The following is a 57,671-nucleotide window of genomic DNA, read 5'->3' on the forward strand; positions in this document are numbered from 1 at the left end:
GGCGCCCGTGTCGCCGTCCGAGCGAACCTTGGACCAGGTCTTGTACGTCGAATTGATATAGCTCTGCGCAGCAAGGCCAAGCACCGTGCAGACAAGAACAACCAGCAGGTACAGCGGGTCGATGCCAAAGCCGTAACCATAGTAATAAGGCATGCGAATTCCTCCGAATCGAGTTACACGTCGGAGGCATTCTACCCACTCAACCGGCTAGGCTTCCCTACAGGAGCTCGATTTTGCCGTCCTTCACCGTCAACCCCATATTGCCGGAAAGCAGATCGTCCAGGCGCGAGCCCACAAGCTCAAAGCGCCAGCCTTCGCGCAGGGGGCTCTGCTCGGGATGCTCAATATAGTCGGCCAGGTCATCGCGCGAGGCAATGACCGAGGTCGCCACGCCCGAGCGCTCGGCAACTAGGCGAATGAGCGCATACATCAGGTCCGTCACGCTCTCCAACTCCGGCGAAATCTGACGGTGCCCGCGCACCATGAGCGGCAGGCGATCGTGCGGGCAGCTCGCGCCGCGCTTGATGGCCATGAGCGCACCGTCCACGTCGCGCTCCCCCAACTGATCGGTACCGCGAATGCTACGGAACTCCTCAACGCGCACGGGATTGCGCTTGACGAGCGCCAGCAGCGTGTCGTCGGACATGACCCACTTGCGCGGGATGTTACGGCGCTCGGCGCGATCCTCGCGCCAGGCGGCGAGCTCGCGTGCGATGCCCAACTGGTGACGGCTGCACGAATTGATGCGTTTGACCTTGCGGAACGCCTCGTGGCGATCGGCGCGATAGTGCGACTCGTCAGCCAGCGGGCGCAGCTCGTCGAGCACCCAGTCCACACGGCCCAGCTCGCGCAGGCGGCTCATCATCTCGGTATAGGCGACGATCAGGTACTTGACGTCATCGATCGCATACTCAATCTGCTTATCGGTCAGCGGGCGGCGCGACCAGTCGGTCAGCGACTCGGTCTTGGGCAGCGAGACGCCGCAAAACGTCTGAACAAGCGCGCCATACGAAATCTGCTGGCGCTCGCCCAAAAAGGCAGCGGCGACCTGCGTGTCAAAAATCGGTCGTGGCAGCACGCCCACGGTATGGAGCATGACCTCCATATCCTGCGAGCACGCGTGGAAGACCTTGGTCACGCTCTCGTCGGCCATAAGCTCGGCCAGCGGCGATAGGTCGTCGATTACCAGGGGATCGACCGCGACGCTCTCGGCAGGGGTGGCAATCTGAACCAAGCACAGACGCGGGTGGAATGTGCGCTCGCGCAAAAACTCGGTATCGACGGCAATCGCGTCGAACTCACGAGCGCGCTGGCAAAAGTCGAGTAGAGCCTGATGTGTGGAAATGTACATATCAACCCATCGAATAAGGTTAGGCCCGAAAAACACGGGTAGGATATCGGCATTGCCTTACAACTATACTCGGTTAGTCACAGAACGGGAACGTAAGTATGCGCTGCCTTATCATCCACAACCCGGCATCGGGCCCCAGCTCAGATGAAATCTACGCATTCACGCACGCCCTCGCGCAGAGCGGCGACGAGGTCGTGATGCGTTTTATCGGCGATGGCATGGAGCCCGAGGATGCCGTGGCAGACGTGCGCGAGTTTGATCGCGTGGTCGTTTCGGGCGGCGACGGCACCGTCTCCAACGTGCTCGACCAGATGCGCGGATGCGGTGTCCCCACGCTCGTCTTCCCCTCCGGCACAGCCTGCCTGTTCTTCAACAACATCGGCAATGCCCCCGAGGCAGCGGCGCTCGCCAAGGCCTGCCGTGCCGGTCGCACGGTCAAAGTGGACATGGGCGAGCTCTTTTGGCTCGACGAGAACGGCAACGAGAAGCGCCACGGCTTTATCATCATCGCCGGCTCGGGCTTCGACGCCGAGATCATGATGAAGGCCGCCCCCACCAAAAACGACATCGGCGAGATCGCCTACTTCCTCTCCGCGCTCGCCACGCCCAATCCCACGGTGGCGCACTTTACGATTGAGCATGACGGCATTGTCGAGGAGCTCGACGGCATCTGCTGCATGGCCGGCAACACCTCGGTCATCCAAAACGACATCAACCTGTTCCCCGACTGCCGTATGAACGATGGCATGGTCGACATTGCGGTCATCGAACCCGTAAAAACTGTGCAGCTTCTACCGACTGTGATCACCGCCGCACTCGACCCCGCCGGCAAGGTACTCGGCCGCCCGCAGTTCAAGATCATCCAGACCAAGGAAGCCAAGATCACCTGCACCCCGTCGCTGGGCATGCAGTTCGATGGCGAGATTATCTCCAGCAATTCGGGCGTCTTTGGAGCCCGCGCGCTTCCGCAATGCCTCGACCTCATCGTCGACGAATTCTCCCCACTCGGAAAATAGGAGGACCCTATGAACGACAATCCCCTGCTCGGCTTTATCATCATCGTTTTGGCCATGCTCGTCGGCTATGCGATCAACGTGATCCACCGCCGGAAGAAGTAATTCCACATTGGTATGATATTCATCCAATTATCGTCTCCCCTGCTGTTTATGCATTTGTCAAACAGCGGGGGGATTTTCATTTCGGGCATTCCAGCTACTTTATTCGGCTACAGTAATCACAGGGCGTCTTTATTAAAGTAAAGCTACAAACTGAGTATAATTAACCACTCATCGCATATTTCATTACGCTTATCGAGTAAGTTTCTTTCATAGATGAATATTGTTTCCAGTTCGTTACGCTAATGGGGTGTCTTTATTGGCTGAAGCCCTCTGGCGACAGAGGGCTTTCGCACGCTGGGAGGGAAAAAGAGAAAAACTCACCCCGTCAACGCGCTCAAGAAGCTAGGCATAGGCCTCGCCTTTGGAGCTGCAACCATCATGTCTATGCCGACGTCTGCGCTCGCCTGCACGCAGATGTACATGGGCAAGAACCTTACGGCCGACGGTAACACGTACTATGGCCGTGCTGAGGACTACCGCAAGCGTTACCTCAAGCACTTTGGCATCGAGCCTTCGTTTGGCCCTGGTCACACCTACAGCTCGGATGAGTCTGCATTCGTGTATACCTCGACCAAGACCTCGTATCGCTACACCTATGTGCGTGACCACCCCAGTCAGTGGGACGAGCGCTGGGATGCCTACTCCGAGGCTGGCATCAACGAGAAGGGTGTCTCCTGCTCCGCCACGCTGACCACCTACATGAATGCAGCTGCCAAGGCTGCGGACCCCCTGACCGATACTGGCATTGGCGAATATAGCTACGGCAGCGTAATCTTGGGCGAAAGCGCCACGGCACGTGAGGGTGTCGAACTCCTCGGCAAGATCATCGACGACCAGGGCGCCTGCGGCAACGACCAGATTATCATCTCCGACAACAATGAGACCTGGCTGTTCGCCGCACTTTCCGGCCATCAGTGGATCGCCATGAAGCTCACCGATGACATCGCCTCGCTTAACCCCAACATCGGCAACCTCAACTACAAGGTTGACCTCAACGACACCGAGAACTGCCTCCACTCCGAGGGCATCGAATCTATGCCCAAGGAGAAGGGCTTCGCCAAGTACTTCGATGATGGCCAGTTCGACGTTGCCCAGACCTACGGCGAGGAAATTAGCGAAAATGCCATGCACTCTTGGGCACGTTATGTCCAGGGTCGCGCTTACTTCGATGCGCCGCTCACCGAGGGCACCGACTATAAGATCGTAAAGGACACGCGCGAAAACGCCCGCGCCACGACCGGCGCTCTGCCCTTCGAGGCACAGCCCCTGTTCTTCCAGCCTGGCAAATCCAACTGGAACACCTTTGAGATGATCCGCGCGTTTGGCAACCGCGGCGAGAAGGCCCCGGGCCTCAACGCCAACACCGACGGCGCCTACGCCATCGGTACCGAAAGCAACAGCGAGATCAACCTCTTCCAGATTCACGATGGCCTCGATCCCGAGATCGCAACCATCCAATGGGAAATGCTCTCCCGCGCCGCGTACTCCGTCGCCATCCCCTTCTACTCCGCACTGCTCACCGAGATTAGCCCGTATTTCAGCGACCAGACCGTCTCCTACGATCACTGCAAAGAGACGGACATCGTAAACAACGAAGAACCCGAGAACTCCATCAATTACGTCCTCATGGACATCAGCTCCCTCTGCTTCGAGTATCCCGAGCTGCTCGGCGTCAACGTCCGCACCTACCTCGACGCCCTCCAGAACGAGCTCGTCGAGCAGAACTTGGAAGTCGACGAGGTCATGCAGGCCACCGAGGGCACCGAGGCCCGTACCGCCCTGGCAAACAAGGCCGGCAATGCTGCCACCGAGAACACCTACGTCAAGTGCAAGGCCTTGCTCCAGGAGATGCGCGCCTATCTGAAGGCTGAGAACTTCGACCAGCCCTTCACTCCGAGCGATCTGAACACTGAGACCAACGGCCTCAAGGTGTCCATCACCTACGCCAAGGACGCTCTTGCCACCGATCCGGTCACCCCGGATCAGCCCGGCACTCCTGAGCAGCCTGGCACTCCCGAGCAGCCCGCTAAGCCCGAGCAGCCCGCTAAGCCCGAGCAGCCGGCCGCCAAGCCTGAGAAGCCTGGCAAGTCCGATACCACGACCACGGTAACCACTAACAAGACGAACACCAAGGGCGGCCTGCCCACCACTGGCGATCGTTTTGATGGCCGCATGGTGGCCGCATTCGCCATCGCTGGCGTTGCCGTCATCTCCGTGGGCGGTTACTTCCTCTACCGTCGCAATAAGGAGTAACGTCTTAGCTGAGCGGGCGGGGCACATGAGTCACCACGCCCGCTCAGCCCGCTCTTTTGACCGGCAGGAAACCCGCCTGAAATCTTTTCAAAAAAGATTTCCCCGCACACACTTTGCTGTGCTATAGTGCAGCGCAACAGCAACTAGGTGCGACCGCGCCATGGCATCACGAAAGGAGCCACCAACATGAAGAACACAATGAAGTCTCTCAACAACTGGTGGTGGCGTGATGCGAATACGATCGGTCGACAGTGAGTCCCTCACGCCTGTTTTTGCGCTCTAGGTGATTGGAAGGCCTCCGGTTTCGACCGGGGGCCTTTTTCTATCTCGAGCCCGATTGCATTCGCATCACGCGCCTCCGTTTTTCTCTTGCACTCCCATTCCGAAAGGATTTTCACCATGTCTCAGAACACCACCGCCACCCAGCCCCGCACCGTCCAGACCGCCGACCGTGGCAAACTCGATGTCCGCGCCCTCGTCCTGCTTGCCATCCTGCTCGCCGCCGGCTTCATCCTCAACTTCACCGTCGGCAAGGCCATCTCGGGCATCTCGGGCGGCATGATCAGCCCCGAGTTTATCATCTCGGCCTTCTGCCTCACCATCCTGGTCGTTCGTCCCAACATCGGCCAGGCGCTTGTCATTGGCCTCATCTCGGCTGCCGTGATCCAGATCACCACCACTTCGCCGTTCGTCGATTTTGCCGCCGAGGGCATCGCCGCCATGCTCATGGCCGGCATCGTCAACGCCGCCGGCAAGAACGGTCAGGTCAAGCCCGCCATCGCTATTGTCGCAACCTTCCTGACCACCTTTGTCTCCGGCGTCATCTTCATGGTCATCAAGATGGCCATGCTCGGCGTGGTAGGCGAGCTCGCCGCCGCCATGTTGCCCGTCGTCGCCATGACCGCCGTCTTTAACGCCATTCTGGTCGGCGCCCTCTACCTGCCCATCCAGAAGGCTCTTAGGCTCAACTAACCCGCTCGGCTTTACGAGCCACCCCATCTTGGCGTTCATTCGTCGCTCGCGTACCCAAGTACGCTTCGCTCCTCTTTCGCGCCAACCTGGGGCCCCTCGTAAAGCCGTCTCCGTGCTCCATTATTCATAATTAATCCCCTTTTCGATTTAACCCCTTTCGTGGGGGTCTAGGACACTCTTATCTGAAATCCCACCTTAAGGAGAACATCATGGCCGCCAACACTCAGGCTCGTACTATTTCTGCCAACGCCACTGCCGACAAAGGCATCCTCGATATCACCTCGCTGGTCCTGCTCGCCGTCCTGCTTGCCGCCGGCTTTATCCTCAACATGACCGTAGGCAACGCTCTTGCCGCGACGGGCATCAAGCCGCAGTTCATCATTACCGCCTATGCCCTAGCCATCGCGCTCACGCAGGCGAACTTTGCCCAGGCCGCCATCTTTGGCATCCTATCAGCCGCCGTTATCCAGATCACCACGTCAATCCCTGGCCTCAACTTTGTCACCGAGCTTGCCGGCGCGCTGACGATGGCAGCGCTCGTCAAGTCAAACATCGGCGGCAGCAAGGTCAACCCCTTCATCGCCGGTCTGCTCACCACCCTGGTTTCGGGTGCCCTCTTCGCCGTCCTGGGCACCGTCATCATGGGCGCCGCGCTGCCCACGGCGCTCGCCAAGGTGCCCATCGTGCTCGGCACTGCTGTCTTCAATGCCATCGTGGTCCAGGCCCTCTTCTTCCCCCTCCGCAAGGTGCTCAACAAATAGCCTGATATGATGAACGGGCCGCAACTTCACGGCCCCGTCATCAAAGACTGTCCCAAACGACTAGCTCTTGGGGACGTTCTTTTAGCTCTTGGGGACGTTCTTAAACGACTAGTCATTAAAGAACGTCCCCAATGACTATGAAAGGTATCTATGGAAACGATCATCAACGTCGACGATGTCTCGTTCTCCTATGGCACGCAGACCGAGCAGGCGCTCAGCCACATCTCGCTCAGCGTGAACAAGGGAGATTTCATCGGCATCATCGGGCCCTCGGGCGCCGGCAAGTCCACGCTTGCCGCCTGCCTGTCGGGCGCCGTGCCCCACCACTACACCGGCACGTTCTTTGGGTCCGTCATGGTCGACGGCCACGACACCTGCGAAGTCTCGCTCACCGACGTGTCGCAAATCGTCGGCAGTGTGCTACAGGATATCGACACGCAGATGGTCGCTTCGGTCGTCGAGGACGAGATGCTCTTTGGCCTCGAGAACTTTGGCGTTCCCCACGACCAGATCGAGCAGCGCGTGAGCGAAACTCTCGAGACCGTCGGCATCAGCGACCTGCACGACCGCGAGATCGCCACCCTCTCGGGCGGACAGAAGCAAAAGGTAGCCATCGCCGCCATCCTCGCCATGCGTCCGCGCGTCTTGGTTCTCGACGAGCCCACCGCGGCACTCGACCCCGCCAGCTCCACGTTGGTCTTCGAGACGCTGCGTGAGGCAAACCGCGCACTTGGAATCACCATCGTCGTCGTCGAGCAAAAGGTCGCCCTGCTCTCGGAGTACTGCAACCGCGTGCTCGTGCTCAACCATGGCGAAATCGCGCTGCAGGGCGAGCCACACGAGGTCTTCGCGCATACCGACGAGCTCCGTGCCATCGGCGTCGACTGCCCTCGCGTCACGCGTATCTTCAATAGCTTCGAGGCCGATGGCCTGGTAAGCGGTACCCCCTGCTTGGATGTCGATGAGGCTGAGCGCCTGATTTCGGGCATCGTCGACCCCGCACACGCGGCTATCGAAGCCCAGGCGCCCGCCGGTTCCCCGCATGCACCGTCGTTGCGCCCTCATGCCAAGGACGCCGAACCCGTACTCACCTTTGACCATGCTGAGTTTGCCTATCCCAATGGCGGCGCCGCCGTGCATGACCTTAGCCTGACGCTCTATCCTGGCGAGCTCGTGGGCATCGTCGGCCAAAACGGCGCCGGCAAGACTACGCTCACCAAGCTGCTCATGGGCCTGCTTAAGCCTTCCTCGGGCAGCGTACGCGTTACGGGCCTGGACACTGCCGCGGTCCCCACGAGCCGTATCGCCCGCGAGGTCGCGACCCTCTTCCAAAACCCCGACCGCCAGATCTGCAAGGACACCGTGCTCGACGAGGTCGCCTTTGGCTTGGAGCTTGGCGGCATGGACCGTGCCGAGGCTCTGCGTCGTGCTCAACTCGTCATCGACCGCTTTGGCTTGCCGGCCGACGAGGCGCCCTTCTCGCTCTCGCGCGGCCAGCGACAAATGGTGGCGCTTGCCTCCGTCGTAGTGGTTGAGCCCAAGATCGTCGTGCTCGACGAGCCCACGAGCGGCCTTGATTACCGCGAGTGCATGACCGTCATGGAAACGGTGCGCACCATGGCCGAACGCGGTTGCGCCGTTATCATGGTCTGCCACGATATGGAAGTCGTCTCGGATTTTGCCGAGCGCATTGTGGTAATGGCCGACGGTCGCATCCTCGACCGCGGCCGCACGCACGAGCTATTCTCGAACATCGATCTCATGCGGCGTGCCTACGTGGAGCCTCCCCAGGTTATTGAACTCTCGCGCCGTCTGGTATCTTCCGTCTCGCCCGCTTTTGCGCAGGTGAGCGAGGTCACCGATGTCGTTCGCATTACCGAGGAGATGGTCCACCGTGGTTAACGTCATCGACTACATGCCGGGTGACACGCTGCTGCATCGCCTGAACCCCGTCGTCAAACTGGGCCTCGCTGCCGCCATCATCGTCGGCATCTTCTTGTCCGACGCCTACGTGGCGCTGCTGGGCTTTTTGGCACTCACCCTTGCGCTGGGTGCCTATGCCGGCGTCGTCGACCGTCTGTTCTCGCTGCTCAAGTTGCTGATTCCGCTCGCGCTTATCATGCTGGTGCTCCAGCTGGCCTTTATGCGCGATGGCAACGTGGTGTGGGGCTTTATCACCGACACGGGTCTCATCACAGGATCGAAGGCCTGCCTGCGCCTGCTGGGTGTGGCGCTACCACTCATCCTCATGCTCATGGTGACCAAGCTCAACGACCTTGCCAACGCCTGCGTCGAGGTGCTGCACGTGCCGTATCGCTATGCCTTCACCTTTACCACGGCGCTGCGCTTTGTTCCGGTGTTTGGTCAGGAGATGAACGCCATCATGGAGGCGCAGACCGCGCGCGGCGTCGAGTACGACACCAAGAACCCCATCAAGAAGCTTAAGCTCATGCTGCCACTGTGCGTGCCACTGCTCATCTCGAGCGTGGGCAAGACCGATGCCACAGCCTTGGCGGCAGAACAGCGCGGCTTCTATCTGCGTACGCGCGCCAGCTCGTACAAGCGCTACCCCATCAAGGGCCTAGACATCGCCGTGCTCATCGTCAGCATCGTCCTCATCGCCATCGGCTTCCTGTTCTAGTTCACCACCGACAGCAACCGCCCAACGCAAAAGGCCTCGGCTCACACCAAACGAGCCGAGGCCTTTACTGTTTCACCAGATAAAACCTACCAAAATTAACCTGTCCCTTTTTGGCGGGTCGGAAGCTAGAGGCGGTAGGGGGCGCCGCTACGGATGATGGATTCGCGCACCAGGACATCCATGGCGTCGAGGGTGATCTCGGGCATCTCTCGGTACTTCTGCAGCACCGAGAGCTCGGTGCAGGCCAGAATGACGCGGTCGCAGCCGCTACGGGCGAACTCCCACATCACGCGGTCGAACTTATCCATATCGGGCTCACGTCCGGCCTTCACATCATCGTAGATAAGCGACATCACATCGTTCTGACGTTTCTCGCTGGGATAGACGACCTCAACACCCGCAGCCTTACATTCGCGGCCGTAGACGCCCGCGCCCACGGTGCCATCGGTGCCCATGATGCCGATCTTATGCACCGGCTCGGCCGGCATACTCAGGTTGGGGTCGAACTCGCACTCCCCCATCACCGCACCGGCCAGAGCATAGCGCACCGACTCACGCGGCATGTGGATAATCGGCACCTTCGTAAACGACTGGATCTGGTCATAGAAGTAGTGTGACGTGTTGCAGGGAATGGCAATGTGTGCACAGCCCAGCGACTCGAGTGCCTGGGCGCACTCTTTCATGGTCGCCAGCAGTTTGGCATGCTCGCCGGTCTTAATGGCCAGCGTGCGGTCGGGCATGGTCGACTTGGAGAGTACCACCATGTCGATATGTTCCTGATCGCAGGCAGCAGCCGTATGACGCACCACCTGGTCGTAGTAATACGACGTGGCCTCGGCGCCCATGCCGCCGATAACTCCCAGCTTTTCCATCGCCGCCTCCTTGGTGACGCTTGCGCAATTGCGCGTATCATACCCGCGCCCGCCCGATGCAAACCGGACGGGCGCCGCGCTCATCTACTTGTAATACGTCTTGAACAGCTTAAAGTGGCGCAGCTTGGTGTGCCACATGCGCAGCCAGCGGTTAAAGACAAAGTCGCCCTTCATAAACGAAGGGTCGGCGCCCTTGCCTTCCTTGTCCAGGCGATGCACCTTAGCGCGCAGCTCGGGATCCTTGACGTACTTGTCGACGACGCCCATGGGGACGACCATCCACAGGGCCTCGTCCTGAGCCGTCACAAACTCCGGCTCAAACGGACGGTTGAACACATACTCGTCCACCACATACTTGGCAACGTTAAAGCCGCTGTTGGTAACGTAGTAGTTGCTGCGGCCCTGGCGCGTGTTGAAATCGAAGAACTTAAACGAGCCGTCGCGCTCGTCGTACTTTACGTCAAAGTTGGAATAGCCCACAAAGTGAAGGTCCTCGAGCAACTTGCGCACGCCGCCCATGAGCTCGTCGTTGGGCTCGGTAACGATACAGGCATGGTTGCCGACACCGTGGGGCTGATGCTCCTCGAGCAGCACATGGCCCAGGCACATCATGCGGACCTTACCGTTGCGGTCGGAATAGCTGGTGAGCACGCGCATGTACTCGTCGTTGCCGGGCACGCGATCCTGCAAGATCAGGTCGTCGGTGTAGCCGCTGGCATACGAGTCGCGAATGACCTGTTCCAGCTCGGCGCGGTCGGCAATCTCATAGGCCTTCTTCTGGCCCTCGAACTCATGCTGCCACCACATGATGCCATCAGAAGGCTTCAGAATCATCGGGTAGGGAAAATCGATCTGGTCGAGCACTTCGGCAGGCGCCTCACCCTGGGCATTGAGCATCGCCTTGGTAAAGGTAAACGTGTGCGGATAGGGCACGCCATGCTTCTCGCACAGCTCGTAGAAGATCTCCTTCTTCTGGCACTGCTCGAGCATGCTGTAGGGCGCGTAGGGAGCGACGATGTTATCCGCCAGCTCATGGGCATCCTTGGCCTGAGCCACGAGAGCGACATAGTTGTCGCCGCAGCCCACAAGGACAATAGTCTTGTCGGCATGCGCTTGGGCAATGCCGTTGACGGTTTTGAGCATCACGGGCATGGTGTCGATATCCACGTTGGGCGTGTAGTCGATAATCTGGCTGCGGTACGCGGGACCCGTCTGATACTTGCCAAAGACCAGACTCTTGACCTGGTACTCCTCGTAGAAGGCGCGCGCCACCGAATAGGCGTTGATGTCGCCACCAAGCAGCACGGGAATGAACTCGCGCTCTGTAAATTGCAATGCCATGGAAACTTCCTATCATGAACTGCCCACACAACGGGCGGTCTTTGCGCAACTGATTTATTCTAGCGTGCCAAGCCGCCGGCGCCCAAAGCTCCACCGTATCTATGGCAATCGACGTAATCGTCCAGCACGAAGACGGCGCCCACCGTTGTATGACAATGGGCAATGAACCTACCGTTGTTGTAGGATTCAGCGTATTGACATCTTCGAGCGAAAGGCGCACACGTGCCCCAAGACCATCCGACCGATAATCCCATCCTCAATGCCGCGAGGCGCGAGCTGGCGGAACGTGCGAAAGCGACCGCTCCCCTGTGCACGGCAAACGACGCCTACAACGGACCCGCCCGCATCGTCTCGATCAACACGTCGGCACACAAGGGCACGCGCAAGTCGCCCGTCGCCGACGGGCACGACACCGTTATAGAGCAATTTGGCCTCGCCTCCGACGCACACGCCGGGCATTGGCACCGCCAGGTTTCCTTTTTAGCTGCAGAGTCTATCCAGACGGCGCAGGCGCGCGGGCTCGATGTGCACGAGGGCGACTTTGGCGAGAACTTCACAACCCGGGGCATCAACCTGCTCTCGCTCCCCTTGGGCACACAGCTCAAGCTTGGCAGCGAGGTGCTTGTCGAAATCAGCCAAATCGGCAAGGTCTGCCACACACGCTGTGCCATCTACTATCTCGCCGGCGACTGCATCTTTCCCCACGAGGGCGTTTTTGGCGTGGTACTAAAGGGCGGAGAGGTCTACGCCGGCGACGATATCCAGGTAATCAAACTCGGCGACGGCACCTGTTCGTTCACCCCCGCCGAGGCCCTCGAAGAGATTGAGCAGGCTCGCCAGAAGGGCACGCTGTAGTTATAAAACCCCACGTTGAGATGGCTTTTACAGCCCAAAACTCCTCTCAAACAGGGCTCTGTAACGTTAAAGTTGAACTCTATGGTTTCTCAACAATTCATCATAACTGCAGGTCAAAGCCAAAGCCTCAAGTTCAACTTGACCCTTTGGGACCTTTAAGGTTCAAGTTGAGGTCGAAAGCAGTAGTAGAATACCGTTCGAACCATAACCTACGATTGATTGCAGAGGGACTGGATGCAGCATTCGAATCATCGCACCGCAGCGCTCATTGCGTCGAAGCCGGCTCGTATCATCACGAGCGCCGCGCTCGCCGTTGCGCTGACGGCCACGCCGATGCTCTCCCCCGTTGCGGCGTATGCCGCCTCGCAGGCAACGCAGGACCAGCTTTCCGCAGCCCAGCAGAAGATCGAAGCCGCCACGAGCGCCTACAACGACGCCCGCACCAAACTCGATGACCTGCAAAAGCAGATTGACTCCAATGAGGCAAGCATCGAGGAAATTGAGGCCAAGCTTCCCGAGCAGCAGGCCAAGGCAAGCTCCGCCATGCGCGATCTGTACAAGTATCAGAAGGGCACCAATCCCATCGTGAGCTTCCTGGTCAACGCACAGAGCCTGGGTGAGTTCATCACGACCTGCAAATACACCAACCAGATCACGAGCTCGAGCGTCGACGAGATCGAACAGCTCAATAACATGCAAACCGAACTCGAGCAGAACAAGGCTGAGCTCCAGCAGGCCAAGTCTCAGCTTGAGGCAGAGCAGAAAAACGCCGAGGATGCGCTGGCACAGGCCCAGCAGCTCCGCAGCGAGGCACAGGCAAAAGCCGAGCAGGAAAATGCCGCCGAGCTTGCCAAGCTTGAGGCCGATAAGGCCGCTGCCGCCGAGAAGCTCTCGGGCGAGGGCGTAAGCGGCAGCAATTCCAGCAGCCAGGCCACCAACACCAACACCACCATCGACACCACGGTGAACAACGCCAATACCGGTAGCTCCGATTACGATTCGTTCATTAATGAGTGGACGAGCCGCATCGACAATTATCTCGCCGGCTCCCCCATGGCAGGCCAGGGCTATAACTTTGCCGTCGCCGCTTGGAATACCGGTGTCGATCCCCGTTGGTCCCCCGCCATCGCCTGCATCGAGAGCACCAAGGGTGCTTATTGCGCCAATTCTTACAACGCCTGGGGCTGGAGTGCCCGTGGCGGCGGTTGGCGCAGCTTTGGCAGCTGGAGCGAGGGCATCTCCGCCCACGTTGCCTATCTGGGCGCCAACTACGGCTCCACCCTTACCCCGGCAGCGGCCAAAAAGTACTGCCCGCCCACGTGGCAGGACTGGTACAACAAAGTCGCCGCTCAGATGAACCGCATCTAAGTGCAACTGCAAAGGGCCCCAATGGGGCCCTTTTCTTTTAGGTGGCGGAAGTATCGACGACGCCGGTCGCATTGGCAACCGCGACTATGACAATCATGCATAAGAGCAGCACACCCAATGCCTTGAGCCAGAGTTTCGCGAGTTTCTTGCCGCGATAGCTGTCGAGCAGTGCGAATCGCCGACGAAGACGGCGCTTATCGAACAGCGCAAAATGCATAAGCACCATAAGGCCATCGACAAAGAAAAAATACTCGATTATGAGAAGCCACGTCGGGTAGCTTTGGTTTGCTCCCGTGGGGTGAAAGACGGCAAAGTAACTTCCGGCAAAGAACACAAGCAGCAAGAAGCAGACGAGCGTATTCCAAATGCGCCCCAGAGACTCCGGAACGCGAGAGAGCAGACCGCATGCAGCGGAGGCGGCAGGCCTAGGAAGCCCTGCGGGGTTCTGGAGCCCTTGGGACGCCAACACCGTCTCCGAGGCCGGAGTACGGACAGGCGCAGGCGCAGGAGGCCGCACGGGGCGACTCAGATCGTATGCCGCGCGCGTCGCCCGTCCCAACGCTTCCGCGCTCGCAAAACGTTTGGTCGGGTCAAGCGCCATCGACATGCAGATGACATCGGCAAGTGGAGTGGGAATGCCGCGCGCCTCGCATTGCTCGCGCATGTCGAGCCCTGGTTTAGGGTCGACTCCCGTCAAGCAGAAGAACAACAGAGCGCCAAGTGCGTAGACGTCGCTGCGCACACTCGTCTGCCCAAACCCATACTGTTCGGGCGGCGCATAGGGTCGCGTGCCAAACTTGACGGTGTCGGCATCGGCGCCATCGCGCCATACGCGCGCGATCCCCAAGTCGATAATCACCAGCGATGAAAATGTCAGGCCGTCATCAGGCGTATAGTTGGCACCCGTCACGATGATATTCGACGGCTTGAGGTCGCGATGGATCACCGACGCCGACGTCTCCCCCGCCATTGCAAAACCGGCATGGAGCTCGCCCACGGCATCGCATAGGACAGGATACATTTCGTGCGCATAATCGGGGGTGGCTCCCAGACGGTCCACCAGCGCCCCGAGCGTCTCCCCTTCGATGTATTCCATAACCACGTTGAGCTCGTCGCCCACACGACGACAATCGACGATTCTGGGCAGGTGCTCAAAACGCCTGCCTGCCCGCTGAGCGGCAAACAGGCGCTCGTATGCCCCGCCGATTTGAGCCGAAGCATCGATACGTTTACGGACAAAGGGACCGAGCGAACCACCGCCGGTTCCTTCAAAGTACACGAGCTCGGTTGTTTCAACGGACGAGCGCTTAAGTACTCGCTCCACGCGATAGCTGTCGTCGCGATCGAGCGACGCCAAGTGCTCGGCAAGCGCTGCGGTCAGCTCGTCATCGGAATATGTTGGGGTCTGAGTATCCATAGCCTCCATCATAGCGCAGGGCGCAGACACCCCATGGCATCCACGCCCCGTTCGTTTGCATCGTTGTTCGGCAGCTACGCCGGCTCAGATATCAGCCGCTAACTCACCGTCTCCTCGCCAAAGCGATACAGCTCCTCGTTGACCTTTTGGAGGCTGCACCCGCGATCGATGCAAAAAATGATAATCGCATCGCGGCGGTCCTTGCAGTTAAGGACGCTTACCCCGGCAGCCGTCAGCGCACGGTTGGTTTCTTTGAGCGTCAGCGCCATCGCAAAGGCAATCTGCAGCACCTTATTGCGGCTCGGATGCCGCGCACCGGTAAAGATCTGATAGCCAAAGGTCACATTGAGATCGGCCATACGAACCACGCGCGAGCGCTCCAAGCCCTTTTCCTGCAGTAGCTACTTCAGGTAGTTCGAAAGCGACGGGGCGGCAAAGTCGTGTTCTTTGATATAGCCATCGATGTTTGGCGCGTCGAGAAGCTCATTGAGCAACTCGTCAGTCAGCTTTTTATCGGGCATACGACTTCACCTCCCATACGGCGCAACGGTAGCGACATGCTAGGCCAACACCCAGCCTGCAGTGGCAGACTTATCAAACATGTTGGCAAAATACAGTGCCTTCTTGATATCGCCATCAAAGTAGATATTGCCCGCCACAGAGCCACCAGCGGCAAGGGTACCAGACTGCAGCTCATCGGAGCCCTCGCTGTAGTAACCCTGATTCTGCTGAGCGCCGTTGGCGTCCTCGCCCTTCCAGTCGTAGATGTTGTAATCTGCGCCCTCATCGCCATTGTTGACGTACGTGACGTGAATGCCCGTCATGGTCGAACCGTCATAATTTGTGAGGCCGGGCTGGACGGAATCGACAACGACGGAAAGACCGGCAGCCGTGGTCACCGTCGCACCAACCGCCAGGTCAGTCGTAGACTGCTCTTCCTTCTTCGCCTCTTCCTTCTTGTCGCCATCGCCAGCGTCCTCGGTGACGGTCGCCTTATCGCTACCACAACCGGTAAGAAGACCGGCAGTCCCCAAGGCGACGGTGGCGAATGCGCCCAGTGCAGCGCGACGGCTCAGCAGCACTTCGTTTTCAAGCTTTTTCATCATGCATCCTTCCTACGATCCGGCTACCGTGCCGGCACACAGCACATCGTAGGAAGGATTAAACTTGAATTCATTAGCTGAGAGCTAAGGCTGCGGTAAACGGCCAATGCAGTTATCCAAACGCCGAGCAAACGCACTTTGCGCAACCGTCTGCTGGCAGTGCATCAACCCACCGTGACGGATTCCCCGGTAAAGGTGCTCACAAGTAACAAGATAAAGAACGCCAGATAACTGATACTCAATAGGTAGGTGACAACCAAAAAGATGGCCCATCCGACATTGGTTTTACCGTCGGCACGGCGTTTCTCGCGATTGCGGCAAAGCCAAATCGTCACGCCAATGGCCACAATCAGCAACACGAGTGCCGCTGCTGCCAACCCGGCAAGCGCAAACATCACGCCAATGCTCACAGCGATGACCGGAAGCAGCAGCAAACCGCACCCGCATCCACCCGGACTATATACGGCAGACTGTCGGCGTCGCCTCATCGCCGCGCCACCCCCATCATCTTTGAGCACTACAGTGCGATAGCCTGCTGAACAGGAACGATCTTGTCGAGTTCCGGTTCGATCCGCCTTTTCTCGGCCTCAAGGTCAAACGCCACCTGAGCGCGCAGCCAATAACCATCCGTCAGGCCAAAATAACGGCAAAGACGGAGGTCGGTGTCGGCCGTCACGCGACGTTTTCCCAAGACAATCTGCCCGATACGCTGAGCCGGAATCCCAGTCTCTTTCGCAAGGCGATATTGAGAAATGCCCATGGGAACAAGAAACTCCTCTTTGAGAAGCTCACCAGGAGTCACCGGCGACAGCAAATCGGCCGAAGTCTCATCACTTGTGATAATCGACGATTTCGACATTCCAAGCCATCTCCTGTCTCCACTCAAAACAGACCCGATAGCGCTCGTTAACACGGATGCTATATTGACCGGCACGATCGCCCTTCAAAGCTTCCAGGCGGTTGCCCGGTGGAACGCGAAGATCATCAAGCGAAGCACAAACCTGCAGTTGGCGAATCTTCCTCAACGCAACACGCTCAAAGGGCACGACCCTCCTGACCCGCACACCCATGGCAAAGCGTTCGGTATCCTCATCTTTATACGATGCAATCATAGTATCGCCTTACGTTAGTAACGTCAAACGTTTCTATAGACTTACATCTCTATTATATCGTACGTTTGTTCGTGTTTTCTAGAACAAATAGTCCTTTGCGCCTTAGTCAAGCAAAAGCAATCGTTTGTAGACATCGAGGCCTTTGAGAAGGATTTCCTCGCCGAAGAGCATGCTATCGGTATGCAGAGCGCTTGTGGCATAGGCGGGGCAGCCATCCGAATCACTCGGGTTGTCTTGGCCCTCTGGCACGCCCGTGCCCAGCAAGAAGAACACGCCCGGCAGATGACGCTGATAGAAGGCAAAGTCCTCGGCAATTAGCAGCGGTTCATCAACGAGCTGCAACCCGGGCAAGGCAGGTGTGATGTTGGCAAACAGCTCGGGGTCGTTATCAACCGGTGGATAACCCTCGGCAAAGTCGAGATCATACGTGCAGCCCGTTGCGGTGCACGCCTCGTCGAGCACACGGCGTACGCCCTCGCGCGCACGGTCGAACATGTCGTCCGTAAACACACGCAAGCTACCGGCAACATGGGCCTCCCCCGCCACCGCATTGCAGACGGTGCCTGCCTGCAGCAGGCCGAACTTGCCAATGCAGGGCTCGTCGGTGCCCAGCTCGTCCATCAGTTCGCGCTCGGCAACCAAGAACTTGGCAGCCGCCAGCGCCGCATCGTGCGACTCCTCGACCGGAACGCCATAGGTCTTAGCGATATGGATGCTCGTCCCGTGAATATGAATGTGTGTCTCACTCGAACGCGCCAGCAGCGGACCGGAACAACTCGCCAACGTGCCGGCAGGCAGATCGGGCCACACATGGAAGCCAAAAATGCGGTCAGCCCCATAGCGCTCGAACACACCGCTCTCGCATACCGTCTTGGCACCACCGGTCGTTTCCTCGGCCGGCTGGAACACAAAGAGAACGTTGCGCCTAATGGCGCCCGGCTGCTCGCGAATCGTACGGTCGACATACGTCGCGGCGGCAAGTGCCATGGCCATGTGTCCGTCATGTCCGCAAGCGTGCATCTTGCCGGGATGGATCGAGGCAAAGGCCGCTCCCGTCGCCTCCGCGATGGGCAGCGCATCCATATCGGCGCGAATCGCCGTGGCACGCGCGGCACCAACGCCAGCGTCGAAGAAAGCGCAGACGCAGCTGGGACACGGATGGGTCACTTCGCAGGTGAGCGGTGCCAGCACGCCCTCGATATAGGCAATGGTTTGCGGAAGATCGAAATCGAGCTCCGGAATGCGATGGAGATCGCGGCGATAGCGACGGAGTTCTTGGAGCTCGGTCATAGAGGATCCCTTCGTGAGGCACATCTGTTGCAACTTATTGTGATACAGGATTGTGGCGCACATGTTTCCAGCATATCCCTGCATTTTTTAAACGTTATATACGAATACTCTTGTTTGGTAAAGTGCAACATGGTAGGGTCGTTACCACTTGATAGAGGCGCGGGCACGAAGAACCGCGGGCGAGCCAGCAGGCTTTGACCCCGTGGGGAGGCGAAACCCGCCGAACTGGGTTTTTCGGGCACGAACAACCTGGTGGGCCTGTGGGAAACACCCACAGGACTGTCTGCAGCAATGCGGGAGCGCTATCCGGACATTGGGTCCACGCTATGCGGATTCGATGCGCAGATGGCGCCGTCTGGATAGCGAGGTTTACGGGACATGGCATTGACCCCCAACGAGGCATATGCGGCCAAGCAGCCGTTTGTGGACAAGGAGACACTCGAGCATATCGTCGAGCAGTTCCCCACGCCGTTTCATCTATACGACGAGGCAGGCATCCGCCGCAACATGCAAGAAGTGCGCGACGCCTTTGCATGGAACCCGGGCTTTAAGGAATACTTTGCCGTCAAGGCCAACCCCAACCCGGCGCTCATCTCCATTCTCAACGAATACGGCTGCGGCTGCGATTGCTCGAGCTATACCGAGCTTATGATCGCCCGCTCACTGGGTATCACGGGACACGACATCATGTTCTCGTCCAACGACACGCCGGCTGCCGACTTTGAGCTCGCCGACAAGCTGGGTGCCATCGTCAACTTTGACGACATCAGCCACATCGAGTTCTTTGAGCGCGTTGCGGGGCCCATCCCCAAGACGGTCAGCTGCCGCTTTAATCCAGGCGGCCTGTTCCAGCTCTCCAACGGCATCATGGACAACCCGGGCGACTCCAAATATGGCATGACCACCGAGCAGCTCTTTGAGGCCTTCCGCATGCTCAAGGCCAAGGGCGCCGAGAATTTTGGCATCCATGCCTTCCTTGCCAGCAACACCGTCACTAACGACTACTATCCCAAGCTCGCACGCATCCTCTTTGAGCTCGCCGTGCGCTTGGAGCGCGAGACCGGCGCACACGTCGCCTTCATCAATCTGTCCGGCGGAGTCGGCATCCCCTACCTGCCCGAGCAGCAGGCCAACGACATTCACGCCATCGGCGAGGGAGTACACGCGGCATACGACGAGATTCTGGTTCCCGCCGGCATGGGCGATGTGGCCATCTGCACCGAGATGGGCCGCTTTATGATGGGCCCCTACGGCTGCCTGGTCACCAAGGCCATCCACGAGAAGCAGATCTACAAGGACTATATCGGTGTCGATGCAAGTGCCGTCGATTTGATTCGCCCTGCCATGTATGGCGCCTACCACCACATTACGGTGATGGGTCAGCCAGACGGTCCCGATAAAACCGCAGCCCCCGTCACGAACACGTACGACATCACGGGCAATCTGTGCGAGAACAATGACAAGTTCGCCATCGACCGCGAGCTTCCGCATATCGACATGGGCGACCTGCTCGTGATTCACGACACCGGCGCGCATGGCCACTCTATGGGCTACAACTACAACGGCCGCCTGCGCTCCGCCGAGGTCCTGCTGCGCCCCGATGGCTCGGCAGACCTCATTCGCCGCGCCGAGCGCCCGGGCGATTACTTTGCCACGCTCGACGTGCTGCCGTGCGGCCGCGAGCTGCTGGCCAAATCGCGCGCCGAAAGCGCCCGCCGTCGCGCTCAGGACGAGCGCCTAGCAGTCGCCGCCCAATGGAACAAACGCGTCCAGATCGCGGAAGCGAAGGAGAAGAACATGGATATCCGCAATCTCGAGGGCTCAATCGTCGCCCTTGTCACGCCGTTTAAAAAGGACGGCAGTGTCGACTTTGACGCGCTTGAGCGCCTTATCGATTTCCACCTGCAAAATGGCACTGACGCCATCCTCACCCTGGGCACCACCGGTGAGAGTGCCACGATGACCGATGACGAGGACAACTCCGTCGTCGCCGCTGTGGTCAAGCATGTTGCAGGACGCGTCCCCGTTATTGCCGGCTCGGGCTCCAACTCCACGCAGACCATGCTCACCAAGTCGCTCACCTATCAGGGCCTGGGCGCCGACGGCCTGCTGCTCATCACCCCCTACTACAACAAGTCCAATGAAGAGGGTATCTATCAGCACTTTAAGACCGTCGCCGATGCCGTGGACATCCCCTGCATCCTGTACAACATCCCCGGCCGCTGTGGCTGCGGCATCAGCGAGCGCAACGTAGAACGCCTGGCCGCGCACCCCAACATCATGGGTATTAAGGAGGCCTCGGGCAACGTCGCCTACGCGGCCAAGATCGCCCACCTGCTGTCAGACGACTTCCGCATGTACTCGGGCGAGGACGCGCTTACCGTACCGCTCATGAGCCTGGGCGCCTCGGGCACCATCAGCGTGTGGGCCGATGTTCAGCCGCAGCTCGTGCACGACATGTGCCGCGCCTATCTGGACGGTGACGTGGCACGCGCCCGCGATATCCAGATTGCCGGCCAGCCGCTCATCAATGCCCTCTTTAGCGAGGTCAACCCCATCCCCGTCAAGGAAGCGCTCGCCCAGATGGGCATGATCGAGTCAAACTACCGTATGCCGCTGTGCCCCATGGCAGACGACACGCGAGCCGCACTTACCGATGCTCTGAAGGGAGCTGGTCTGCTTGATTAAGACCGTCATTATGGGAACGGGCCGCATGGGCTCGCTCATCCGCACCACCGCCGAGGGCACCGTTGATGCCGCCGGTCAGCCCGTTTTTGATATCGTCGCCCAGATCGGTTTTGATCTGTCCGAGCTCGAGAGCGCCCCGGCGGCCGACGTTATCATCGACTTCTCGAACGTCGTGACCTTCGATGCCGTCGTCGCCTATGTCGAGCGCACGGGCGCCGCGTTGGTCTCGGGCACCACGGGCTATACGCCCGAGCAGATGGACCGCCTGCGTGAGCTGGGCCAGAACACCCGCGTTATGCACTCGGGCAATTACTCCATCGGCATCGCAGCCCTGCGTCATCTAGTGGCCCAGGCCACACGCGAGCTGCCCGGATTTGACTGTGAAATCGTCGAGACGCACCATAACCAAAAGGTCGACGCCCCCAGCGGCACTGCCAAGTTGTTGCTCGACGCCGTCGTCGAAGCTGAACCCGAGGCAGGCTACCACCCCGTCTATGGCCGCGAGGGCATGTGCGGCGCGCGTGACCCCAAGGAGATCGGCATGCACTCGCTGCGCGGGGGCACCGTCGCCGGCGTGCACGAGGTGAGTTTCTTTGGCCAGGACGAGGAGGTCACGCTCACCCACCGCGCCACGAGCCGTCAGATCTTTGTCAACGGCGCCCTGGCAGCCGCGCAGAAGCTCGTCGCCCGCGAACCCGGCTTCTACACCTTCGACCAGGTCATGTTTGCCTAACCAGGTATCAACCGAATCCACCCAAAGGAGAGATAGTAAATGAGTAACGCAGCCGAGATGGATGCACAAGAGATTATCAACTACATCGCCACCGCGCCCAAAAAGACGCCCGTCAAGCTGTACGTGCGCGAGAAGCCCGGCATGAAGGTTGCCTGGGACGACGCACATGTCTACGGCGGTCGTCGCGGCAAGACCGTCTTTGGCGACTGGGATGAGCTTAAGGCCATCCTGGACGCCAACGCCGATTCCATCGATTACTACGATGTGGAGAACGATTGCCGCAACTCCGCCGTGCCCATGCTCGACCTTAAGGGCATCAACGCCCGCATCGAGCCGGGCGCGATCATCCGCGACCGCGTCGAGATTGGCGACCGTGCCGTCATCATGATGGGCGCCATCATCAACATCGGCTCCGTTATCGGCGAGGGTTCCATGATCGATATGGGCGCTGTGCTAGGCGGCCGCGCCACCGTGGGCAAGAACTGCCACATCGGCGCTGGAACCGTGTTGGCAGGCGTCGTTGAGCCCGCAAGCGCCACGCCCGTCATCATCGAAGACGACGTCATGATCGGCGCCAACGCCGTGGTCCTGGAGGGCGTACGCGTGGGCAAGGGCGCTGTTGTTGCCGCCGGCGCCGTGTGCGTCGAGGATGTCCCCGCCGGTGCCGTCGTGGCCGGTGTCCCCGCCCGCGTCATCAAGATGCGCGACGAGAAGACCGACAGCAAGACCGGCCTGGAAGAGGGCCTGCGCCAACTGTAGGGTTACGCGGTTTTACCAAACCGCGTAACGGCTCGACGCTCCACCTTTGGTTCCGTCGTTCTAACGAACGACGGACCGGTCGACGCTGCAAACGCCCCTAAGCGGCAATCTGACGTTCAATCGTCGGGCATGACCAGAAGATCAATGCCCTCCTCTTTCACGTCACCTTGCTCGCTCGGGGGCATTTTCGCTGACTTATGCTCAACCAGTAGCGTAATTAAGCCCCAAGTAAAAAGGCCGAAGCCCTCATCCGAGGCTTCGGCCTTTATTTTTTGCAGCGTCCAAGCGCAGTTTATCGATTCTCAATTGACCCGATGTTTTTTAGCTCGATGGAGATGAGGCCGTTGGGCTCGTTGACGAACTCGATATACTCGGAGTTCGAACCCATCTCGGCCGGGAAGCTGATCTCGATGCCCGTGTCGGTACGAATCTTGTGATTGCGCACCGCCGCGCGTTCGACCTGCTTGCGCTCCACGGGCACACGCTCAGGCATCTTCTCCTCGGTCAATGCCGCGCGCACGCTCTCCTTGATAACCGGTTCGTCCTCAAAGACCTCATCGACGATATCCCAAGGCGGCAGCTCCTCGTCATCCTCGACCTTCTCGGCAACAGCAGCCTTAACCTTGGCGAGCGCTACGGCCGTATTGGCACCGTGCTCCTCGGCGACTTCCTCGACCACACGCGTCACGGTGTCGATGACCTCCTTACCCGATACGCCCGTGTCGCACTGCAGCAGGCCATCGGGGATAAGCATACGGTCCTCGCCGGCAATCTTGCGCTTCTTGTCCACGTAGCCGATCTCCATGGTACTCGCGCGCACGATGGCATAGCTCGGCACCTTTTGTGAGGGGTTCGGCAGAATGGCATAGTGGCGCGCAATGTCGTTGCGCACCTCCCCCTCCTCGCGGCCCACTTCGTGCATAAAAGCCTGCTTGGAGGCCAGCAGCATCACGGCAAACCAGCGGGCATCCTCATCGTCGTCAAAATCGGCAACCAGCACGTCGGTGGACTCGGCTTTCTCAGCCTTGGTGAGTTCGGAAGAGATAAACTCCGCAATCTGCTGCGACAGGTCCACGAACTCGCGCTCACCAAAGAAATAGCCCTTGAGCTCACCGCCAAACGCAGAGTTCTCGGCAAACGTGGCGCGCTTGTTATCGGCCGAAGTGCGCGCGCGACGCAGATGTGTGGTCACGAAGTTGCGGACGGTACGGCTCTCGATATCGAGCTCGCGCTGGCTCATGACGTTGACGGCAGAGTCAAAGTCCAGGATATGCAGAATCGCGTGATTGATTTTCATATACGGCATTCCGTTCTAGATTGATTTCGGCACGAATCAGTATAGCGGTCGAGCCCGCCCCAGGCGCTTCGAAGATTGGTGCATCGGGGACAGGTTGCTTGCACCAATGGTTAGCGCAGGAGCTCGGACTGCCAAGCCTCGAGCTGTTCTGCCAAACTCTTGCCGGCAGCGGGCACGTCGATCTGGGGTCGTTTGGGCAACAGTGCGCATTTAAGGATTGCCACGATGGTCTGCGAGACAAAGCGTCGCGTATCCTTGTCAAAGCCTTGCGCAGCCTGGAGCATCACGGGCAGGCTCTCGCGCAGATTCCCAGCGATATCCGCAAACCGCTCAGCACCCGTAGCCTCAAACACGGAGAACAACGCATCTACAAAACGCTCGCGTTCGCTAGGCGACACTGCAAGCAGCATCTCGCGAATGGAACCATCAACGTATCGAGCACCGGCGGACAGGCGCTCACAGTACACGAAGTCGCGACCATCAACCACCCAGCTAAAGGGATTGTGCTGCAGCAGGCTGAACTCGGTGCTCTCAACGATGGCATAGTCCTCCTGCGTCTCGAACATCATGCCAAAGATCGACGACCGAGGTAGCGTCTTGTCGATTCGACCGGAAAGATCGGCAAAGGCGTTGCCGTTCAGAAACTCCTCGACGAACCCTGGACCATCATGGGAATACGCCCGTTCGATTCGCTCACGGGCGACATCGGAGCACATCGCCGCACCGTACACCGCAAGGTTTCCACCCTTGGAATGACCTCCGCACAAAAGCGGCCCGTCGATCGCATCCGCCGCCTCGTCCACATAACGCGCCGCGGATTCCTGGGCCGGCACAGGACACCGGAACGCCATGTTAAAGTCCTCTTTCCAGCCCACAATCGTGCTGTCGGTCCCCCGGAAGGAAAGATAGCTAAACCCCGCCGGAAACCGGAACGCCATGGCTGCAAACTGCTCCGTCGCCACCACATCGCTCACGGCACGATAGCCGCAAACGTGCACGCCGCGGTATCTGGGATTTGCTGCCACGGCCTCCAACAAGGCCCTGCTCCCCTCTGGATCCCACAAGGCGTCAATCATGTCCCGATAGCACTCGGCACGCAGCAGCTCGCGTACGTCTAGGCCCTGCCAGTTCGTCAGCTCCGCCGTATCACCCGGCAAACGCAAATAGGACAACCACGCAAAGACCAGGCTGTCCACCGCGCAGAACGGCCGCTCCTCAAACGGATCAAACGCCGTCTGGGCATAGGTCAAAAAATTAGGCGAATCCGACATGGCCCTCCCATCAACTATGGTGCATTGGAGTCAGGTTACTTTGCACCAAAAAGGCGCCCGGGCCGTGTGGACCCGGACGCCTTCATTGTAGCTTTTCGCTCTAGCGAGCTTGATTTAGCAGGAGAAGTCGACGCTGTCGATGATGTCCTTGAGGGCCTTGGCGGAGACGGTGAGCTCATGCTGCTCGTCGTCGTTCAGCGGCACGGGGACGCGGCAGACAACGCCGTCGCGGCCAACGACGGTCGGCATGGAGATGGCAAGATCGGACAGGCCATACTCGCCCACCATGAGCGAGGAGACAGGCAGAACGGTCTGCTCATCGCGCATAACGGCGGTGCAGATGCGCTTGACGGCCATGGCGACGCCATAGTAGGTGGCGTGCTTCTTCTCGATGATGGTGTAGGCGGAGTTCTTGACGTCCTCGGCGATGCGCTTCTCGGCAGCCTCATGCTCCAGATGGCCGTGAAGCTCGCAGAAGGTGTTCAGCGGAACACCGGCAACCTGAGCGCTGGACCAAGCGACAAACTCGGAGTCGCCGTGCTCGCCCATGACATAGGCCTGGACATCGCGCGGGTCAACCTCGACGTGGGCACCAAGCATCTGCTGCAGGCGACCGGTGTCGAGCACGGTGCCGGAACCGATGACGTGGCCCTCGGGCAGGCCGGACATCTTGATGGCGGCGTAGGTCAGAACATCGACCGGGTTGGAGACGATGAGCAGAATGCCGTCGAAGCCGGACTTCTTAATCTCGGGGATAATGGACTTAAAGATGCTGACGTTCTTGTTGACCAGGTCCAGGCGGGTCTCACCGGGCTTCTGGGCAGCGCCAGCAGTGACGACGATCATGGCGGCGTCGGCGACATCGGAATAATCGCCGGCGTAGATCTTCATCGGCTCGGCAAACGTCATGCCGTGCGCGATATCCAGGGCCTCACCCTCGGCGCGGTTCTTGTCCACGTCGATGAGGACCATCTCGGAGAACAGACCGCTCTGCATCAGTGCGAACGCCGAAGACGAACCGACGAAACCGCACCCGACAATAGCGACCTTCTTCTCGTTAACCATTAGAAACTCCCATCTCTCTCCACAAACAAGCCGCCCGGGAACGACCCGAGCGGCTTGCCGTGATCCCAATACATCCAATCGGGACTTTGATTATGCTCCTATTCGCAGCCAAAAATCGACCGTTTACCGAAATTGTTTGCAGAATTCGTAAAATAACTGCACGAAATCGGTTTCGAACTATTGACGAGCCGAAATAGCTTTCTAATACAGGCCCGCCTCGCGAATGGCCTCGACAGCCAAAGCGATCTGGTCGGGCGGCAAGACCAGCGCCATGCGCACGTGCCCCTCACCCGAAGGACCAAAGCTCGCGCCCGGCGTCACCACAACGCCGGCCTTCTCCATGAGCTCCTCGCAAAACGCCATGGAATCGGTGCGGCCACCGGGAAGCTTGGCCCACACAAACATAGAGCCATGCGCGTTGGGGCGCTCCCAGCCCAGGCCCTCAAGACCGTCGCACAGGGCATCGCGGCGCTCCTGGTACTTCAGACGCTGCGCCTCGACCTCATCGCGCGGACCGTTCAGGCAGGCGATGGCGGCCTTCTGGATCGGGAAGAACATACCGAAGTCGATCTGGCCGCGCAGCTTGGCAAAGGCCGAGACCACATCCTCGCGACCGACCAAAAAGCCGATGCGCGCGCCGGTGACGTTAAACGACTTGGAGAGCGAGAAGAACTCCACGCCCACCTCAAGCGCACCGGGATACTGCAAGAAGCTGCCGCCCGGCTCGCCGTCGAACACGATGTCGGAGTATGCGTTGTCGTGAACGATGAGCAGGTCGTGCTCGCGGGCGAAAGTGATGATCTCCTCGTAGACCTCGGGCGTGCCCACCGAGCCGACCGGGTTGGCGGGCAGCGACACGATCATATACTTGGCACGATCGGCCACCTCGGGATCGATACCCGCCACATAGGGCAGGTAATTATGCTCGGCAACCAGCGGATAGTATTCGAGCTTGGCATCGGCGATCTTGGCACCCGCCTCGAAGACCGGGTAGCACGGATCGGGAACCAAAATAGTATCGCCCGGATCGAGCAGGGCCAGGCCCAAATGGCCCACACCCTCCTGCGTGCCGTTGCACGACTGCACCATAGACGGCGTAATGCCGGAGACACCAAAGCGACGCTCGTAGTAATCGCACACGGACTGCTTGAGTTCGGGCAGGTCGCGCAGGGCATACTTCCACATCTCGGGATCTTGGGCTGCCTGCGTGAGCGCCTCGACCACGTGGTCGTACGGCTTAAAGTCGGGCGTGCCCACGCTCATGTTGTAAATGGTCTTGCCCTGAGCCTTCAGCGCGAGAAGCTTGTTGTTGAGCGAGGCGAAGACCTCCGCGCCAAAGCGGTCGAGACGCTGCGATGCCTGCATGGTGCCACCTTTCGATATAAAAAAGCGGCGCTCCGACAAGAGCGCCGCGCGATACGGGCCATCAGATTGCAAAAGTGTAACGCTTGCAACCCCCGTATTGGTTCAATTTAGCCAACCTTAGTCAACTGGATTGAGCGCGTCGATCTGCGCAAGCCACAGACGCGAGCTGGCGTCACTCGGCATGCGCCAATCGCCGCGCGGGCTGAGCGTCACCGAGCCCACCTTGGGACCATCGGGCAGGCAGCTGCGCTTAAACTGCTGGGCAAAGAAGCGACGGTAGAACGTACGTAGCCACGTGTGGACGGTCTTGGCGTCGTAGACGCCCTCGAAGCTCTTGAGCGCCATGCGGTAGATCTTGCCCGGCTCAAAGCCAAAACGCAGCAGGTAGTAGAGGAAGTAGTCGTGCAGCTCGTACGGGCCCACCAAATCCTCGGTCTTCTGCGCAATCTCGCCGTCGCCCGTGGGCGGCAGAAGCTCGGGGGACACCGGCGTATCGAGGATATCGAGCAAGACCTCGGCAATGCGCCCGCCAAAGACATCGGCAGCATAGCGTACCAGATGGCGCACAAGCGTCTTGGGCACGCTCGCGTTGACGGCGTACATGCTCATGTGGTCGCCGTTATAGGTAGCCCAGCCGAGCGCCAGCTCCGACAGGTCGCCCGTGCCAATGACAAAACCGCCAGCCTGGTTGGCCAGATCCATCAGAATCTGCGTACGCTCGCGCGCCTGGCTGTTCTCGTAGGTCACGTCCTGCACGGCCGGATCATGCTCAATGTCCTTGAAGTGCTGCTCCACAGCCGCGTGGATCGAAACCTCGCGGAAGCTCACACCCAGGTCGCGAGCGAGCGACTCGGCATTCGACTTGGTGCGATGCGTCGTGCCGAAGCCGGGCATGGACACGGCTGTGATACCAGTGCGCGGCAGCCCCAGCGCATCGAAGGCACGCACGGTCACAAGCAGCGCCAGCGTGGAATCGAGACCGCCCGAAAGGCCGATAACGGCCGCCTTGGTGCCCGTATGGGCAAGGCGGGTCTTGAGGCCCGCGGTCTGCAGGTCGAGGATGGTCTCGCAGCGCTCAGCCAGGTCACCATGGTCGGCAGGCACGAAGGGCGCGCGGGGGAAGACTCGGTCGATGTCGAGCGCATCGCGCAGGACAGGTTCTTCGGCCAGTACGCCCTCAAACGAAAACTCAACGGTCGCGGATTCCGGCGCATCGTCGGTGCGCGTCCACGTCGTCGAGCGACGGCGCTCGGCAACCAGGCGGTCAAGGTCAACGTCGGCGATGGCCATATCGCAGGTAAGCAGTTTGGTCGCGGCGAGCTTGGAGCCGTTTTCGTAGACGAGGTTCTCACCCGCAAAGACCATGTCGGTCGTGGACTCGCCCTCGCTCGCGTCCGCGTAGGCATAGGCGCAGTACAGGCGCGCGCTCTGATTGGAGATAAGGCTGCGGCGGTAATCTGCCTTACCGATAATCTCGTCCGAGGCCGACGGGTTGAGAATCACCGTCGCACCGGCAAGCGCCATCTCGGTCGAAGGGGGCGCCGGCACCCACAGGTCCTCGCAGACTTCAACGCCCAGCACCATATCCTCGGCACCCTCATCACAGCAGCGGTAGACAAGCCCCGAACCCAGCGGAACCGGACCCTGACCGGCAAATTCAACCCACACGGGATCCGCAGGCGACGGAGCAAACCAGCGACGCTCATAGAACTCGCCATAGTTGGGCAGATACTTCTTGGCCGTGAGGCCCAAAAGCTCGCCCGCGCAGCACACGGCGGCACAGTTGTAGATATTCTCGGCAACCGCAACGGGAAGACCGATGGTAAAGACAATCGGCAGCTCACGGGTTTCATCGAGGATATGCACCAGAGCAGCCTCGCAGGCATGCAGCAGTGTGCGATTATGGAACAGATCGGCCGCGGTATAGCCAGTCAGATTAAGCTCGGGCAACACCAACGCGCGAACGCCACGCCCGGCAGCATCGCGAACAGCCGCCAGCGCAACCTCGGCATTGCCCTCGACATCGGCCACGCGAATCTGCGGCGACGCCGCCGCCACACGCAAAAAGCCATCAGACTGAGAAAGGTGAAGATTCATAAGAATGCTCCCGTGCGTAGACGCCATTCACAACAATTAGCAAGTCCTATTGTAGTTCAACCGCCGGGTGGAACCGCATCCCACCAACTTGGTGAGCAATTGATGAGTTGATGGTATCTGTTAAATGTCACGTACGATTCACATCTGGTGGGTACCCTGATGGCTACACGAAACGAAGCAGATTTACACCGGGAGGACCCCGTATGACAACCAAGTACACCGACGCGCCACGCACGCGCGTCATGACGCCGGCATCGCTCAACAACGGCGTGCACGAAAACCATTCCATCGGACAGACCATGGCCATCGCGCCCAAAAAGGGCCTGTTTGACGACATTTCCATTCCCCAGATCATCGCCGGCGCCGCAGCTGCCGCCACGAGCGTGGCGCTTGCTTCAAAGATCGGCATTGCCGGCTCGGTGATTGGTGCCGCTGTGAGCTCAGTCATCACTGTTGTGTCCTCGCAGGTCTATCGCCACTTTATCTCCGCCAGCGCCGAAGCAATCAAGGGCACGCATGCCGCTGTCGACTACCCTGCCGGCGCCTACGAGCCCGTTGAGCCCGATGTCGAGGAGCACCTAGGTGGCGCCGCGACCACGCAGGAGATGCGCCAGGTTGCGGGACGCGCGACCACGGCGCGCGTCGCCCCCAACAGCCTGCGCGCCAAGGCGGCGGCAGAGCGCAGCCAGACGCAAAAGAAGGTCATCGTCTTCTCGATCGCTATCGCCATCGTCGCGGTCATCGCCTGCGCCGGCGCCATCCTTATCACCACTGCCGGTGAGGGTCTGGGCGAGCGTCCCGAGCCAATCCTGTCGTCGCGCACGACCGAGAGCGATGCAAATGGCAACACCCAGTCGCAGGATCAGCAGGCACAGACGGACGACACGCAAGACAGTCCTACCTCTGCCAATTCGTCCTCGAACACCCAAAACCAATCGCAGGGCACCGATTCCTCTACGGCCAACAGTGGCACGCCGTCCGGCACGACCGACTCAAGCCAAACGACTGACGGTTCACAGCCGAACACGGGAGGCCAGACGAGCGACACCACGTCGGGAACGGGCACGGCAGACAGTAACAACACCAACAGCTCGAGCGGAACCGCTTCCGGCACGGCATCTGACAACTCGAGCCAAGGCACGGCATCGGGCAACTAAGCACGTTTGCCTCTCATAGATAACCGACCTGTGCAACGGGCGCGAATCGAAAGCGGTTCGCGCCCGTTTGCCTTGGGCGCCGCCATGGCGAACGCTATGCGATGGTAAGATGCTTTACATGTGTAAAGAGGAGATTTGCCATGAGCAAGACAATAGTTAGGCCCACGCTTTCGCTGGGCAACCACATCTATCTGTATCGCCTGCTGCGCGATGCGATTGGATGTGGCAAGCAAACGTTTATGACGCAGGTCGAGGAGGCGCTCGCCGCTGGCGACATGACCGCTTATGACCTGGGCTTCGAGTCCACGCGCGAGCTGCTCAAGGAGCTCGACGACTGCATTAAGCTGACCGTCTTTAAAGGCGGCCGCCTGTATGCCACGGTCATCGCCAACGAGGCCTGGGATGCTGCGCTTGCCAAGGGCGAGGACAAGCCCAAGACCGCCAAGGGCGCCAAGCAGTCCTACAAAAAGAAAAAGCGCGGTGAGAAGGACCTCAAGGCCGTGCGCCCCAAGCACGTTAAGCGTCCCGAGCCCGAAGCCATGGTTGAAGCCGCGCCGGAACCCGAGCCCGAGACAGAGATCGAAGTCGCTATTGAGGTAACGGCAGAAGCCGAAACCGAAATCGCCGCCACGACCGATTCCGAAGTCATATCCGAGCAGGAAGCCACTGTGGAGCTCAACGAAGCGCCCAAGTCGACAACCGAAGAAGCCGCTGACCAACCCGAGCCGTCTGCGTTCCAAAACAGCGATGTCTTTGGCGACGAGGCCGAGGACGATCAGTCCGACGAGCCCGCAGATCAAGACGCTACCGAGTCGACACCGGAGCCCGAGACGCCGCAGCCCGCCATCTCGCTCACGGTCGTCTATGACCCCGAGAACGCCAACGCCGGCATCACCACCATGGCATCCACGCCCATCGAAGCAAAGTCGAGCGTCGAGAACGAGGACGCGACGCAGGTTGAGGTTGAAACCGCAGCTGCAGACGCGCCCGTCACCGTGGAGCCCGCAGATTCCACGATCAAGCCGGAAGCGACGCCGGAGCCCGCACCCGTCATCGAATCCGTGCCCACCTCTGCTTGCGGCCAAATTCCCGCACCGGCACCGGCTTCGGCACCCGCAGCGGCCCCAACCCCCGCACCCGCAGCACCGACCATCCCCGAGGACTTCCCCATCGATTTCGCAACCGAGGTCTTCTGCCCCGGCCCGCTTCTGCACCAGCTGTCGACCTATCTCCCCTACGGCGCCGATACCCTCGGCATTGTCGGCGAGTACTACTGGATCGCCCGCGAGCGCGGTACCATCGAGGCCGCGCGAAACCGCGCAAGCTTCCCCCTGCGCTACACGCAGGCCGGCGAGCGCCGCGAGGTTGCCGTGCGCATCCGCCGCAATACCACCGGTGGCCTCGGATCCACCTGGGCCATCGATAAAGTCGAAGAACCCGAGCAGTAACGACAAACGACTCAAATCCAAATCAGGATTTGAGCCGTTTTTATTTGTTGATGTTGCGTAACCAACAGCGAGCGGGCCGCAAGTGCCCCAGGTTGCCGTGAAAGAGGAGCGACGCGTACTTCGGTACGCGAGCGACGGCTTGAACGGCAAGATGGGGTGCTTGCGACCCGCGCAGCGTCGAGCAGTTACGCGGTTTGGAAAACCGCGTAACGATCTAGTCGCGCGTCAGCTTACGGTGAATACGATGCGGCTGGGCTGCGTCCTCGCCAAGGCGCTCGATGCGGTTGGCCTGATAGGCCTCGAAGTTGCCCTCAAACCAATACCAGTTGCCCGGATTCTCGTCGGTGCCCTCCCACGCCAGAATGTGCGTGGCGACGCGGTCCAGGAACATACGGTCGTGGCTAATGACCACCGAGCAGCCCGGGAACTCGAGCAGCGCCGCTTCGAGCGAGGACAGCGTCTCGACGTCGAGGTCATTCGTGGGCTCGTCGAGGAGCAGCAGGTTGCCGCCCTGCTTGAGCGTAAGCGCCAAGTTCAGACGGTTGCGCTCGCCACCGGAGAGTACGCCGGCGCGCTTCTGCTGGTCCTGGCCTTTAAAGCCAAAGCTCGCCACATAAGCACGGCTCGGAACCTCGGTCTCACCGACCATCATGTGGTCCAGGCCATCCGAGACGACCTCCCACAGGTTCTTATCGGGGTCGATGCCGGAACGGTTCTGATCGACATAGGAGATCTTGACGGTCTCGCCCACCTCGAGCTCGCCCGAAGTCAGCGGCTCCAGGCCCACGATGGTCTTGAACAGCGTGGTCTTGCCCACACCGTTGGGGCCGATGACGCCCACGATACCGTTGCGCGGCAGGGTGAACGATAGGTCGTCGATGAGCACATGGCCATCGAACTCCTTGTGCAGGTGATGAGCCTCGAGCACCTTGTTGCCCAGACGCGGGCCCACGGGGATGCGGATGTCGGTCCAGTCGAGCTTCTGGCTTGCGCGGGCCTCGGCCTCCATCTCCTCGTAACGAGCCAGACGGGCCTTGTTCTTGGCCTGGCGAGCCTTGGGCGAGCTGCGTACCCACTCGAGCTCGGCCTCCATGCGCTTGGCGAGCTTGGCGTCGCGGTTGCCCTGCGCCTCGATACGGGCGGCCTTGGTCTCCAGATACGTGGAGTAGTTGCCCTTGTAGGGATAAAGGTGACCGCGGTCGACCTCGCAGATCCACTCGGCAACGTTATCCAGGAAGTAGCGATCGTGCGTGACGGCAAGCACCGCGCCCTGGTAGTTGTGCAGGAAGTGCTCGAGCCACAGGATCGATTCGGCGTCCAGGTGGTTCGTGGGCTCGTCGAGCAGCAGCAGGTCGGGAGCCTCGAGCAGCAGCTTGCACAGGGCCACGCGACGGCGCTCGCCGCCGGAAAGTACGTTGACCGGCATGTCGGAATCGGGCAGCTGCAGGGCGTCCATGGCCTGGCCGAGCTTGGAATCGATATCCCAGCCGTCGGCGGCGTCGATCTCGTCCTGGAGCTTGCCCATCTCGGCCATGAGGGCGTCCATGTCGCAATCCGGGTCGCACATCTCCTCGCCGATCTTATTGAAGCGATCGACCTTGGCGATCATATCGCCAAACGCCATGCGCACGTTCTCGATGACGGTCTTGTCGTCGTCGAGCGGCGGCTCCTGCTGCAGGATGCCCACAGTGTAGCCGGGGGTGAGCCTGGCATCGCCGTTGGAGACCTCCTCGATGCCGGCCATAATCTTGAGCAGGGTCGACTTACCCATGCCGTTGGGACCCACGACGCCGATCTTGGCACCGGGGTAGAAGCTCAGGGTCACGTCGTCAAGGATCACCTTGTCGCCATGGGCCTTGCGAGCCTGATACATCTGGTAGATAAACTCTGCCATTTGCCTGTTCTATCCTTTCTACCTGCTGTTTCCCTATTCTTGATTCGCTTTAGTGGAAACGAAATGAGGGAACCAGCTCTGAAACGTAACGAAAAAGGGGCATGGTTGCCCACACCCCCTAATACTACCTGGGAAAAGTCCCCCGGAACATACTATGAACTGCGTACGCTAGTTTTCCGCAACCTTAACGAGCGGCTCGCTGCGATTTGCGCCACAACAGATACGAGTAGACGTAGACGGCTCCAACCGAACCAAACGCCAGAACCGCAATCACCGCGGCGACGACTTCACTCGAAAGCACGCTGCCTGCCACGCCCATCACAATCAGGCCAATACCCAGCACCATAAAGCAGGCGCCGCCAAAACGCTGAGTACGGCGCCAGTTCTCGGGATCGGCAAGCGCCCAAGGTGTCTTGATACCGAGCGTATAGTTCTGCTTCACACGCGGCAAGTAGTTGCCTACGCCGATGAATAGCAAACCGACAACACCGGAAATCAGCACGTTAACCGAACCGGCCGCCGGCACCACGCCCCAGACCGTAAGCTCTCCCAGCCAGCTTATGGCGCACATGAACAAGGTGAAGGCGATTACGAAGCCCTGGTAGAACTTGCCCGAAGTTCGATATGCCTCACCTTTGGGGTCGATGCGCGGCACCATGCGGAACATTGCGAGAAGCGCCAGAGGCAGCACGCCGAGCGCGGAGGCCATCCAGCTAGGACCCCAACCGTCGACGGCGCCGTTCGCGCCCCAGTGCGTGGGAATCTGCGTAGGCAAGCTCGGCATCACCATGAGGTGCGCTACGACATTGGCGACGCACAGAGCGACCAGCGCAATCCACACGCGCGACGATACCCCCGTGGGGTGAATGCCCTTGTTTTCGTTATTCATCCTTATCACCTCCAGTGTTTGTAAAGCCCATAAACCAGCCAATTAAATCCTGCATGACGGTGGTGTTTAAGCTGTATACGATGTTTTGACCATGGCGCTCGTCGGTCACCAACCCGGCGTTTTTGAGCGTCGCCAAGTGATGGCTCAGCGACGGCTTACTGATATCGAAATGCTCGGCAAGCTCCCCCGCCGTGCAATTGCCCTCGCGCAGCAACTCCAAAATGCGCCGTCGCGTTGGATCGGCAAGCGCCTTAAAACCCTCTCCCGGCATAAGACCTCCTCTCATCATCTCTCATGACGTGCACACTATACTCAATATTCAGATGTTTGTCTAACTATCTAATCGCAATGCTTCAAACCACATCAAAGCAAACGCCATCGCAACCTATGGGCGATTACCTATAATGACGATAGCTAAAACACGATTCGCTTCCCCATCGGAGGATATTTATGACCGAAACCGCTGCCGCAGCCGCCATCGAGACACGCGACACCAAGCTCGAGATTATCATGGGCCGCGAGGCACTCGATAAGCTCGCCGATGCTACGGTGCTGGTGCTCGGCTGCGGAGGCGTGGGCTCCAACTGCTGCGAGGCACTCGCCCGCGGCGGCATCGGTCATTTCGTCATTCTGGATAAGGACATCATCGCGCCCAGTAATATCAATCGCCAGGCCATCGCCTTTCACAGCACCATCGGAAAGCGCAAAGTCGACGTCATGGAGGCTATGATTCACGACATCAACCCTACCGCTACCGTCATCAAACGCACCGAATACCTGCTGAGCGACAACATCGATGATTTCTTCGCGAGCGTTTTGGAGCAGACGGACGGCAAGCTCGACTACGTCGTCGACGCCATCGACACCATCTCGGCCAAGCTCACCATTGCCAAATATGCTCAGGACCACGACATTCGTTTGGTTAGCTCCATGGGCGGGGCCAACAAGCTCCATCCCGAGTGCCTCCGCTTTGCCGACATTTTCGATACGGTACGTGACCCCATGAGCCGCATCATGCGCAAAGAATGCAAGAAGCGCGGAATCAAGAGCCTGCATGTACTGTTTAGCTGCGAGGAATCGGTTAAGACACAGCCCCGCGACCCTTCCAACATCCACGAGCGCACCGAGCTGGGAACCGCCAGCTTTATGCCGCCCATCATGGGCCAGATGATTGCCGGCGAGGTTATCCGCCAGATCAGCGGCCGCGGCACTGAGCGCGTACGCTCCGATGGCCAACGTCTGGACTAGCAGGATGCCCTGCGATGGAACCGCGATTCTTTGACACGCATTGTCACCTTGATTTGATGCTCAGCCCCGATGCTACGGCCAATGAGTCGGCGGCATTGGGTCTGGGGCTCTTTGACTGTGGCATCGACCCACGCGACTTCACGGCAGCAAAAAAGCAGGCCAGCTGCTACCCAAACATTATCGCCGGCGTCGGCCTCCACCCCTGGTGGCTCGCCGACGGCCACTGTGGTCCTGCCGAAGTCAATCTGCTTTGCGAAGTTGCTGCCCAAGAGCGCTACATCGGTGAGATCGGGCTCGACTTTTCCGCTCGTTTTGCCGGAAGTGAGCCGCTACAAATACAGGCATTTGACCGGCTCTGCGATGCGCTCGTGCAGCATCCTCTTACCGGGCGCGTGATATCAATTCACGCCGTTCGTTCGGCAGGAGCCGTACTGGACGTCCTCGAATCGCATGGGCTACTCATCCCAAACCCCGACTCCCCCGTTATCATCTTCCACTGGTTTAGCGGTACTTCGGACGAACTCGTCCGCGCGCGTAATGCGGGCTGTTATTTTTCCGTCAACGAACGCATGCTCGCATCTAAACGAGGACGCGAATACGCACGACAGATTCCACTCGACCGTCTACTGCTCGAGACCGATGCGCCGGCCGAGCCAAACACAGAAACAAGCGCGCAGTCGCTCATCAGATCGCTCACAAGGACCTCGATACGCATTGCCTCACTCAAAAACTGTGACGCAAAGCGCATCGAGTCGGTAGTTTTAGCAAATGCGCACTCTGTTTTTGGCCTTAGCTAATCCCTGTGGGCAAAAATGCCACGGGGCATGCGAATCGCACAACGCAGTCCCTATTGGTAGGCAGTACAGTTCGGCAGCATTACACCAATTCGTGCATGAGATCACGGTTGCGTGCATACAATTCGTCAAAGATATGACGACGCGACGCATACAACCCGTGGGCAGCCATATCGGGCTCGATTGTTTGCGCAACGCCAAGGACTCGGGCGAGTTCATCCCATGATGCATAAGCGCCACCTGCGAGAGCTGCCATGATGGCATCACCGAAGCATGCGCCCACCGTAACCTTGGCAACCGAGACCTCGCGCCCGCATACGTCGGCGATAGCCTGCATCCAAACTGGATTCTTGGTTCCACCTCCGACAAGCATAATGCGCCCAATTGGCAGACCATGCTCTCGCTCGATAATGTCGACATGGGATGCAACAGTATACGCGACGCCTTCCAAGGCGGCGCGAACCATATGGGCTCGCGTATGCCTTCCGGTCAGGCCAAAGAAGACGCCACGCGCCGCGGGATCATTGAGCGGAGTACGCTCCCCCGCAAAGTACGGCAGACACAGGAGCCCATCGGCACCCGGCGCCACGTCGGCGGCATCATGCGCCATAACCGAATATGCATCGGGGCCACCGTGGTCCTCGGCCTCCACGGCATCACGATACAGCTCTTGGCGCAGCCACGATGTGAGCGCACCCGCCGTATTGGTCCCCGCGCAGATCCCGTAAGTTCCGGGAATGATAAACGTCCCTGGCCACAGGCGGGCATCATCGATCATATGATCAGCTAGGTAGATGAAATACGCCGTACTCCCCAACTGAACCATCATATCGCCGGGACGGGATACACCCGTCGAAATGGCCTCGGCACCAGAGTCGCCCGTTCCCACTAAGACAGGTGTCCCTGCCGCGAGCCCCGTCGCCTCTGCCGCACGCTGCGTAATCACCCCGGCAATATCGGTAGCCGACATTACCTCCGCCATCTGGTCAGGCCGGCAGAAACGAGCACATTCCCGAGCATCAACCTTCCAAGTGTAGCGGTCATATAGGGGAAGAAAATCCTCCGCCAAATAACGGTCCACCGTAAAACGCCCCGTCAACTTTGCGCATAGAAACGACGACGCCGTCAGGAACTTCGCGGCACGTTCGTGCACCTCGGGCATATTCTCCTTAAACCACAAGATCTTGGGAGCAATATCTGACGAACAGGGATCGTGCCCGAAAAGCTCGCGTGCGCGGTCTGACCCATATTCGGAAAGAAGCTCGTCAATCTGCGGCTTCGAACGTGCATCGACTCCATACAAAATCGCGGGTGCCAGCGCGTTGCACTCGGTATCGACCGGCACACAGTCGCAACCCAATGCGGAAAGGCCCACGCATCCGATCTGCGCCGCGTTAACCCCCGATTGCATCACCAGCTCGCGCGACAAGCGGCAAAAATCGCCCCACCAAACTGCCTCCGCATCATGCTGGTACCATCCATCACACGGGTTGTCCGTCTCGTGTCCACAAGAGGCTTGGCAAACGATATTGCATCGATCATCGATTAAAACGCCTTTAGAGGCGCTTGTCCCAATATCAATACCCAGATAGAGCGCCATAGGTGCCTACTCCCCTCGCGCCGTACGAGCGGCAGCCATAAAACGAGCTACCCGCTCAACATCGACCGGGGCATCCAGCTTTCCGTCGCGCTTTAAGCACGTGCCGACAAACGCACCATCGTAGTGAGCAAATACGTCAGCCACGGTATTTTCGCGACAACCGGTGCCACATACCACAGGCACTTCGCCAACACGCTCGCGGACTTCATCGGCAAGCTCGCCCGAAGCGCCACGACCGGCAGCCGAACCGCCGATGACCATTGCATCCGGAAGGCAATTAAAGAGAAGTGAATCGGCAATGTCCGCAGTCGTGCGGTCGTTGAGATAAACCTCCCCCTCGCTCGTGATGAAGTGAAAAAGCTTGAGGTCGTCCAAGCGCAGCGCCGCCTTGCGACGCATGGTGTGAGCGAAATCTCGGTTAATCAGCCCAAGATCACCGGCCCAGGCACCGCAAAAATTGCAGCGTGTGAACTGCGCGTCGACGGCAGCGCACAGCTCGATTGTGGCATCACCATCGTAAATAGCCTCAGCTCCCCAAGGGGTCGACAGATCATGGGATAGAGCCCCGATTACATAGCCCATCGATGCAAGGGTTGAGGGAGAAACGTGCTGCTCATAGGGCATCGAGAGCTCATTGGTAATCAAAATGCCATCGACACCGCCCTGCTGCAACGCCTCGAGATCGCGCTTGGCGGCTTCCACGACCTGCGACACGCTTCCGCCCGGGTAATACAGTGGATCGCCCGGCAGAGGACGCAGGTGCAGCATTCCGATAACCGGCTTTTCGGTCTTGAACATCGAGGTTAGAAACGACATAACGTGCTCCTTCATAGAGTTATTGCAGGGACGTTACTCCCCCAGCACCTCGACGTACACTTTTCGCTTCTGCGGACCGTCAAACTCCGCAAGATAGATGTTCTGGGCACTTCCGCACACGATGTGGCCATCTTGGACGGGAAAGAAGCAACTGTTTCCACAAATCATGCTCTTGATATGCCCACAGGAGTTGTTGCCGGTGGCTCCATAGCTCGGCAGGAAGTGTGCATGCGCATAGGGGGCATCGAGTGGGGCGATGCGATCAAGCGTCTCCATAAGATCCGTCTCCACGCAGGGCAGCCCCTCGTTTACCACGATTCCACAGGTCGTATGCGACAAAATAATCGCTGCCAAGCCATTGGTCACCGAGCTGCGTTCGATGGCAGCGTGCACGTCTTCGGTAATATCGATGAACTGGTCCGGGGCAGTCGATAGATAGCTCAATGTCTCGAGCGTCACCATGTTTACTCATCCCCTTCAAGAAAACGCAGGGCATTACCCCAGTAGAGCCTTTCTCGCGCATCATCGCGCATGGGCACGGTATCGAGCGCCCGCTTGAGTTTGAATGCACGGAAGCGCGGCGTATTGCTGGCGAACATCACTTGGTGCGATAGCGCGCGCTCATACCACAGCGGCCCCATATCGACCGTGAAAAGACGCTGCATCATCTCCTCGGGCGAATCGATGTAAGTGATAGAGGTGTCCGTGTAGCAGTTGGGATACTTGAGCAGCATCGCCACGGTCTCGCGTACCCAGGGCCAGCCAAAGTGAGTCAAACTAAAGCGCACATTTGGATGCGTTGCGATTGTGTGCTCAAATGCAAGCGGGTTACTGCGCGAGAGCTCTGCGCCAGGCTCCCAAGACATACCGGCATGGAAAACCACCGGCTTGTTATAGCGCTCGCACAGCTCGTAAAGCGGCTCGGCCACAGCATCATCGGGGGCAAAACCCTGCTTTGCAGGATGCAGGCAAAGCCCCTTTGCCCCCAACTCGGTAAAGGCGCGCTCCAATTCGTCTGCGGCACCGCTCACCTGCGGGTCTACGCTCGCAAATCCCCACAGACGATCGGGATGCGCGGCAACCAGCATGGCAATCTGGTCGTTGGTGCCAAAGTGCCCTCCGCATGCCGTGGTTACATCGAGCGGCATGAGCAAGCTCTTCTGCACATCGCAGACGTCCATCTCAACTTGAAGCTCGTCCCAATCCATGGGACCCATATGCCCCATACCAAATTCTCGTGACCAAAAACCGAATCCATCAGGCTCATCACCCGGCGTACAGATCTCGCCGTAGAGCATGGGCTGAACCAACATGTCGATAACCATTTCGTACTCCTTTCCAGGCATTTGACCCTAGTACGGCTCAAACGAACCAATCACTCGGGACGACAGCTCAGCGCCCGCCTTCATACACGCCGGAATATCAAGGCCATCGATCACGCCCTTGGTAAACCCGGCAATATACGAGTCGCCGGCACCCACGGTATTAACGACCTTCTCCGCCGGTACGATCCCGCACTCATAGAAGCGCTCACCGTCATAGGCAATGCTTCCCTTCTCGCCAAGCGTGGCAACCGCAACGCGCGGTCCCAATTCCTGCACGTGGCGTACCCAGTCTCGCAGCTCCGGAGTGTCCTCTTCAAACGACATGAATGCATAGTCAACGTAAGGAAAATGATTCTCGCAGGCATATTCGGGATCCTGGCTGAACACCGAGAAGTCCATAACCACCGTCTTGCCCGCATCATGCCATTCGGGCAGGAGGTCCAAACAATTGCCAAACAGGTCGGTATGAATGATGTCATGCTCTAGGATAAACGCCCGGTCATCTTCATTCGGACGATATGTCTCCATTACGCCATCGATTGCCTCGAGATGCACGCGATCGACGCCGTCTTTCAATGCCATGAGCATCACCGAGGTGTCGCCATCCTCCACCCGCAGATGTGAGATATCGAGCCCCTCAGCGGCCAGCGCCTCTCTCATCTTGTCTCCGTACTCGTCCTTGCCGACAACCGACACGGCGGATACCGAAACGCCCATTCGTGCAAGATGGATACCCCAGTCAATGCCATTACCAGTCGGATAGAACACGCCGATGTTTTGATAGACGTCCGCACAGCAAAAACCAGCCGCGCACGCTTTAATACCCATGGTCTTCTCCAATGTTCAAAAGGGGACCCGCCACATGGCGAGCCCCCTTTTCGCGTTTCGCTTATTGTTTTGCATCGGCTGTCCAAGGCCTCATAGCCAGACCGCCGTACGCTTTCTTAAGCTATTCGACGATTGGTGCTCCGTGGCCCCAAGAACCTTCCATGCCGCACACGGTCGAGGCAAACCCGGCAGCAAAGTCGAGCGCGCGCTCGATGGCCTCGGCGCCATCCTCACCGCGCTTGGCGGAATCGAGATAGCACATCAAAAACGAGGTGAGGAACGAGTCGCCCGCCCCCATGGTGTCCTTCATGTCCGTTACCGGTTTAGCCAGCTGGCGGTAATAACGCTCGCCGTCGTAAGCAATGCAGCCCTCGGCGCCCGCCGTAGCCGACACAAAACGCGGACCCAGGCCCTTCACCCATGCCAGACGCTCGCGAATCTCGTCCTCACTCGCAGCATCCGCCGCACTAAAGAAAGCGAAATCGACGTAGGGCGCAATCTGCTCGTAGTACTCGTCGGTAGAGTCGTCCGAAAAGTCAAAAGAGACCGTGACGCCCGCAGCCTTCAACTTGGGCAGCTCGCGCTCGGTAAAGCAATAGTTTCCCGAATGAACCACATCGAACTGCTTCATGTACGAAAGGTCAAAGCGATCGAGGACATAGCGCGCATCGCCACGGATACCGCCCTCGTTGGAGCCGAGGAAGACACGGTCACCGTCAACGACGGTCACGCGAGCCGCTCCGTTCTCGCCAATCATCTGCTCGCACTTGTCAAGCTCGATACCCTCATCCTCGAGGCTTGCAATGACATGCTCGGCAGCGGCGTCATTGCCAAAAATGCCCATGTATGCAGAACGTGCGGCACCGCATTTCTTGGCATAAACGGCGAAGTTAACCGCGTTGCCGCCAGGATACATGGTGTGGATATGCTCGTAGCGATCGACGACGTTGTCGCCAAATCCGAGCGCGTTAACGTTAAATGCCATGGCCTTTGCCCCTTCTAGTACTCGACAACACCCATATAGCGACGGAAATCGGGATCGTGATCAAACACCTTGCCGCGTGCAGCACGCAGCTCGCAGTTCATGGCGTAGAACAGCACCGGGTCCAGATAGGCACGGACGCTCGCCGGCACGGCTTCCATACCGTACTCCTTGGCATCGAGCACCATCAGCGTATCGGTATGCGTCTTAAGGAACGCCAGGGCGCGCTCGTCCATAGCACGGCACTCGCTGGAGCCCATCTGCAGGAAGTAAAAAACGCCATCCTGAGTAGCCTCGAAGGGGCCATGGAAGTACTCGGCAGAGTGGATGTAGCTGCAGTGCTGCCACTGCATCTCCATAAGAGAGCAGATAGCGAAACCGTAGGTCTGGCTAAAGTTGGGACCGCTGCCCAGAATATAGAAGAACTCGTGCTCCTGGCAAAGCTTGGCAAAGCGATCGCCCAGCTCGGCATTTACCTTCTCGCGTGCCGGGGGAAGAATCTTATCCATCTCGGCGATACCGGCATACATATCGGCAAGATCGGCGTAGCCCTCCTGCTGATCGAGCAGCTCGGCCGCAAGCGACAGCGAAATGCCAGCGGGGACCTCGGCCTGCGGCACGCCCTCGCCCCACGGGTAGACCCACGTGGTCCATTTACCGGTGTCGATCTTAGATCCAGCGTTGTCGGTCTGGGCGATCACCGTAGCGCCGGCAGCAAGGGCAATCTCGCAGCCCTCGACGACCTCAGGGGTGTTGCCACTGTGGCTACAAGCGATGACCAGGGACTTCTCGCCCAGACGACGCGGACGCATGATATCGAACTCGCGAGCCGTATAGATGTACGAAGTGAAGGTGGTTGCCTCGCGCTGCAGAAGCTCATGAGCCGGAATCAAATCGATCATGGAGCCACCGCAAGCAATCCAGTAGACGCTGTCGAACTTGCCCTTCTCGGCAATTGCCTCTTTGATCAGATCGTGTGCGTTCATATCCAGTTCCTTTCTTGTTTGGCCGCAATCAATGACGTTGGCTGCGTGGCCGATAGTTGTTTTAGTCAATCAGATATTTCTCGAATGCGGCCATGTTCTTGGCATCTGCCGCCGCCGGATCATCGTAGTAACGACCGTCCGTGATTTCCTGGCCCAGCATGCCGTCGAAACCATGGGCGTTGAGCGTGGCGACGAAGGCGTCCATATCGTGCTTGCCATCGCCCCACACCAGATGGCCATACGGGTCACCGTCGATAAAGTGCATCTCGTGAATTGCCCCATCACCAAAGGCGGCAAACCAGTCCTCGAGCGTCTCGCCTGCAACGCCCATCGCGGTTGTATCAACCATGGGCTGTAAGTACGGGCTCGCGACCTCGTCAATCATGCGCTTCGCATCGGAAACCGTCGTCACAAGGTTGCTCTCCTCGGGACGCAGACTTTCCATCGTAAGCACCAGACCGTGCTCGCCGGCATACTCCGCCAGAATGGACAAGTGCTCGCGGCTGCGCTTCCAGGCTTCCTCGCGGTCCTCGTCCCAGTCACCCCAGCCCGAGTTGACGGACATACGGTCGCACCCAAGTACCTCGGCAAGCTCAATGCCGTGCTTAAAGTACGCCAGGCTGCGCTGTTCATGCAGCGGCTTGCGTGCGCAGTACTGCCAAGGATAGACAACATTCTCGGGGCACAGAGTACGATACCTAAGCCCACGGTCTGCAGCCTTTTTCGCCAGGACCTCAGCCTCAAAGTAGCCCGTATGGTCGAGCGTCACATGCGGCTCTGCACACCACAGCTCAATGGACTCAAAGCCCAAGCGCTGCTGCACATCAAGGAAGTAATCGAGCGACCACATGATGTAGTGGATATTCATGCCCGCAATCTGTTCGCGGTGCAACGTCGGTTTGGATTCAGACATCTTATGCCTCCTTATTTCGATCGAACACGATTCGTCCGTCCGACATCGTCATGTCAACCGCAAGATCGCGTGCGTCGCGATAATCGAGGTCGAACACATCCCGATCGAGCACGCAGATATCGGCAAGCTTGCCAACCTCAAGCGTACCCAGCTCGTCTTCGCGCATCAGGTCGTACGCGCCCCCGGCAGTCCAAGCGCGCAAGAGCTCGACGAGCGTCAGTGTGTTGACCTCATTCACGGGCAGTCCGTCGGCGAAGAATCCGCCGCACGCGCTGTAGATTGACTCGCCCAGGCTCGGAATCAGCAGCGGCAGATCCGTGCCGCAGCACACTGTGCATCCGGAATCTTCCATGCCGCGGCGATTCCAGCTGTGCAAAAGTCGCGTCTCGCCAATTTGTCGACGCATCATCGACAGGCAATCCTCGCGCCGGTCCAGCGTCAGAATCTGCGGATAGACCTCGCAAATTCCACCTAACTTGCCAAACTCGACAAGATCGGTCGGGTCAGAGTTCTCGAGATCGGTAATCGCATGGCGGCGAAGCATCCGTCCGTGCTCGTCTCGAGGCAGCGAGGCATAGAGCGCCACGGTACGACGAACGGCGCCATCGCCCTGGCAATGCAAGGAATATCGGAAGCCGTCAGCATCAATTGCACGCAGCTCGTTCTCAATCAGATCCCACTCTGGCTCCTCGACGACCGTCTTGCCGGCAGCGCCCGCATCGGCCGTGTCCTCATAGGGGTCTATCATCTCGGCAAGCCCCGCCCATACGCCGCGATCGGTCATACGGTTGAAGCCAGAAAAACGAACGAACGGTCCCCGGAAGCGCTCTCGTGCCTCGCGGGCATATGCCAGATTTGCACCGGCACCCACCGGCTGCGACATCATAGAGACGCGAACCGTCAGCTCACCAGATTCCTCACGGCGAGCCATTTCGTCGGCAAAGCCGTAGTAGTCATCAAACGCCATCTCCTTGATGGCGGTAACGCCGCGCTCGTTAAGCATGCTCATGTAGTCCGAATACCCGGCACGCACCTCGGGCAGCGCGAGGAAATCGCTCATCATGCGCCAGATCTTCTCGGCATAGCACGCCTGGGGTGTAAAGCCGTATCGCGCACTGGCGGCAGCATTGAGAACGCAGGTCTCCGCACCCGGTGTAAAGCAGACGACAGGGATATCGCCAAAACAATCGTCAAACACAGCTGCCGTATTTGCGTTCTCGGCATCCGATGCCAACGTTTCGGGTAGGTTGTGGCCAAAAGCCGCCGCGCAATCCGGATGATCTTCTTTCCATGCACGCAAGAGCGACACGGCCTCTTTGGCATCGGCGATGCCGGACAGATCAGACCCCAACGTCCGCAGCGCCCAGCCTGTATAGAAGGTATGCACATCGATCAGGCCAGGCATGACGGTACGGTCGCCCAGGTCAACTACCTCGTCCGCCTGGGTCAAATACGAAGCCGCCTCACACTTGGTGCCAACAGCCTCAATTCGATTGCCACGGACCGCTACGAAACCTTCAAACGGCAGGTCCCCCGTACCGGTAAAGACGCTCTTAGACGTCAGGACCGTCAAACGATCAGACATCACAACCACCTACGCCGGAAGCATGCCGGAAATTGCCGTTACGATCAGGCCAAAGACGACCATGAAAATGAAGAACTTCCAAATGGTCTTCCACCATTGGCCAAACGAAATCCTAGCCACGGCAAGACCGGCGACCGTCATGCCCGCCACGGGGCTGATGGTGTTGATGGTCTGGTTGGCAAACTGGAGCGCGGTGACGGCCGCCTCGGGATTGAGGCCCATGAGCTCGGTCAGGGGGCCCATAACGGGCATGGTGAGCGCCGCCAGGCCAGAACTCGAGGGAACCAGCAAAGAGAGCAGGCCAAGGACGATATACATAAACGTGGTGTAGACGGCGGCGGGTGCACCGGCAAGCGCGGTAGCGAGCGCCTGGAGGATGGTGTCGATGATCATGCCGCCCTCGGCGATGACCAGAATACCGCGAGCGATACCGATAACAATGGCAGCGTACGCAAAGTCGGCGAGACCCTTAACGAACTCCTCTGCGATCGTCTGCTGGTCAAGGCCGCCCAGGATACCGGCAAGCAAGCCCATGCCAAGGAACACGGCGGAAATCTCATTCATGTACCAGCCCTGGGTAACAAGACCCCAGACGATAATGCCCATACCGCAAGCAAAATCGATAAGCACGAGCTTCTGACGGATAGTGAACTCTTCCTCGATGGAGGCATCGGTCACGGAAAACTCGATACGCTTGAGCTTATCGTCCTCGTACACAATGGACGACTCGGGGTTTTTCTTGACGCGCATGGCGTAGCGCATGGCCCATGCGATACCGACGGCAGTGAAGATGACCCAAGAAACGGCGCGCAGCCACAGTTGCGGATTACCCTCGATGCCAATGATGCCTTGGGCGATCAAAACATTAAACGGGTCGATGGTCGAAGCACAATATCCCAGGTTAGGACCAAGGAAGCAGATGATGAATGCCGTCATCGAGTCATAACCGATACCCATCATGATGGGAATGAAGATGGCATAGAACGGCAGGGCTTCCTCAGACATACCAAACGTAGTGCCGCAAATGGACAGCAATGTCATCGTGATGGGAATGATGAGGATGTCCTTGTTCTTGAGCTTTTTAATCACACGGCTCATGCCGGCATTCAAAGCGTTGGTCTTGGTGATGATCGCGAACGATCCGCCAATCAATAAGACGAACGCAACGACGTCGGCAGCCTCTTGGATACCCTTGGTGGGCGCTTGCAGAACCGCGAAGATATCCTGGCCCAGATTGATGGTCTCGCCGGTCTCGGAATCGGTGTAGTTCTTATCGACCTGTTCATAGGTTCCAGCAACGGCGACTTCACGCTCGCCCGCCGCTGTCGAAATCGTCTTGCGCTGATACTGACCAGAGGGAACGATCCAAGTCAGGACCGCAAAGACAACGATCAGCAAGAACATGATCGTATAGACATGCGGTAATTTGAACTTAAAACGTCTGTTTGTCTTCTTCGCCTTCGTATCTGACATAGATACCTCCAAAGAACTCGAGACTGCATCGCATCTCGCTTCAACGTTTGCATAAGGCAAACGTTCTATGACGTCCCATAGATTACCAGCAGCTTTTTCCTTCATCAAGATAATTTCAAACTGGTTGCCGCAACGCGGTTGAACGGTTGTGTTCGCGCCGTGAACGGTATGGAAACGCCCGGTGAGATGATCCACCGGGCGTTTCCATTCGCAATGTCCTAGATGTCAAAAACGTAGCGAGACCCAACGATCCGCTGACGACCGATGATAAACGGCCGCCGCTGCTCATCGAAAAAGAAGGCTTCCATATAAAACAAGGGTTCGCCAACGGGAACTGCCAACAGCCGAGCGACCTCGGGCGACGCGCACGCGATCTCGAGCGTGCACGGGTCGGTAAACGCGGGCGTGCGGCCCGTTCGGTTGCGCACGAACTCAAAAATGGATTGGTTAGATAGAGGTGCCGTTGATAGATAGGCGTTGTCCTCGTAAACGTATATGTTGTTCTCGAGCATGACGGGGACTCCATCGGCAGTACGTACACGCTCAACGCAAATCAAATCAGTTCCAACGGGAACACCAAAGAACTGCGCTTCGGTAGAATCTGCCGGCAGTATCTTTCTCGAAATGACGCACGCCCCCGGCTCCATTCCGTTAACGCGGCATGCGTCCGAAAAACTCTGGACGTCATCCTTCTGGCGAATCTTGCGCTTAAGCTTGGGGGCATTGACAAACGTGCCTTTCCCCTGCCGCTTCGTTAGATAGCCCTGCTGGACGAGCTCCTCAATAGCGCGTCGCACGGTAACGCGGCCAACTTTATAGTTCTCAGCCAATTCGAATTCGTTGGGTATCCGCGCGCCCGCCTTGTAGGCACCGGAATTGATTTCGTTTTTAATGATATCGATAACCTGTTGGTACAGCGGTATCGCTGCTTTACCGTCAGTTAGTCCTTCAGTCGGTGGCATATACCCTCTCCCAGCCCAATTAAGTCAAAAGCGGGCTTAAGGGCATTCAACAAGCCCTTAAGCCCGCATTAGCATAAAGTATGCTTGCTGCCGCACCAAAATGTCGGGTATTTACTCATCTGACCCGAAAAACGCGCAACTACCGCGCTCCTAAGAAAGCGTGAGCAGCTCCGGCAGCTGGTCGATAATCTTGTCCGCGGCATCCTGGCTAAAGCCAAAGCGCTCCTCGCGCTTGGCAATAACTGTCAGGCCGGCTCGCTTGCCGGCAGTGATGCCAGGCACCGAATCCTCAACGCAGCAGCAGCGATTCGCGGGCAGCCCCAGCAGGTCCAGCGCATGCAGGTAGATGTCGGGCTCGGGCTTGCTCTCCTTAAACTGCTCGCCGCTCACCACATACTCAAAGGCATCCGACAGCCCGCACGCATTGAGCACTTCCTCGATGCTATCCATGGGAGACGAGCTGGCAAGCGCCACGCGAACGCCACGGCGCGGCAGCTCTCGAATCGTATCCACGGCGCCTGGGTTAATCAAAGCCTGATAGTCGCGCGGACGCTTATGCGCCCACTCGTCCCAACGGATCAACGCTTCCTCGCCAGTTAAATGCCCCTTCCCGGCGCGCTCAAACCAATCGACCAGCATACGCAGGAAGAACTGATGCGAGGTACCAACCTGCCCGTTCAACTCCTCTTGAGTCAGGTTAAGCCCAAGCTCCTTGGCAAACGCGGCAGTCTCGCCCAGGTAGTAATACTCGGTATCGACAATGACGCCGTCCATGTCAAAGATAACGGCGTCGAACGGAAATGCGGACACGGCACCCTCCCTAACAAAAGGGCGCCCGCAAGCGGACGCCCGAGCCATGCACTATCGGCGATTCTAACCCAGCAGCTTATCCAGCGCCACCGCAATGCCGTCTTCGTTATTATTGGCGGTCACCATCTGGGCCACAGCCTTGACCTCATCGACGGCGTTGCCCATGGCAACACCGGTTCCGGCCCACTCAATCATAGACTTGTCATTCTGGCCGTCGCCAAACGAGACGACCTCGCTGGCATCGATGCCGAGCTTGGGCAGGGCACCCTCGAGCGCGCGGGCCTTGTCAATACCGGGCGCCGTGTACTCAAAGTACCAGTCGGCCGTAAACATACCCGAAAGCGTCTGGGTAAAGGGCGCGTACATCTCCTCGTGATGCGCTTGCAGATAGGCCGGGTCGCCCGCCGTCAGCAGCTTGTCCACGGGATAAGTGTCCACGACCTCATGCAAGCTCTCGACCTCGCGGATCTTAAGGTCGCAGGCATCGCGCTCGTATTTGACGATATTCTTCTGCGAGCCGTCCGGCAGTGTAATCATGCAGCGATACGAGTCCTCTACATGCAGGTCGCGCCCGAGCGAGATCATGGGGATCACATCATAGTTTTGCAGGTGATCAATCAGACGGTGCAGTTCGTCAGCTGGCATGGCCTGGTCAAAAAGGACCTCATCGGTCTGAGCGTCGACCACATGCGCGCCATTGAAAGCGACTAGCAGACCGTCATGGTTTTGGAGGTCGAGCTCCTGTGCCAGAGCATGTAGCCCCCATGCGGGACGGCCCGAAGCCAAGATGAGCTTAATACCCGATTCCTGCGCCGCGAGCAGCTTCTCGCGCGTACGCGGGCTGATCACCTTCTGATCGTTGGTAAGCGTACCGTCGATATCCATTGCGATGGCTTTAATTGCCATATGTGCCTCCTTGCATCGTTTTTATCGCGCACTATCTTATCCGAGCCGGGGCACGTTCGCACAGCGCGCGTATGACGGTTGCAAAACCACCCCATTTGAAACAAAGGCAAAAAAGTACTTGCAAAGACGCGTTCCGACATATAAGTTGATAAAAGACCGCCGTTGCGGTTTTAAGTAGATCGAGCATATGAAGTTTGAGTTTTAGCGTGTAAGAAAAGGAAGATCGGCAAAGTACAACCCCAAACGCAATGACAACTTAATGAGGTAACTGCCACATGTGAGGCACCCAGGGCATTGCTGTCTCGATTTTGAGCACGATGCCTTCCGCCTTGCATGGGCCGTTCCATCCCACCCCTGCAGCAACTGCCTCACGGGCTCATTGAAAACCGCATAGCACCCCAACGTCAGCACATCACCCACGGCAAGCACATCACTCACGACAACCAACACATCAACAAACAGCACGAACATCAACCGATTGGAGAAGCTATGACAAACCACCACGCTGAAGACGGCGATAAGAAAAGCATTCTGGATACCCGCATTGAGCGAGCATATGCAAACGAATATGACGCCGCCTTTGCCGCCGCGACCATCAAGAACTACGCGTCGCTACCGCTCGCGACGATCTTGGCCGACCACCCTCAACTGCTGAAGCGCTGCACAAAGATCATGGGCGACCCCGACATTCGCAAGCTGACAGACCCCTATGCCCCAAAACGCGACAACGATTCGTACGTTCTTACCGTAGGCTGCCTAGCCCATATGCTTACGGCGCTCGACACGAAACTCAAGCTCGAATGGGAACCCGACGAGCGTCATGAACTCGAAAGCAAGCGGAACACCCTGTGCACCGCACTGTTCCTTCCGTTGGACGGCCTCAAGCGCTGCAACGTCGAGCTCAATACACAGGCGCGGCAAAAGCCCGGGACCACGGGGCAGAAAACTCCAAGACCCCATGCGGCCATCGTCGACCGCAACCGATATAACCGCATGACCGCGCACTTTTCTGCCGAGGGAGCAGCCATAAGGACGCTGATCGACCTGCTGTGCCTCCTGAGCATCAACGAACTATTTGAGGGCTATCTCGCCCTTGTTCCCGCGACGGCACCCAAGTCGGTAGCAAAGATCATCGAGACCTGCAGACGCCAGTTTGAGCGCCATCGCAATGGCAGCGAGATGAACGCCAGCATCGCGCAGTACTACACGGCCCATTACAAAAAAGACGGATGTGCCCCTGTCGAGCATCAGCTGCGGCTCGCCTATACCACGCCCGTCGCAACGCTCCATCGCTTTGGAGCCCTTGGCGCTTGCGAGCCGCACGAACAGGCAGCCTGCCCCACAACCGAGCTCGATCTCAGGCTCGGACGAACCCTGTAGCCCGCCAGCCCCTCCGCGGGCAACAATCCTATTCCACAACACAACCAACAGAAAGGAGTCCTCATGGACACCAATCATTCCCCCATCATCAGCCCCCTCACCATGCGTGAATCCGCCCGAGGTATCACGCTCACCAGCATTTACGATGAGATGCTCGCCCGTCGCGAGCTCTCCGTCATGGGAAACATCGAAACCCCAATGGCCCACGACCTATGCCAGCAGATCCGCCTGCTCGATGCCACCGACCCCAGCCGCCCCATCACCATATTTGTCGCCAGCGCCGGCGGAAGCGTGCGATCGGGTCTTGCGATCTATGACGCCATGCGCCTCGCATCGTGCCCCATCCGCACCGTCTGCCTGGAATTCGCCGCGTCCATGGGCGCCGTGATCTTTATGGGCGGCGACGATCGCCGTATGGCGCCCCATGCAGAGCTCATGATTCACGACCCGCTGATCCCCCAGGGGGCAGGCGGCTCGGCACTTGCGCTGCAGGAAACCAGCCGGCGTCTCATGCAGACCCGCAAGACCCTCACGCAAATCCTCTCGGACCGCAGCGGCCTCACGCCCAAGCGCATCCAGTCCCTCACTGCAAAAGACACCTACCTTTCGGCCGAGCGCGCCGTCGAGCTCGGCTTTGCCCACGAAATCCTCTCGACCACCAAGGAGGTCGCCCATGTCTAACCTCGCCAGCCGCCTCGCCGCATCTGAGTCCGCATCGTCCACCATCCTCGCCAAGGATCGAACGCTTTCCTGCGACACCCGCCAAACGGGACTCAACAACAACGCACTTGTAATCGGCCCCTCGGGAGCCGGCAAGACCCGAAACGTCCTCAAGCCCAACCTGCTGCAAATGAACGCAAGCTACATCGTGCTCGACACCAAAGGCACGCTCTGTCGCGAAGTGGGACCCGTGCTGACAGCCCACGGTTACCGCGTGCAATGTCTCAACTTCGCCGACCTCAACACCGTCCCGGCCCTTGCGCCCGGCATCGAGCGCTGCGGCTACAACCCCCTGAGGCACATTCGCCGCAAGGCGGACGGCAGGCCCAACCAGCAGGACATCCTCTCGGTGGCAAAGGCCATCTGCCCCATCGAGGACAACAACCAGCCTTTTTGGGATCATGCGGCGGCAAACCTGCTGTCGTGTCTTATCGCCTACGTCACCGAACAGCTACCCGCCGACGAGCAGACGATCAGCTCGGTCATCAAGCTGATCGAGCACCTGCAGGACGGTGCCACGGCCCGATTGTTTGACGATCTGATCACGACCGACCCCCAAAGCTATGCCCTCTCGCTATGGCGGCGCTACGCCATTACGCAAAATGCCGAGCGCATGCACGCGAGCATCGTCGGCATCCTTGCCGAAAAGGTCATGTGTCTGGGATTCGACGGTGCGGCACAGCTCTATCGTGAGTGCTATCAGGTGGACTTCGCTTCCATGGGACACACCCCCTGCGCCCTGTTTGTAACCGTAAGCGATATTGACCGCAATCTCGATCCGCTGACCGGCCTCTTTATTACGCAGGCGTTTATGGGCCTCATTCGCGAAGCCGATAGGCAGCCCGACGGCAGCCTGCCCGTGCCCGTGCGCTTTATGCTCGATGACTTCGCAAATCTGCAGATCCCCCAGATCGACAACGTGCTCTCGATTATCCGAAGCCGCAACATCTGGGCAACGCTGCTATTGCAGTCGACCAATCAGCTCGATGCGCTCTATGGCGAGGCACGCGCACGCTCCATCATGGGCAACTGCGACACGCATCTGGTGCTGGCGTTCCAGGATCCCGAGAGTGCCCGGGTGTTTTCCGACCGCGCCGACGCGCTGCCCAGCACGCTCATGGCGACGCCGATCAATCGCTCGTGGCTCTTTGTACGCGGTCGCACTCCCGAACAGGCCGAGCGCTTTAGACTCGAAGACCATCCGCTCTACGGGGAGCTGCCCGAGGCGCAGCGAGGCCATGCGGAGGCCGAGATCTAGGCGCAAGGTTCTCGCAGCGCGCGGCGCCCCGGCGATGTTCCACAAAGGCCGTGCGCCCCGGGACCACGGCAAAGCAAAGGGGCCCGCATCCGATAGGATACGGGCCCCTGACTATAAGGCGCGATGCATTAACAGCAGCGACTACTTGCGGTGAGCGCGGTAGAACTCGATGAGCGCCTGGGTCGAAGCGTCCTGCTCGGCCTTGGCAGCGTCGTCGTGGAAGGCCGGGGTAATCTGCTTGGCAAGCTGCTTGCCCAGCTCAACGCCCCACTGGTCGTAAGAGTCGATGCCCCAGACCGTGCCCTCGACAAACGTGATGTGCTCGTACAGGGCGATGAGCTCGCCGAGTGCGAACGGGGTCAGCGTGTCGCCGAAGATCGAGGTCGTCGGGCGGTTGCCCTCAAAGCAACGGGCCGGGACGATCTGCTCGGGCGTGCCCTCGGCACGAACCTCGTCGGCCGTCTTGCCAAAGGCGAGCGCCTTGGTCTGGGCCAGGAAGTTGCCCAGGAACAGCTCATGCACGTCCTGACCGCTATCAGTCGCAGGGTTGGCGGTATTGGCGAAGGCGATGAAGTCGGCCGGAACCACCACGGTGCCCTGGTGCAGCAGCTGATAGAAGGCATGCTGGCCATTGGTGCCGGGCTCGCCCCAGAAGATCTCACCGGTGTCGGAGGTCACAGCGCTGCCGTCCCAACGGACATGCTTGCCGTTGGACTCCATGGTGAGCTGCTGCAGGTAGGCCGGGAAACGGTGCAGATACTGGCAGTACGGAAGCACGGCGTGGCTCTTGGAGCCGAAGAAGTTGACGTACCAGACGTTGAGCAGGCCCATCAGCGCAACGGCGTTGCTCTCGAGCGGGGTGTTGCAGAAGTACTCGTCGATGGCATGGAAGCCCTCGAGGAACTGCTGGAAGCGCTCGGGGCCGAGCACGACGATCAGCGACAGGCCCGCGGCGGAGTCGACGGAGTAGCGGCCGCCGACCCAGTTCCAGAAACCAAAGGCGTTAGCGGGGTCGATACCGAAGGCCTCAACCTTCTCGAGTGCGGTGGAAACGGCGACGAAGTGCTTTGCCACGGCCTCGGCGTTCTGCTCGTCGGAGCCATCGATGGCGCCCTGAGCCTTGAGCTGCTCTAGCATCCAGGTCTTGACTTCGCGAGCGTTGGTGAGGGTCTCGAGCGTGGTGAAGGTCTTGGAGACGATGATCACGAGCGTGGTCTCGGGATCGAGGCCCTTGAGCTTCTCTGCCTGATCGTTGGGGTCGATGTTGGAGATGTAGCGGCAGTCGATACCGGCATCGGCATAGGGACGCAGGGCCTCGTAGGCCATGACCGGGCCCAGATCGGAGCCACCGATGCCGATGGACACCAGGTGCTCGATCTTCTTGCCGGTAACGCCCTTCCACTCACCGGAGCGCACGCGCTCGGCGAAGGCGTACATGCGGTCGAGGACCTCGTGCACGTCGGCGACGACATCCTGGCCGTCAACGATGAGCTGGCCCTTCTCGCTTGCCGGACGGCGAAGCGCGGTGTGCAGGACAGCGCGGTCCTCGGTGGTGTTGATGTGCTCGCCGGAGAACATGGCGTCGCGGCGCTCCTCGAGCTTCACCTCGCGGGCAAGATCGCACAGCAGCTTGACGGTCTCATCGGTCACCAGGTTCTTCGACAGATCGAAGTGCAGGTCACCGGCGTCAAAGCTCAGCTTGTTCACGCGCTCGGCATCGGCGGCGAACCAGGCCTTGAGGTCGATACCTTCGGCCTCGAGCTTCTCCTGATGAGCCTCGAGCGCCTTCCAAGCGGCAGTCGACGTAGCATCGATAGGTGCGGCAACAGTTGCCATAGAGTCCTCCTCAGCATACGGGCGCACGCCTCCATGCGCCCGGACATTCAGATGCCACTATTCTAGCGCAGGTCAAGACCATAATCAGCGAGCGTTGCCAATCCGCCCCTAAACGGCAACCGACCAAAAAGGGACAGGTTTATTTTGGCAGGTCAAACGCTTTACCTACCAAAAATAACCCATCCTTTTATGGCAGATATTAGGCCGCGGCGCACACATTGCCGAGCAGCTCGCGCAGAGGAGACCCGATACCCTCCAGCAATTCGGGCGCAATGATGGCAAAAAAGGGCACCTCGCCGGCTCCCACGACAGCAGGTACCTTGCCCTCCGAGACAATGCATCCATAAGGCACAAAGCCGTCTTCGCCGGCATCGAGCGCCGCCATGCGCCGCGCGAGCTCGCGCGCAAAGCCCGCCGTATCGGCATCGCCAATCGCCAGGACAAAGTCCACGCCTTCGTCGGTCGCCAGGGCCACGGCTTCGTCGATCAGCTCGTCTCCCCCATCGCCAGCCGAGCCGCAGCGGAAAAGCACGCGCTCGAGCAGAGCTCGATCAACCGAGCCGAGTGCCGCCGAGACAAGCTCATCACGCGTATGCTTGTCACCGCCCAGCACGACCAGCGCCTTAGTGCCGCCGTAGTGAGCGACCAATCGTCCACACCAGCGAGCCACGTCCCCATCCGCAACAAGGCGTGTCGGCATACCAAACCCATAATTGACCATCTTTCCCACAACCCTTCCGTGCGTATAGGCGGTATCAATCGTTAGGCTCATGCTAAGAAGCGAGGTTTTCCGAGCCGTTTCACGCTCTTTAGGGCTGCGTTAAAACCCGATCCAACCGCACGACCACACCTGTCCCTTTTTGGCAGGTTTTGACGGTGTCCGGTCGAGCGGGTATTATCGAACAGGTATTCGATAAGAACATGTGTTTGATGGGAGGACGCGTGGGGCACGAGCGTCACACCTATATCTGCATCGACCTTAAGACGTTTTATGCCAGCGTCGAGTGTGTTGACCGCGGGCTCAACCCACTCACCACCAACCTGGTCGTTGCCGACGAATCGCGCGGGCGCACGACCATCTGCCTCGCCATCACACAGTCCATGAAGAACCTTGGGATACACAATCGCTGCCGTCTATTCGAGATTCCCGACGGCATCGACTACATCAAGGCCGTACCGCGCATGCAGCACTACATGGAAGTGTCGGCGCAAATCTACGGCATCTATCTGGAATACGTCAGTCCGCAAGACATTCACGTCTATTCAATTGACGAATGCTTTATCGACGTGACACCCTATCTAGACCTCTATCACACCGATGCGGAAGGCTTCGCCTGCATGTTGCGCGACGAGGTCCTGGCACGCACCGGCATCACGGCGACGGTCGGCATCGGCCCCAACCTATTCCAGGCCAAGGTTGCACTCGATATCACCGCCAAGCACGTGCCCAGTCGCATCGGCAAACTCGACGACGAGACCTTTCGCAAGGAGATCTGGCCCCATCGCCCCATCACCGACATCTGGGGCATCGGCCCCGGCGTGGCGGCCCGCCTCGAAAAATACGGTGTCTATGACCTGATGGGCGTCGCCGCGCTCGACGAAAACCTGCTCTACGACGAACTCGGCGTTAATGCCGAATATCTCATCGACCACGCCTTCGGGCGCGAGCCGACAACCATCGCCGATATCCAAGCCTATCGCCCGCAAGCAACTTCGACCACCACAGGACAGGTGCTCTCAAAGGGTTATGCCTACGAGCAGGCCTACACCGTCTTGCGCGAGATGGTCGACAACGCCGTGTTGGACTTAGTCGATAAGCACGTGGTGTGCGACAGCATCTCGCTCTTTGTAGGCTACGCGAGCGAGCGCGCCGACATACGCCGCCTCGATGCCAGCGGCACAGCGCAATATGTAGACGGATGCGGGCATTTGCGTTCAAGCACGTCGAGCATCGAACCCGCCGCAACCGCCGGCCCCGAGCTCGCACCCCGTGCGCCCAAGCCCGTCCAACGCGATGACGAACGGCACCGCCTGGTGCGCGAGGCGCAGGCAATCGATGGCATCTTTGTGGGAGAGCATGGCGGCAAACCGCGCGGTGGCTATGCCGCACTCTTTGCGCACTCCAACGCTTC

Annotated in this window: 53 protein-coding genes and 1 riboswitch (2 of these 54 only partly in view); of the genes, 19 read left to right on the forward strand and 34 right to left on the reverse strand. The window is 59.1% G+C overall.

Going from position 1 to position 57,671, the window contains the following annotated elements:
- Window positions 1-153 carry the 5' portion of a zinc metallopeptidase gene (locus tag GDJ93_RS03630; protein ID WP_117855647.1) on the reverse strand. Its footprint begins 552 nt before the window's first position, so only the first 153 of its 705 coding nucleotides appear in the window; it begins with the start codon at window positions 151-153; the stop codon falls past the left edge of the window.
- A 64-nt stretch (window positions 154-217) separates the two neighbouring features.
- Window positions 218-1,351 (reverse strand): ribonuclease D, encoded by a 1,134-nt coding sequence (gene rnd, locus GDJ93_RS03635; protein WP_006234315.1) that lies wholly within the window; start codon window positions 1,349-1,351, stop codon window positions 218-220.
- A gap of 98 nt (window positions 1,352-1,449) precedes the next feature.
- On the opposite strand from rnd, the gene GDJ93_RS03640 reads away from it, so the two are divergent.
- The 6 genes from GDJ93_RS03640 to GDJ93_RS03665 all read left to right on the forward strand — a co-directional run bounded on the left by GDJ93_RS03640 (window position 1,450) and on the right by GDJ93_RS03665 (window position 9,096).
- Window positions 1,450-2,367 carry a diacylglycerol/lipid kinase family protein gene (locus tag GDJ93_RS03640; protein WP_152067776.1) on the forward strand — a complete coding sequence of 306 codons (918 nt, stop codon included), beginning with the start codon at window positions 1,450-1,452 and terminating at the stop codon, window positions 2,365-2,367.
- Window positions 2,368-2,847: 480 nt separating this feature from the next.
- Complete coding sequence (locus GDJ93_RS03645; RefSeq protein WP_152067777.1) at window positions 2,848-4,722, forward strand: C69 family dipeptidase; 1,875 nt, start codon at window positions 2,848-2,850, stop codon at window positions 4,720-4,722.
- A gap of 399 nt (window positions 4,723-5,121) precedes the next feature.
- On the forward strand, window positions 5,122-5,694 hold the full coding sequence (locus tag GDJ93_RS03650) for a hypothetical protein (RefSeq protein WP_118260341.1): 573 nt from the start codon (window positions 5,122-5,124) through the stop codon (window positions 5,692-5,694).
- A 209-nt stretch (window positions 5,695-5,903) separates the two neighbouring features.
- Window positions 5,904-6,455, forward strand: coding sequence for a hypothetical protein (locus tag GDJ93_RS03655; protein WP_152067778.1), 552 nt, complete (start codon window positions 5,904-5,906; stop codon window positions 6,453-6,455).
- 150 nt (window positions 6,456-6,605) lie between these two features.
- Entirely contained in the window at window positions 6,606-8,357 is a 1,752-nt protein-coding gene (locus GDJ93_RS03660) for an ABC transporter ATP-binding protein (RefSeq protein WP_152067779.1), read from the forward strand.
- Complete coding sequence (locus tag GDJ93_RS03665) at window positions 8,350-9,096, forward strand: energy-coupling factor transporter transmembrane component T family protein (protein WP_152067780.1); 747 nt, start codon at window positions 8,350-8,352, stop codon at window positions 9,094-9,096. The genes GDJ93_RS03660 and GDJ93_RS03665 overlap by 8 nt, the downstream gene beginning before the upstream one ends.
- 125 nt (window positions 9,097-9,221) lie before the next feature.
- Here the strand turns inward: GDJ93_RS03665 and GDJ93_RS03670 are convergent, their stop codons facing one another.
- Both GDJ93_RS03670 and GDJ93_RS03675 read right to left on the reverse strand, forming a co-directional pair.
- Window positions 9,222-9,968: an aspartate/glutamate racemase family protein gene (locus GDJ93_RS03670; RefSeq protein WP_040358337.1), complete on the reverse strand. Its 747-nt coding sequence runs from the start codon at window positions 9,966-9,968 to the stop codon at window positions 9,222-9,224.
- An 84-nt stretch (window positions 9,969-10,052) separates the two neighbouring features.
- Window positions 10,053-11,309 carry a carboxylate--amine ligase gene (locus GDJ93_RS03675; RefSeq protein WP_152067781.1) on the reverse strand — a complete coding sequence of 419 codons (1,257 nt, stop codon included), beginning with the start codon at window positions 11,307-11,309 and terminating at the stop codon, window positions 10,053-10,055.
- A gap of 222 nt (window positions 11,310-11,531) precedes the next feature.
- Here GDJ93_RS03675 and GDJ93_RS03680 point away from each other — a divergent pair, with 222 nt between their 5' ends.
- Window positions 11,532-12,164 (forward strand): MOSC domain-containing protein, encoded by a 633-nt coding sequence (locus tag GDJ93_RS03680; RefSeq protein ID WP_226812443.1) that lies wholly within the window; start codon window positions 11,532-11,534, stop codon window positions 12,162-12,164.
- Between the two features lie 234 nt (window positions 12,165-12,398).
- Window positions 12,399-13,532, forward strand: coding sequence for a coiled-coil domain-containing protein (locus tag GDJ93_RS03685; RefSeq protein WP_006234328.1), 1,134 nt, complete (start codon window positions 12,399-12,401; stop codon window positions 13,530-13,532).
- A 37-nt stretch (window positions 13,533-13,569) separates the two neighbouring features.
- Here the strand turns inward: GDJ93_RS03685 and GDJ93_RS03690 are convergent, their stop codons facing one another.
- From GDJ93_RS03690 to GDJ93_RS03720, 7 genes are all read right to left on the reverse strand, one after another.
- Window positions 13,570-14,949 (reverse strand): serine/threonine protein kinase, encoded by a 1,380-nt coding sequence (locus tag GDJ93_RS03690; protein ID WP_193221434.1) that lies wholly within the window; start codon window positions 14,947-14,949, stop codon window positions 13,570-13,572.
- Window positions 14,950-15,047: 98 nt separating this feature from the next.
- Complete coding sequence (locus GDJ93_RS03695) at window positions 15,048-15,332, reverse strand: hypothetical protein (RefSeq protein ID WP_226812444.1); 285 nt, start codon at window positions 15,330-15,332, stop codon at window positions 15,048-15,050.
- Window positions 15,333-15,509: 177 nt separating this feature from the next.
- Window positions 15,510-16,052, reverse strand: coding sequence for a DUF4352 domain-containing protein (locus GDJ93_RS03700; protein WP_226812445.1), 543 nt, complete (start codon window positions 16,050-16,052; stop codon window positions 15,510-15,512).
- A gap of 164 nt (window positions 16,053-16,216) precedes the next feature.
- Window positions 16,217-16,486 carry a hypothetical protein gene (locus GDJ93_RS03705; RefSeq protein ID WP_152067784.1) on the reverse strand — a complete coding sequence of 90 codons (270 nt, stop codon included), beginning with the start codon at window positions 16,484-16,486 and terminating at the stop codon, window positions 16,217-16,219.
- Between the two features lie 83 nt (window positions 16,487-16,569).
- Complete coding sequence (locus GDJ93_RS03710; protein ID WP_050766086.1) at window positions 16,570-16,911, reverse strand: HigA family addiction module antitoxin; 342 nt, start codon at window positions 16,909-16,911, stop codon at window positions 16,570-16,572.
- Complete coding sequence (locus tag GDJ93_RS03715; RefSeq protein ID WP_152067785.1) at window positions 16,883-17,164, reverse strand: type II toxin-antitoxin system RelE/ParE family toxin; 282 nt, start codon at window positions 17,162-17,164, stop codon at window positions 16,883-16,885. Before GDJ93_RS03715 ends, GDJ93_RS03710 begins: the two co-directional genes overlap by 29 nt.
- Window positions 17,165-17,266: 102 nt before the next feature.
- Window positions 17,267-18,454, reverse strand: coding sequence for an N-acetyldiaminopimelate deacetylase (locus GDJ93_RS03720; protein WP_226812446.1), 1,188 nt, complete (start codon window positions 18,452-18,454; stop codon window positions 17,267-17,269).
- Between the two features lie 144 nt (window positions 18,455-18,598).
- Window positions 18,599-18,767, forward strand: a riboswitch (Lysine riboswitch).
- Between the two features lie 65 nt (window positions 18,768-18,832).
- Here GDJ93_RS03720 and dapA point away from each other — a divergent pair.
- Genes dapA through dapD form a run of 3 tightly spaced genes read left to right on the forward strand, consistent with a single transcriptional unit; the run spans window position 18,833 to window position 22,634 of the window.
- Window positions 18,833-21,142, forward strand: a complete 2,310-nt coding sequence (gene dapA / locus GDJ93_RS03725) for a 4-hydroxy-tetrahydrodipicolinate synthase (protein ID WP_152067786.1) — start codon at window positions 18,833-18,835, stop codon at window positions 21,140-21,142.
- A complete protein-coding gene (dapB, locus tag GDJ93_RS03730; RefSeq protein WP_226812447.1) occupies window positions 21,135-21,875 on the forward strand; it encodes a 4-hydroxy-tetrahydrodipicolinate reductase in 741 nt (246 codons plus the stop codon). Before dapA ends, dapB begins: the two co-directional genes overlap by 8 nt.
- Before the next feature lie 39 nt (window positions 21,876-21,914).
- Window positions 21,915-22,634: a 2,3,4,5-tetrahydropyridine-2,6-dicarboxylate N-acetyltransferase gene (gene dapD / locus GDJ93_RS03735; protein ID WP_152067787.1), complete on the forward strand. Its 720-nt coding sequence runs from the start codon at window positions 21,915-21,917 to the stop codon at window positions 22,632-22,634.
- Between the two features lie 292 nt (window positions 22,635-22,926).
- Here dapD and GDJ93_RS03740 read toward each other — a convergent pair whose 3' ends face one another.
- The 5 genes from GDJ93_RS03740 to GDJ93_RS03760 form a co-directional block, all read right to left on the reverse strand.
- Window positions 22,927-23,931, reverse strand: coding sequence for a nucleoid-associated protein (locus GDJ93_RS03740; protein ID WP_152067788.1), 1,005 nt, complete (start codon window positions 23,929-23,931; stop codon window positions 22,927-22,929).
- Window positions 23,932-24,041: 110 nt separating this feature from the next.
- Window positions 24,042-25,202, reverse strand: a complete 1,161-nt coding sequence (locus GDJ93_RS03745) for an Mbeg1-like protein (protein ID WP_152067789.1) — start codon at window positions 25,200-25,202, stop codon at window positions 24,042-24,044.
- A gap of 114 nt (window positions 25,203-25,316) precedes the next feature.
- Entirely contained in the window at window positions 25,317-26,267 is a 951-nt protein-coding gene (locus GDJ93_RS03750; RefSeq protein WP_022094138.1) for an L-lactate dehydrogenase, read from the reverse strand.
- 201 nt (window positions 26,268-26,468) lie between these two features.
- Window positions 26,469-27,632 (reverse strand): pyridoxal phosphate-dependent aminotransferase, encoded by a 1,164-nt coding sequence (locus GDJ93_RS03755; protein WP_152067790.1) that lies wholly within the window; start codon window positions 27,630-27,632, stop codon window positions 26,469-26,471.
- A 117-nt stretch (window positions 27,633-27,749) separates the two neighbouring features.
- Entirely contained in the window at window positions 27,750-29,729 is a 1,980-nt protein-coding gene (locus GDJ93_RS03760) for an NAD(+) synthase (protein ID WP_226812448.1), read from the reverse strand.
- Between the two features lie 203 nt (window positions 29,730-29,932).
- Here GDJ93_RS03760 and GDJ93_RS03765 point away from each other — a divergent pair, with 203 nt between their 5' ends.
- Together GDJ93_RS03765 and GDJ93_RS03770 are read left to right on the forward strand one after the other, a co-directional pair.
- Entirely contained in the window at window positions 29,933-30,886 is a 954-nt protein-coding gene (locus tag GDJ93_RS03765) for a hypothetical protein (protein WP_152067792.1), read from the forward strand.
- Window positions 30,887-31,026: 140 nt separating this feature from the next.
- Window positions 31,027-32,334: a hypothetical protein gene (locus GDJ93_RS03770; protein ID WP_152067793.1), complete on the forward strand. Its 1,308-nt coding sequence runs from the start codon at window positions 31,027-31,029 to the stop codon at window positions 32,332-32,334.
- Window positions 32,335-32,548: 214 nt separating this feature from the next.
- Here GDJ93_RS03770 and ettA read toward each other — a convergent pair whose 3' ends face one another.
- The 3 genes from ettA to GDJ93_RS03785 form a co-directional block, all read right to left on the reverse strand.
- Window positions 32,549-34,228 carry an energy-dependent translational throttle protein EttA gene (ettA, locus tag GDJ93_RS03775; protein WP_152067794.1) on the reverse strand — a complete coding sequence of 560 codons (1,680 nt, stop codon included), beginning with the start codon at window positions 34,226-34,228 and terminating at the stop codon, window positions 32,549-32,551.
- Between the two features lie 184 nt (window positions 34,229-34,412).
- Entirely contained in the window at window positions 34,413-35,117 is a 705-nt protein-coding gene (locus GDJ93_RS03780; RefSeq protein ID WP_152067795.1) for an SdpI family protein, read from the reverse strand.
- Window positions 35,110-35,388: an autorepressor SdpR family transcription factor gene (locus tag GDJ93_RS03785; protein WP_152067796.1), complete on the reverse strand. Its 279-nt coding sequence runs from the start codon at window positions 35,386-35,388 to the stop codon at window positions 35,110-35,112. The genes GDJ93_RS03780 and GDJ93_RS03785 overlap by 8 nt, the downstream gene beginning before the upstream one ends.
- A gap of 179 nt (window positions 35,389-35,567) precedes the next feature.
- On the opposite strand from GDJ93_RS03785, the gene GDJ93_RS03790 reads away from it, so the two are divergent.
- Both GDJ93_RS03790 and GDJ93_RS03795 read left to right on the forward strand, forming a co-directional pair.
- Window positions 35,568-36,365: a tRNA threonylcarbamoyladenosine dehydratase gene (locus GDJ93_RS03790; protein WP_152067797.1), complete on the forward strand. Its 798-nt coding sequence runs from the start codon at window positions 35,568-35,570 to the stop codon at window positions 36,363-36,365.
- Window positions 36,366-36,379: 14 nt separating this feature from the next.
- On the forward strand, window positions 36,380-37,162 hold the full coding sequence (locus GDJ93_RS03795; RefSeq protein ID WP_152067798.1) for a TatD family hydrolase: 783 nt from the start codon (window positions 36,380-36,382) through the stop codon (window positions 37,160-37,162).
- A 79-nt stretch (window positions 37,163-37,241) separates the two neighbouring features.
- On the opposite strand, the gene GDJ93_RS03800 is transcribed toward GDJ93_RS03795, so the two are convergent.
- The 13 genes from GDJ93_RS03800 to GDJ93_RS03860 form a co-directional block, all read right to left on the reverse strand.
- A complete protein-coding gene (locus GDJ93_RS03800) occupies window positions 37,242-38,759 on the reverse strand; it encodes an FGGY-family carbohydrate kinase (protein WP_152067799.1) in 1,518 nt (505 codons plus the stop codon).
- Between the two features lie 6 nt (window positions 38,760-38,765).
- Window positions 38,766-39,575, reverse strand: a complete 810-nt coding sequence (locus GDJ93_RS03805) for a BtpA/SgcQ family protein (RefSeq protein WP_117786628.1) — start codon at window positions 39,573-39,575, stop codon at window positions 38,766-38,768.
- Between the two features lie 33 nt (window positions 39,576-39,608).
- Window positions 39,609-40,037, reverse strand: coding sequence for a secondary thiamine-phosphate synthase enzyme YjbQ (locus tag GDJ93_RS03810; RefSeq protein ID WP_006234356.1), 429 nt, complete (start codon window positions 40,035-40,037; stop codon window positions 39,609-39,611).
- A 2-nt stretch (window positions 40,038-40,039) separates the two neighbouring features.
- Complete coding sequence (locus tag GDJ93_RS03815) at window positions 40,040-40,900, reverse strand: amidohydrolase family protein (protein ID WP_226812449.1); 861 nt, start codon at window positions 40,898-40,900, stop codon at window positions 40,040-40,042.
- A gap of 27 nt (window positions 40,901-40,927) precedes the next feature.
- Window positions 40,928-41,728: a fructoselysine 6-kinase gene (gene frlD, locus GDJ93_RS03820; protein ID WP_006234358.1), complete on the reverse strand. Its 801-nt coding sequence runs from the start codon at window positions 41,726-41,728 to the stop codon at window positions 40,928-40,930.
- A gap of 121 nt (window positions 41,729-41,849) precedes the next feature.
- Entirely contained in the window at window positions 41,850-42,713 is an 864-nt protein-coding gene (locus GDJ93_RS03825) for a PfkB family carbohydrate kinase (RefSeq protein WP_035138847.1), read from the reverse strand.
- A gap of 14 nt (window positions 42,714-42,727) precedes the next feature.
- The gene (locus tag GDJ93_RS03830; protein ID WP_117800382.1) at window positions 42,728-43,696 is read right to left on the reverse strand and encodes an SIS domain-containing protein; all 969 of its coding nucleotides are present in this window, start codon (window positions 43,694-43,696) and stop codon (window positions 42,728-42,730) included.
- A gap of 61 nt (window positions 43,697-43,757) precedes the next feature.
- Window positions 43,758-44,609: a sugar phosphate isomerase/epimerase family protein gene (locus GDJ93_RS03835; protein WP_118449024.1), complete on the reverse strand. Its 852-nt coding sequence runs from the start codon at window positions 44,607-44,609 to the stop codon at window positions 43,758-43,760.
- A gap of 1 nt (window position 44,610) precedes the next feature.
- On the reverse strand, window positions 44,611-46,194 hold the full coding sequence (locus GDJ93_RS03840) for an amidohydrolase (protein WP_152067801.1): 1,584 nt from the start codon (window positions 46,192-46,194) through the stop codon (window positions 44,611-44,613).
- A 9-nt stretch (window positions 46,195-46,203) separates the two neighbouring features.
- Window positions 46,204-47,667 (reverse strand): YfcC family protein, encoded by a 1,464-nt coding sequence (locus tag GDJ93_RS03845; protein WP_152067802.1) that lies wholly within the window; start codon window positions 47,665-47,667, stop codon window positions 46,204-46,206.
- A 218-nt stretch (window positions 47,668-47,885) separates the two neighbouring features.
- On the reverse strand, window positions 47,886-48,629 hold the full coding sequence (locus GDJ93_RS03850; RefSeq protein WP_006234364.1) for a GntR family transcriptional regulator: 744 nt from the start codon (window positions 48,627-48,629) through the stop codon (window positions 47,886-47,888).
- A gap of 150 nt (window positions 48,630-48,779) precedes the next feature.
- Entirely contained in the window at window positions 48,780-49,439 is a 660-nt protein-coding gene (locus tag GDJ93_RS03855; RefSeq protein ID WP_040358370.1) for an HAD family hydrolase, read from the reverse strand.
- 63 nt (window positions 49,440-49,502) lie between these two features.
- The gene (locus tag GDJ93_RS03860; protein WP_152067803.1) at window positions 49,503-50,345 is read right to left on the reverse strand and encodes a Cof-type HAD-IIB family hydrolase; all 843 of its coding nucleotides are present in this window, start codon (window positions 50,343-50,345) and stop codon (window positions 49,503-49,505) included.
- A 489-nt stretch (window positions 50,346-50,834) separates the two neighbouring features.
- Between GDJ93_RS03860 and GDJ93_RS03865 the strand changes: the two genes are divergently transcribed.
- The 3 genes from GDJ93_RS03865 to GDJ93_RS03875 all read left to right on the forward strand — a co-directional run bounded on the left by GDJ93_RS03865 (window position 50,835) and on the right by GDJ93_RS03875 (window position 53,703).
- Window positions 50,835-51,725 carry a hypothetical protein gene (locus tag GDJ93_RS03865; RefSeq protein WP_152067804.1) on the forward strand — a complete coding sequence of 297 codons (891 nt, stop codon included), beginning with the start codon at window positions 50,835-50,837 and terminating at the stop codon, window positions 51,723-51,725.
- A 63-nt stretch (window positions 51,726-51,788) separates the two neighbouring features.
- Window positions 51,789-52,406, forward strand: a complete 618-nt coding sequence (locus GDJ93_RS03870; RefSeq protein ID WP_022094432.1) for an ATP-dependent Clp protease proteolytic subunit — start codon at window positions 51,789-51,791, stop codon at window positions 52,404-52,406.
- A complete protein-coding gene (locus tag GDJ93_RS03875; protein ID WP_152067805.1) occupies window positions 52,399-53,703 on the forward strand; it encodes a VirD4-like conjugal transfer protein, CD1115 family in 1,305 nt (434 codons plus the stop codon). Before GDJ93_RS03870 ends, GDJ93_RS03875 begins: the two co-directional genes overlap by 8 nt.
- A 141-nt stretch (window positions 53,704-53,844) precedes the next feature.
- On the opposite strand, the gene pgi is transcribed toward GDJ93_RS03875, so the two are convergent.
- On the reverse strand, window positions 53,845-55,539 hold the full coding sequence (gene pgi / locus GDJ93_RS03880) for a glucose-6-phosphate isomerase (RefSeq protein ID WP_152067806.1): 1,695 nt from the start codon (window positions 55,537-55,539) through the stop codon (window positions 53,845-53,847).
- 199 nt (window positions 55,540-55,738) lie between these two features.
- Window positions 55,739-56,239 carry an iron-containing alcohol dehydrogenase gene (locus GDJ93_RS03885; protein ID WP_193221435.1) on the reverse strand — a complete coding sequence of 167 codons (501 nt, stop codon included), beginning with the start codon at window positions 56,237-56,239 and terminating at the stop codon, window positions 55,739-55,741.
- A gap of 221 nt (window positions 56,240-56,460) precedes the next feature.
- On the opposite strand from GDJ93_RS03885, the gene GDJ93_RS03890 reads away from it, so the two are divergent.
- Window positions 56,461-57,671: the 5' portion of a Y-family DNA polymerase gene (locus GDJ93_RS03890; RefSeq protein ID WP_370739708.1), read on the forward strand. 316 nt of this gene lie beyond the right edge of the window; only the first 1,211 of its 1,527 coding nucleotides appear in the window; the start codon lies at window positions 56,461-56,463; its stop codon lies beyond the right edge, outside the window.

The organism is Collinsella aerofaciens (assembly GCF_902501475.1).
Classification (GTDB): domain Bacteria; phylum Actinomycetota; class Coriobacteriia; order Coriobacteriales; family Coriobacteriaceae; genus Collinsella; species Collinsella aerofaciens_AL.

Coding starts and splice junctions, on each gene's coding strand:
- GDJ93_RS03845 (WP_152067802.1), bottom strand. CDS start 47,667: ATGTCAGATACGAAGGCGAAGAAGACAAACAGACGTTTTAAGTTCAAA.
- GDJ93_RS03675 (WP_152067781.1), bottom strand. CDS start 11,309: ATGGCATTGCAATTTACAGAGCGCGAGTTCATTCCCGTGCTGCTTGGT.
- dapD (WP_152067787.1), top strand. CDS start 21,915: ATGAGTAACGCAGCCGAGATGGATGCACAAGAGATTATCAACTACATC.
- GDJ93_RS03740 (WP_152067788.1), bottom strand. CDS start 23,931: ATGAAAATCAATCACGCGATTCTGCATATCCTGGACTTTGACTCTGCC.
- GDJ93_RS03720 (WP_226812446.1), bottom strand. CDS start 18,454: ATGACCGAGCTCCAAGAACTCCGTCGCTATCGCCGCGATCTCCATCGC.
- GDJ93_RS03780 (WP_152067795.1), bottom strand. CDS start 35,117: ATGAATAACGAAAACAAGGGCATTCACCCCACGGGGGTATCGTCGCGC.
- frlD (WP_006234358.1), bottom strand. CDS start 41,728: ATGGGTATTAAAGCGTGCGCGGCTGGTTTTTGCTGTGCGGACGTCTAT.
- GDJ93_RS03745 (WP_152067789.1), bottom strand. CDS start 25,202: ATGTCGGATTCGCCTAATTTTTTGACCTATGCCCAGACGGCGTTTGAT.
- GDJ93_RS03760 (WP_226812448.1), bottom strand. CDS start 29,729: ATGAATCTTCACCTTTCTCAGTCTGATGGCTTTTTGCGTGTGGCGGCG.
- GDJ93_RS03830 (WP_117800382.1), bottom strand. CDS start 43,696: ATGAACGCACACGATCTGATCAAAGAGGCAATTGCCGAGAAGGGCAAG.
- rnd (WP_006234315.1), bottom strand. CDS start 1,351: ATGTACATTTCCACACATCAGGCTCTACTCGACTTTTGCCAGCGCGCT.
- GDJ93_RS03810 (WP_006234356.1), bottom strand. CDS start 40,037: ATGGTGACGCTCGAGACATTGAGCTATCTATCGACTGCCCCGGACCAG.
- GDJ93_RS03650 (WP_118260341.1), top strand. CDS start 5,122: ATGTCTCAGAACACCACCGCCACCCAGCCCCGCACCGTCCAGACCGCC.
- GDJ93_RS03770 (WP_152067793.1), top strand. CDS start 31,027: ATGAGCAAGACAATAGTTAGGCCCACGCTTTCGCTGGGCAACCACATC.
- GDJ93_RS03850 (WP_006234364.1), bottom strand. CDS start 48,629: ATGCCACCGACTGAAGGACTAACTGACGGTAAAGCAGCGATACCGCTG.
- GDJ93_RS03825 (WP_035138847.1), bottom strand. CDS start 42,713: ATGGCATTTAACGTTAACGCGCTCGGATTTGGCGACAACGTCGTCGAT.
- GDJ93_RS03670 (WP_040358337.1), bottom strand. CDS start 9,968: ATGGAAAAGCTGGGAGTTATCGGCGGCATGGGCGCCGAGGCCACGTCG.
- GDJ93_RS03885 (WP_193221435.1), bottom strand. CDS start 56,239: ATGCCGACACGCCTTGTTGCGGATGGGGACGTGGCTCGCTGGTGTGGA.
- GDJ93_RS03685 (WP_006234328.1), top strand. CDS start 12,399: ATGCAGCATTCGAATCATCGCACCGCAGCGCTCATTGCGTCGAAGCCG.
- GDJ93_RS03870 (WP_022094432.1), top strand. CDS start 51,789: ATGGACACCAATCATTCCCCCATCATCAGCCCCCTCACCATGCGTGAA.
- GDJ93_RS03805 (WP_117786628.1), bottom strand. CDS start 39,575: ATGTCGTTTCTAACCTCGATGTTCAAGACCGAAAAGCCGGTTATCGGA.
- GDJ93_RS03800 (WP_152067799.1), bottom strand. CDS start 38,759: ATGGCGCTCTATCTGGGTATTGATATTGGGACAAGCGCCTCTAAAGGC.
- GDJ93_RS03645 (WP_152067777.1), top strand. CDS start 2,848: ATGTCTATGCCGACGTCTGCGCTCGCCTGCACGCAGATGTACATGGGC.
- GDJ93_RS03640 (WP_152067776.1), top strand. CDS start 1,450: ATGCGCTGCCTTATCATCCACAACCCGGCATCGGGCCCCAGCTCAGAT.
- GDJ93_RS03710 (WP_050766086.1), bottom strand. CDS start 16,911: ATGTCGAAATCGTCGATTATCACAAGTGATGAGACTTCGGCCGATTTG.
- GDJ93_RS03690 (WP_193221434.1), bottom strand. CDS start 14,949: ATGGATACTCAGACCCCAACATATTCCGATGACGAGCTGACCGCAGCG.
- GDJ93_RS03835 (WP_118449024.1), bottom strand. CDS start 44,609: ATGTCTGAATCCAAACCGACGTTGCACCGCGAACAGATTGCGGGCATG.
- GDJ93_RS03765 (WP_152067792.1), top strand. CDS start 29,933: ATGACAACCAAGTACACCGACGCGCCACGCACGCGCGTCATGACGCCG.
- GDJ93_RS03840 (WP_152067801.1), bottom strand. CDS start 46,194: ATGTCTGATCGTTTGACGGTCCTGACGTCTAAGAGCGTCTTTACCGGT.
- GDJ93_RS03795 (WP_152067798.1), top strand. CDS start 36,380: ATGGAACCGCGATTCTTTGACACGCATTGTCACCTTGATTTGATGCTC.
- GDJ93_RS03785 (WP_152067796.1), bottom strand. CDS start 35,388: ATGCCGGGAGAGGGTTTTAAGGCGCTTGCCGATCCAACGCGACGGCGC.
- GDJ93_RS03660 (WP_152067779.1), top strand. CDS start 6,606: ATGGAAACGATCATCAACGTCGACGATGTCTCGTTCTCCTATGGCACG.
- GDJ93_RS03655 (WP_152067778.1), top strand. CDS start 5,904: ATGGCCGCCAACACTCAGGCTCGTACTATTTCTGCCAACGCCACTGCC.
- GDJ93_RS03715 (WP_152067785.1), bottom strand. CDS start 17,164: ATGATTGCATCGTATAAAGATGAGGATACCGAACGCTTTGCCATGGGT.
- GDJ93_RS03815 (WP_226812449.1), bottom strand. CDS start 40,900: ATGGTTATCGACATGTTGGTTCAGCCCATGCTCTACGGCGAGATCTGT.
- GDJ93_RS03750 (WP_022094138.1), bottom strand. CDS start 26,267: ATGGTTAACGAGAAGAAGGTCGCTATTGTCGGGTGCGGTTTCGTCGGT.
- GDJ93_RS03755 (WP_152067790.1), bottom strand. CDS start 27,632: ATGCAGGCATCGCAGCGTCTCGACCGCTTTGGCGCGGAGGTCTTCGCC.
- GDJ93_RS03790 (WP_152067797.1), top strand. CDS start 35,568: ATGACCGAAACCGCTGCCGCAGCCGCCATCGAGACACGCGACACCAAG.
- GDJ93_RS03875 (WP_152067805.1), top strand. CDS start 52,399: ATGTCTAACCTCGCCAGCCGCCTCGCCGCATCTGAGTCCGCATCGTCC.
- dapA (WP_152067786.1), top strand. CDS start 18,833: ATGGCATTGACCCCCAACGAGGCATATGCGGCCAAGCAGCCGTTTGTG.
- pgi (WP_152067806.1), bottom strand. CDS start 55,539: ATGGCAACTGTTGCCGCACCTATCGATGCTACGTCGACTGCCGCTTGG.
- GDJ93_RS03700 (WP_226812445.1), bottom strand. CDS start 16,052: ATGAAAAAGCTTGAAAACGAAGTGCTGCTGAGCCGTCGCGCTGCACTG.
- GDJ93_RS03865 (WP_152067804.1), top strand. CDS start 50,835: ATGACAAACCACCACGCTGAAGACGGCGATAAGAAAAGCATTCTGGAT.
- ettA (WP_152067794.1), bottom strand. CDS start 34,228: ATGGCAGAGTTTATCTACCAGATGTATCAGGCTCGCAAGGCCCATGGC.
- GDJ93_RS03860 (WP_152067803.1), bottom strand. CDS start 50,345: ATGGCAATTAAAGCCATCGCAATGGATATCGACGGTACGCTTACCAAC.